The organism is Natrinema ejinorense, from assembly GCF_002494345.1.
In the GTDB taxonomy this organism is placed as follows: domain Archaea; phylum Halobacteriota; class Halobacteria; order Halobacteriales; family Natrialbaceae; genus Natrinema; species Natrinema longum.
This window is the reverse complement of the sequence record NZ_NXNI01000001.1, coordinates 332,567-385,603: the sequence shown is the minus strand read 5'-3', so window position 1 is coordinate 385,603 and position 53,037 is coordinate 332,567. Positions and strand designations below refer to the sequence as shown.

68 protein-coding genes, 2 tRNA genes and 1 pseudogene (2 of these 71 only partly in view) are annotated in these 53,037 nt (G+C 61.5%); 21 read left to right on the top strand and 50 right to left on the bottom strand.

Translation table 11 applies throughout. The annotated features are described in order from the left end of the window. The 4 genes from CP557_RS23560 to CP557_RS02050 all read right to left on the bottom strand — a co-directional run. Window positions 1-157, bottom strand: the 5' portion of a protein-coding gene (locus CP557_RS23560) for a DUF7563 family protein (RefSeq protein ID WP_449406609.1). Its footprint begins 131 nt before the window's first position; only the first 157 of its 288 coding nucleotides appear in the window; it begins with the start codon at window positions 155-157; its stop codon lies beyond the left edge, outside the window. A gap of 290 nt (window positions 158-447) precedes the next feature. Continuing rightward, on the bottom strand, window positions 448-1,536 hold the full coding sequence (locus CP557_RS02060; protein WP_097378370.1) for a tyrosine-type recombinase/integrase: 1,089 nt from the start codon (window positions 1,534-1,536) through the stop codon (window positions 448-450). Then, entirely contained in the window at window positions 1,529-1,867 is a 339-nt protein-coding gene (locus CP557_RS02055; protein WP_097381495.1) for a hypothetical protein, read from the bottom strand. Before CP557_RS02055 ends, CP557_RS02060 begins: the two co-directional genes overlap by 8 nt. After that, the gene (locus CP557_RS02050) at window positions 1,857-2,285 is read right to left on the bottom strand and encodes a PadR family transcriptional regulator (protein ID WP_169924324.1); all 429 of its coding nucleotides are present in this window, start codon (window positions 2,283-2,285) and stop codon (window positions 1,857-1,859) included. The genes CP557_RS02055 and CP557_RS02050 overlap by 11 nt, the downstream gene beginning before the upstream one ends. Before the next feature lie 255 nt (window positions 2,286-2,540). On the opposite strand from CP557_RS02050, the gene CP557_RS02045 reads away from it, so the two are divergent. The 3 genes from CP557_RS02045 (at window position 2,541) to CP557_RS02035 (ending at window position 3,362) form a co-directional block, all read left to right on the top strand. Further along, window positions 2,541-2,786, top strand: a complete 246-nt coding sequence (locus CP557_RS02045; protein WP_097381494.1) for an IclR family transcriptional regulator — start codon at window positions 2,541-2,543, stop codon at window positions 2,784-2,786. Between the two features lie 66 nt (window positions 2,787-2,852). Further along, window positions 2,853-3,110, top strand: coding sequence for a type II toxin-antitoxin system HicB family antitoxin (locus CP557_RS02040; protein ID WP_097378368.1), 258 nt, complete (start codon window positions 2,853-2,855; stop codon window positions 3,108-3,110). Continuing rightward, window positions 3,111-3,362 (top strand): type II toxin-antitoxin system HicA family toxin, encoded by a 252-nt coding sequence (locus CP557_RS02035; protein ID WP_097378367.1) that lies wholly within the window; start codon window positions 3,111-3,113, stop codon window positions 3,360-3,362. 2 nt (window positions 3,363-3,364) lie between these two features. Here the strand turns inward: CP557_RS02035 and CP557_RS02030 are convergent, their stop codons facing one another. The 3 genes from CP557_RS02030 to CP557_RS02020 form a co-directional block, all read right to left on the bottom strand. Next, window positions 3,365-3,604 (bottom strand): hypothetical protein, encoded by a 240-nt coding sequence (locus tag CP557_RS02030; RefSeq protein ID WP_097378366.1) that lies wholly within the window; start codon window positions 3,602-3,604, stop codon window positions 3,365-3,367. A 183-nt stretch (window positions 3,605-3,787) separates the two neighbouring features. Beyond that, the gene (locus CP557_RS02025; RefSeq protein ID WP_097378365.1) at window positions 3,788-4,798 is read right to left on the bottom strand and encodes a Cdc6/Cdc18 family protein; all 1,011 of its coding nucleotides are present in this window, start codon (window positions 4,796-4,798) and stop codon (window positions 3,788-3,790) included. 114 nt (window positions 4,799-4,912) lie between these two features. Next, window positions 4,913-5,701 carry a hypothetical protein gene (locus tag CP557_RS02020; RefSeq protein WP_097378364.1) on the bottom strand — a complete coding sequence of 263 codons (789 nt, stop codon included), beginning with the start codon at window positions 5,699-5,701 and terminating at the stop codon, window positions 4,913-4,915. Window positions 5,702-6,024: 323 nt separating this feature from the next. Between CP557_RS02020 and CP557_RS02015 the strand changes: the two genes are divergently transcribed. Both CP557_RS02015 and CP557_RS02010 read left to right on the top strand, forming a co-directional pair. After that, window positions 6,025-6,468, top strand: a complete 444-nt coding sequence (locus CP557_RS02015) for a type IV pilin (RefSeq protein ID WP_097378363.1) — start codon at window positions 6,025-6,027, stop codon at window positions 6,466-6,468. A 19-nt stretch (window positions 6,469-6,487) separates the two neighbouring features. Continuing rightward, entirely contained in the window at window positions 6,488-7,006 is a 519-nt protein-coding gene (locus CP557_RS02010; protein WP_097378362.1) for a type IV pilin, read from the top strand. A 98-nt stretch (window positions 7,007-7,104) separates the two neighbouring features. Here the strand turns inward: CP557_RS02010 and CP557_RS02005 are convergent, their stop codons facing one another. Next, the gene (locus tag CP557_RS02005) at window positions 7,105-7,290 is read right to left on the bottom strand and encodes a hypothetical protein (RefSeq protein ID WP_097378361.1); all 186 of its coding nucleotides are present in this window, start codon (window positions 7,288-7,290) and stop codon (window positions 7,105-7,107) included. A gap of 95 nt (window positions 7,291-7,385) precedes the next feature. Between CP557_RS02005 and CP557_RS02000 the strand changes: the two genes are divergently transcribed. The 7 genes and pseudogenes from CP557_RS02000 to CP557_RS01975 all read left to right on the top strand — a co-directional run bounded on the left by CP557_RS02000 (window position 7,386) and on the right by CP557_RS01975 (window position 12,683). Further along, entirely contained in the window at window positions 7,386-7,778 is a 393-nt protein-coding gene (locus CP557_RS02000) for a hypothetical protein (protein ID WP_097378360.1), read from the top strand. Window positions 7,779-7,783: 5 nt separating this feature from the next. Next, a complete protein-coding gene (locus tag CP557_RS22380; protein WP_169924323.1) occupies window positions 7,784-7,927 on the top strand; it encodes a hypothetical protein in 144 nt (47 codons plus the stop codon). A 43-nt stretch (window positions 7,928-7,970) separates the two neighbouring features. Further along, window positions 7,971-9,551: a hypothetical protein gene (locus tag CP557_RS01995; RefSeq protein ID WP_143825003.1), complete on the top strand. Its 1,581-nt coding sequence runs from the start codon at window positions 7,971-7,973 to the stop codon at window positions 9,549-9,551. 26 nt (window positions 9,552-9,577) lie between these two features. Beyond that, on the top strand, window positions 9,578-10,129 hold the full coding sequence (locus CP557_RS01990; RefSeq protein ID WP_143825002.1) for a hypothetical protein: 552 nt from the start codon (window positions 9,578-9,580) through the stop codon (window positions 10,127-10,129). Further along, complete coding sequence (locus CP557_RS01985; RefSeq protein WP_097378357.1) at window positions 10,126-10,956, top strand: hypothetical protein; 831 nt, start codon at window positions 10,126-10,128, stop codon at window positions 10,954-10,956. Before CP557_RS01990 ends, CP557_RS01985 begins: the two co-directional genes overlap by 4 nt. Further along, window positions 10,949-12,124: pseudogene (locus CP557_RS01980) on the top strand (hypothetical protein). Before CP557_RS01985 ends, CP557_RS01980 begins: the two are co-directional and overlap by 8 nt. 175 nt (window positions 12,125-12,299) lie before the next feature. After that, complete coding sequence (locus CP557_RS01975) at window positions 12,300-12,683, top strand: hypothetical protein (protein ID WP_097381493.1); 384 nt, start codon at window positions 12,300-12,302, stop codon at window positions 12,681-12,683. Window positions 12,684-13,195: 512 nt separating this feature from the next. On the opposite strand, the gene CP557_RS01965 is transcribed toward CP557_RS01975, so the two are convergent. From CP557_RS01965 to CP557_RS01920, 9 genes are all read right to left on the bottom strand, one after another. After that, window positions 13,196-13,450, bottom strand: a complete 255-nt coding sequence (locus CP557_RS01965; RefSeq protein WP_097378355.1) for a DUF7692 domain-containing protein — start codon at window positions 13,448-13,450, stop codon at window positions 13,196-13,198. Window positions 13,451-13,800: 350 nt separating this feature from the next. Beyond that, window positions 13,801-14,478 (bottom strand): IS6 family transposase, encoded by a 678-nt coding sequence (locus CP557_RS01960; RefSeq protein WP_097381492.1) that lies wholly within the window; start codon window positions 14,476-14,478, stop codon window positions 13,801-13,803. A gap of 403 nt (window positions 14,479-14,881) precedes the next feature. Then, window positions 14,882-16,501 carry a DUF7845 domain-containing protein gene (locus CP557_RS01955; protein ID WP_097378354.1) on the bottom strand — a complete coding sequence of 540 codons (1,620 nt, stop codon included), beginning with the start codon at window positions 16,499-16,501 and terminating at the stop codon, window positions 14,882-14,884. A gap of 2 nt (window positions 16,502-16,503) precedes the next feature. Next, on the bottom strand, window positions 16,504-16,812 hold the full coding sequence (locus CP557_RS01950) for a hypothetical protein (RefSeq protein WP_097378353.1): 309 nt from the start codon (window positions 16,810-16,812) through the stop codon (window positions 16,504-16,506). A gap of 509 nt (window positions 16,813-17,321) precedes the next feature. Next, window positions 17,322-17,561 (bottom strand): DUF7563 family protein, encoded by a 240-nt coding sequence (locus CP557_RS22860; RefSeq protein ID WP_097378351.1) that lies wholly within the window; start codon window positions 17,559-17,561, stop codon window positions 17,322-17,324. 109 nt (window positions 17,562-17,670) lie between these two features. Next, window positions 17,671-17,741 (bottom strand) — tRNA-Pro (locus CP557_RS01935). A 181-nt stretch (window positions 17,742-17,922) separates the two neighbouring features. Next, on the bottom strand, window positions 17,923-18,831 hold the full coding sequence (locus tag CP557_RS01930) for an RNA-guided pseudouridylation complex pseudouridine synthase subunit Cbf5 (protein WP_097378350.1): 909 nt from the start codon (window positions 18,829-18,831) through the stop codon (window positions 17,923-17,925). Beyond that, a complete protein-coding gene (cmk, locus tag CP557_RS01925; RefSeq protein WP_097378349.1) occupies window positions 18,831-19,406 on the bottom strand; it encodes a (d)CMP kinase in 576 nt (191 codons plus the stop codon). The genes CP557_RS01930 and cmk overlap by 1 nt, the downstream gene beginning before the upstream one ends. Before the next feature lie 96 nt (window positions 19,407-19,502). Continuing rightward, the gene (locus CP557_RS01920) at window positions 19,503-20,456 is read right to left on the bottom strand and encodes a DUF106 domain-containing protein (RefSeq protein ID WP_097378348.1); all 954 of its coding nucleotides are present in this window, start codon (window positions 20,454-20,456) and stop codon (window positions 19,503-19,505) included. A 278-nt stretch (window positions 20,457-20,734) separates the two neighbouring features. Here CP557_RS01920 and CP557_RS01915 point away from each other — a divergent pair, with 278 nt between their 5' ends. Next, on the top strand, window positions 20,735-22,294 hold the full coding sequence (locus CP557_RS01915; RefSeq protein WP_245852863.1) for a DUF7289 family protein: 1,560 nt from the start codon (window positions 20,735-20,737) through the stop codon (window positions 22,292-22,294). A gap of 6 nt (window positions 22,295-22,300) precedes the next feature. Here CP557_RS01915 and CP557_RS01910 read toward each other — a convergent pair whose 3' ends face one another. Next, entirely contained in the window at window positions 22,301-22,936 is a 636-nt protein-coding gene (locus CP557_RS01910; RefSeq protein ID WP_097378346.1) for an adenylate kinase, read from the bottom strand. A gap of 59 nt (window positions 22,937-22,995) precedes the next feature. On the opposite strand from CP557_RS01910, the gene CP557_RS01905 reads away from it, so the two are divergent. From CP557_RS01905 to CP557_RS01895, 3 genes are all read left to right on the top strand, one after another. Next, a complete protein-coding gene (locus CP557_RS01905; protein ID WP_097378345.1) occupies window positions 22,996-23,427 on the top strand; it encodes a hypothetical protein in 432 nt (143 codons plus the stop codon). Window positions 23,428-23,846: 419 nt separating this feature from the next. Next, window positions 23,847-24,806 carry a cytochrome c oxidase subunit II gene (gene coxB, locus CP557_RS01900; protein ID WP_211290229.1) on the top strand — a complete coding sequence of 320 codons (960 nt, stop codon included), beginning with the start codon at window positions 23,847-23,849 and terminating at the stop codon, window positions 24,804-24,806. Beyond that, window positions 24,806-27,289: a cbb3-type cytochrome c oxidase subunit I gene (locus tag CP557_RS01895; protein WP_097378343.1), complete on the top strand. Its 2,484-nt coding sequence runs from the start codon at window positions 24,806-24,808 to the stop codon at window positions 27,287-27,289. The genes coxB and CP557_RS01895 overlap by 1 nt, the downstream gene beginning before the upstream one ends. A 402-nt stretch (window positions 27,290-27,691) precedes the next feature. Here CP557_RS01895 and CP557_RS01890 read toward each other — a convergent pair whose 3' ends face one another. The 3 genes from CP557_RS01890 to CP557_RS01880 all read right to left on the bottom strand — a co-directional run bounded on the left by CP557_RS01890 (window position 27,692) and on the right by CP557_RS01880 (window position 31,215). Further along, window positions 27,692-29,341, bottom strand: coding sequence for a S8 family serine peptidase (locus CP557_RS01890; protein ID WP_097381491.1), 1,650 nt, complete (start codon window positions 29,339-29,341; stop codon window positions 27,692-27,694). 135 nt (window positions 29,342-29,476) lie between these two features. Next, window positions 29,477-29,764, bottom strand: a complete 288-nt coding sequence (locus tag CP557_RS01885) for a DUF7410 domain-containing protein (RefSeq protein WP_097378342.1) — start codon at window positions 29,762-29,764, stop codon at window positions 29,477-29,479. A 47-nt stretch (window positions 29,765-29,811) separates the two neighbouring features. Next, window positions 29,812-31,215: a hypothetical protein gene (locus CP557_RS01880; RefSeq protein ID WP_097381490.1), complete on the bottom strand. Its 1,404-nt coding sequence runs from the start codon at window positions 31,213-31,215 to the stop codon at window positions 29,812-29,814. Between the two features lie 110 nt (window positions 31,216-31,325). On the opposite strand from CP557_RS01880, the gene CP557_RS01875 reads away from it, so the two are divergent. After that, entirely contained in the window at window positions 31,326-31,592 is a 267-nt protein-coding gene (locus tag CP557_RS01875; protein ID WP_097378341.1) for a cytochrome C oxidase subunit IV family protein, read from the top strand. 548 nt (window positions 31,593-32,140) lie between these two features. On the opposite strand, the gene secY is transcribed toward CP557_RS01875, so the two are convergent. The 25 genes from secY to CP557_RS01750 are packed head-to-tail and all read right to left on the bottom strand — an operon-like array spanning window position 32,141 to window position 46,728. Then, window positions 32,141-33,604 carry a preprotein translocase subunit SecY gene (gene secY / locus CP557_RS01870; RefSeq protein WP_097378340.1) on the bottom strand — a complete coding sequence of 488 codons (1,464 nt, stop codon included), beginning with the start codon at window positions 33,602-33,604 and terminating at the stop codon, window positions 32,141-32,143. A gap of 3 nt (window positions 33,605-33,607) precedes the next feature. Continuing rightward, window positions 33,608-34,096: an uL15m family ribosomal protein gene (locus CP557_RS01865; protein ID WP_097378339.1), complete on the bottom strand. Its 489-nt coding sequence runs from the start codon at window positions 34,094-34,096 to the stop codon at window positions 33,608-33,610. 2 nt (window positions 34,097-34,098) lie between these two features. Then, window positions 34,099-34,566, bottom strand: a complete 468-nt coding sequence (locus tag CP557_RS01860) for a 50S ribosomal protein L30 (RefSeq protein ID WP_097378338.1) — start codon at window positions 34,564-34,566, stop codon at window positions 34,099-34,101. Next, on the bottom strand, window positions 34,566-35,222 hold the full coding sequence (locus CP557_RS01855; RefSeq protein ID WP_097378337.1) for a 30S ribosomal protein S5: 657 nt from the start codon (window positions 35,220-35,222) through the stop codon (window positions 34,566-34,568). The genes CP557_RS01860 and CP557_RS01855 overlap by 1 nt, the downstream gene beginning before the upstream one ends. Further along, window positions 35,219-35,767: a 50S ribosomal protein L18 gene (locus CP557_RS01850; RefSeq protein WP_097378336.1), complete on the bottom strand. Its 549-nt coding sequence runs from the start codon at window positions 35,765-35,767 to the stop codon at window positions 35,219-35,221. The genes CP557_RS01855 and CP557_RS01850 overlap by 4 nt, the downstream gene beginning before the upstream one ends. Continuing rightward, complete coding sequence (locus tag CP557_RS01845) at window positions 35,767-36,216, bottom strand: 50S ribosomal protein L19e (RefSeq protein WP_097378335.1); 450 nt, start codon at window positions 36,214-36,216, stop codon at window positions 35,767-35,769. Before CP557_RS01845 ends, CP557_RS01850 begins: the two co-directional genes overlap by 1 nt. Further along, entirely contained in the window at window positions 36,209-36,934 is a 726-nt protein-coding gene (locus CP557_RS01840; RefSeq protein WP_097378334.1) for a 50S ribosomal protein L32e, read from the bottom strand. Before CP557_RS01840 ends, CP557_RS01845 begins: the two co-directional genes overlap by 8 nt. 3 nt (window positions 36,935-36,937) lie before the next feature. Then, window positions 36,938-37,471, bottom strand: a complete 534-nt coding sequence (locus tag CP557_RS01835; RefSeq protein WP_097378333.1) for a 50S ribosomal protein L6 — start codon at window positions 37,469-37,471, stop codon at window positions 36,938-36,940. Between the two features lie 2 nt (window positions 37,472-37,473). Continuing rightward, window positions 37,474-37,866, bottom strand: coding sequence for a 30S ribosomal protein S8 (locus tag CP557_RS01830; RefSeq protein ID WP_097378332.1), 393 nt, complete (start codon window positions 37,864-37,866; stop codon window positions 37,474-37,476). A 1-nt stretch (window position 37,867) separates the two neighbouring features. Then, window positions 37,868-38,053, bottom strand: a complete 186-nt coding sequence (locus tag CP557_RS01825; protein ID WP_097378331.1) for a 30S ribosomal protein S14 — start codon at window positions 38,051-38,053, stop codon at window positions 37,868-37,870. Then, window positions 38,046-38,582 carry a 50S ribosomal protein L5 gene (locus tag CP557_RS01820; protein WP_097381489.1) on the bottom strand — a complete coding sequence of 179 codons (537 nt, stop codon included), beginning with the start codon at window positions 38,580-38,582 and terminating at the stop codon, window positions 38,046-38,048. Before CP557_RS01820 ends, CP557_RS01825 begins: the two co-directional genes overlap by 8 nt. Continuing rightward, window positions 38,575-39,273 (bottom strand): 30S ribosomal protein S4e, encoded by a 699-nt coding sequence (locus CP557_RS01815; RefSeq protein ID WP_097378330.1) that lies wholly within the window; start codon window positions 39,271-39,273, stop codon window positions 38,575-38,577. Before CP557_RS01815 ends, CP557_RS01820 begins: the two co-directional genes overlap by 8 nt. Next, window positions 39,270-39,626 carry a 50S ribosomal protein L24 gene (gene rplX / locus CP557_RS01810; protein WP_097378329.1) on the bottom strand — a complete coding sequence of 119 codons (357 nt, stop codon included), beginning with the start codon at window positions 39,624-39,626 and terminating at the stop codon, window positions 39,270-39,272. Before rplX ends, CP557_RS01815 begins: the two co-directional genes overlap by 4 nt. 2 nt (window positions 39,627-39,628) lie before the next feature. Further along, a complete protein-coding gene (locus CP557_RS01805) occupies window positions 39,629-40,027 on the bottom strand; it encodes a 50S ribosomal protein L14 (RefSeq protein ID WP_006430978.1) in 399 nt (132 codons plus the stop codon). Then, the gene (locus CP557_RS01800) at window positions 40,027-40,464 is read right to left on the bottom strand and encodes a 30S ribosomal protein S17 (RefSeq protein ID WP_097378328.1); all 438 of its coding nucleotides are present in this window, start codon (window positions 40,462-40,464) and stop codon (window positions 40,027-40,029) included. The genes CP557_RS01805 and CP557_RS01800 overlap by 1 nt, the downstream gene beginning before the upstream one ends. After that, window positions 40,455-40,976 carry a ribonuclease P protein component 1 gene (locus tag CP557_RS01795; RefSeq protein WP_097378327.1) on the bottom strand — a complete coding sequence of 174 codons (522 nt, stop codon included), beginning with the start codon at window positions 40,974-40,976 and terminating at the stop codon, window positions 40,455-40,457. Before CP557_RS01795 ends, CP557_RS01800 begins: the two co-directional genes overlap by 10 nt. A 7-nt stretch (window positions 40,977-40,983) precedes the next feature. Further along, window positions 40,984-41,199 (bottom strand): 50S ribosomal protein L29, encoded by a 216-nt coding sequence (gene rpmC, locus CP557_RS01790; RefSeq protein WP_097378326.1) that lies wholly within the window; start codon window positions 41,197-41,199, stop codon window positions 40,984-40,986. Then, window positions 41,199-42,164 (bottom strand): 30S ribosomal protein S3, encoded by a 966-nt coding sequence (locus tag CP557_RS01785; RefSeq protein ID WP_097378325.1) that lies wholly within the window; start codon window positions 42,162-42,164, stop codon window positions 41,199-41,201. The genes rpmC and CP557_RS01785 overlap by 1 nt, the downstream gene beginning before the upstream one ends. Beyond that, window positions 42,164-42,640 carry a 50S ribosomal protein L22 gene (locus CP557_RS01780; RefSeq protein WP_097378324.1) on the bottom strand — a complete coding sequence of 159 codons (477 nt, stop codon included), beginning with the start codon at window positions 42,638-42,640 and terminating at the stop codon, window positions 42,164-42,166. The genes CP557_RS01785 and CP557_RS01780 overlap by 1 nt, the downstream gene beginning before the upstream one ends. A gap of 7 nt (window positions 42,641-42,647) precedes the next feature. Then, a complete protein-coding gene (locus CP557_RS01775; RefSeq protein ID WP_097378323.1) occupies window positions 42,648-43,070 on the bottom strand; it encodes a 30S ribosomal protein S19 in 423 nt (140 codons plus the stop codon). After that, on the bottom strand, window positions 43,067-43,789 hold the full coding sequence (locus tag CP557_RS01770) for a 50S ribosomal protein L2 (RefSeq protein WP_097378322.1): 723 nt from the start codon (window positions 43,787-43,789) through the stop codon (window positions 43,067-43,069). The genes CP557_RS01775 and CP557_RS01770 overlap by 4 nt, the downstream gene beginning before the upstream one ends. Window positions 43,790-43,791: 2 nt before the next feature. Beyond that, a complete protein-coding gene (locus tag CP557_RS01765) occupies window positions 43,792-44,046 on the bottom strand; it encodes a 50S ribosomal protein L23 (protein ID WP_097378321.1) in 255 nt (84 codons plus the stop codon). Next, complete coding sequence (gene rpl4p / locus CP557_RS01760) at window positions 44,043-44,795, bottom strand: 50S ribosomal protein L4 (RefSeq protein ID WP_097378320.1); 753 nt, start codon at window positions 44,793-44,795, stop codon at window positions 44,043-44,045. The genes CP557_RS01765 and rpl4p overlap by 4 nt, the downstream gene beginning before the upstream one ends. A 3-nt stretch (window positions 44,796-44,798) precedes the next feature. Next, window positions 44,799-45,818, bottom strand: coding sequence for a 50S ribosomal protein L3 (locus CP557_RS01755; RefSeq protein WP_097378319.1), 1,020 nt, complete (start codon window positions 45,816-45,818; stop codon window positions 44,799-44,801). Window positions 45,819-45,822: 4 nt separating this feature from the next. Next, a complete protein-coding gene (locus CP557_RS01750; protein WP_097378318.1) occupies window positions 45,823-46,728 on the bottom strand; it encodes a putative RNA uridine N3 methyltransferase in 906 nt (301 codons plus the stop codon). Window positions 46,729-47,031: 303 nt separating this feature from the next. Here CP557_RS01750 and CP557_RS01745 point away from each other — a divergent pair. Beyond that, a tRNA-Gly gene (locus tag CP557_RS01745) sits at window positions 47,032-47,102 on the top strand. Window positions 47,103-47,464: 362 nt separating this feature from the next. Here the strand turns inward: CP557_RS01745 and CP557_RS01740 are convergent. Continuing rightward, a complete protein-coding gene (locus CP557_RS01740; RefSeq protein ID WP_097378317.1) occupies window positions 47,465-47,911 on the bottom strand; it encodes a DUF4112 domain-containing protein in 447 nt (148 codons plus the stop codon). Window positions 47,912-48,321: 410 nt separating this feature from the next. Between CP557_RS01740 and CP557_RS01735 the strand changes: the two genes are divergently transcribed. The 3 genes from CP557_RS01735 (at window position 48,322) to mch (ending at window position 50,242) form a co-directional block, all read left to right on the top strand. Then, window positions 48,322-48,675: a HalOD1 output domain-containing protein gene (locus tag CP557_RS01735; RefSeq protein WP_097378316.1), complete on the top strand. Its 354-nt coding sequence runs from the start codon at window positions 48,322-48,324 to the stop codon at window positions 48,673-48,675. Between the two features lie 156 nt (window positions 48,676-48,831). Further along, window positions 48,832-49,146, top strand: coding sequence for an MTH1187 family thiamine-binding protein (locus tag CP557_RS01730; protein ID WP_097378315.1), 315 nt, complete (start codon window positions 48,832-48,834; stop codon window positions 49,144-49,146). Window positions 49,147-49,309: 163 nt separating this feature from the next. Further along, window positions 49,310-50,242, top strand: a complete 933-nt coding sequence (gene mch / locus CP557_RS01725; protein ID WP_097378314.1) for a methenyltetrahydromethanopterin cyclohydrolase — start codon at window positions 49,310-49,312, stop codon at window positions 50,240-50,242. Window positions 50,243-50,338: 96 nt separating this feature from the next. Here mch and CP557_RS01720 read toward each other — a convergent pair whose 3' ends face one another. The 3 genes in view from CP557_RS01720 to proC are tightly spaced (each overlapping or abutting the next) and all read right to left on the bottom strand, a layout consistent with a single transcriptional unit that may run on beyond the window. Next, window positions 50,339-51,676 carry a glutamate-5-semialdehyde dehydrogenase gene (locus CP557_RS01720; protein ID WP_097378313.1) on the bottom strand — a complete coding sequence of 446 codons (1,338 nt, stop codon included), beginning with the start codon at window positions 51,674-51,676 and terminating at the stop codon, window positions 50,339-50,341. After that, window positions 51,669-52,502, bottom strand: a complete 834-nt coding sequence (proB, locus tag CP557_RS01715) for a glutamate 5-kinase (protein WP_097378312.1) — start codon at window positions 52,500-52,502, stop codon at window positions 51,669-51,671. Before proB ends, CP557_RS01720 begins: the two co-directional genes overlap by 8 nt. Next, window positions 52,495-53,037 carry the 3' portion of a pyrroline-5-carboxylate reductase gene (gene proC / locus CP557_RS01710; protein ID WP_097378311.1) on the bottom strand. Its footprint extends 234 nt past the window's final position, so the window shows 543 of its 777 coding nt (coding positions 235-777); its start codon lies off the right edge, out of view — the gene reads right to left on this strand; it ends in the stop codon at window positions 52,495-52,497. Before proC ends, proB begins: the two co-directional genes overlap by 8 nt.

The window sequence follows — 53,037 nt, the reverse complement described above, 5'->3', positions numbered from 1 at the left end:
CAGCAGCGCTACCAGCCGAAAGCCGCTCGTCGACATCACATCGGCGGCAGCGATGGGCACGGTCGTCCTCATCGCCGTACCCGCGTCGGAACTGCGGCGTGACATGCGAGCCACAGCAGAGGCAGCGGCCGGGTTCCGTCCCAACACTGAGGCGCATCATGGCTGGCACACCCCCTCATCTTTCGCGACGCACTCCTGGCCGGACTCACTGATCTCAAAGCCACAGAATCGGCACACATGCACCGCTGGCGGAAGTTCCTCAGTATCGGAGCTCACGCCGACCACCTCGCACTTAAAGAGAGGTGTTTATCCCACGGTGATCTGCAGTGAACGTTGGAACTACAGGGTGCTCTCCCTGTAGTAATTTTCATCCAACAAAACGTTGAATGGGACCGCCGAGGTGGTCGATACCACCATTTCGAACGCTGTACCGGCTGTTATCGGAATTCATTCGGAATCACCTCGATTCAGAAACTCGCGACGAGACTGCATCCGCCGAATCGGGTCGGGGTGGTCGTAGTGTTCCCTAATCACCTCGGGAGTGGCGTTCACTCGCTCCGCGACGACTTCGGGCGGCCAGCCCCGGTCTCGCATGTTCGTGATCGCACCCGTTCGGATCGGATGGGGAGACCGACTCGAGGGACACCGTGCCTGCTGTCCATGCTCCAAGGCCTCGCAGTTCATGGTATCCCGGTCGTGGGGACACCCACCCCACTGACAGGGCTGAGTCATAGTGTAAATCTCCAGCCGGATATGGGACTTCGATATTCGGGGATGTTTCCCCTTCTCCGTCGTCAGGAGCGGCCGTCGCTCGTCGACATCAGCACGCTCAACGCGATTGATACGAATGTACTCGCGAACATACTCCGCGACGTCTTCCGCAAGCGCGACCGGGCGCTCGCCTTCCCGCTTGTTCTTCAGCGGTGTCGTCTCGCGGTGACGGAAGTACACGAACGGCAACTCGACTGACTCGAGGGCCTCCGAATCGATATCATCCTGATGTTGGAGCCGCTCAAGGTCGGATTCCTCGAAGAAACAATCCCCGAGGTCAAGCGAGCAGAGCCCACCGAGTCGACACCCAGTGTGCCACATCAGTTCGAATATCACGTGGCGTCGCGACGCGCGTTCGTACCGGCGGAGATTCTCACGAATCGTCTCCGCACGCTCGGCAGTTAGCAGTTCCTCGTTGACGCGATCGGCAAGGTCAACGGATGGAACCTCTATCTTCGCAGGAAGGTCCTGGTCTACCGCGTCGATCCGCGCGCAGAACTGAATGAACTGCTTGAGCGTCCCGATCTGGTTATTCAGTGTCGACACCTTCAGCCCCTTCGCTCGACGACTCGAGTCGTACTGGAAGATATCGCGACTCGTGAGTAGGTTCAGGTTGTCAATCCCCTGTTCACTGCACCACTGAACGAACGGCTTCAGTCGGTAACGATAGCTCTTGAGTGTTTCATCGGCCCGCGTGGACTGTAGCCGATCGAGCCACATGTCTACCGCCTCGCGCGGTGCGATCGGCTCGAGATCATCACTCATCCCGATCACCACCGGACCAGTTCTCCGGACTGCCCCAGCGGAATCGCGGGTGATCGTCCTCGAGTTCGTCGCGTTCGAACAGCCGATCCTGCAGCCACGTCTGCAACGCGGGTCCGGACCGATCGTGTGGCGGGTGGTCCGGCATATGATGGTCGTCGACGCGAGCCGATAGATCGTCGAGACACGCGATCATCTCGACCAGCGCCGCGTTCTGATAGCGGAGTTCCGTGGCGATCGCCTCGAGGGCCGCGGTCTGTCGTTCCATCGCGTCGGCCTGGCGCTCGAACACCTCGAGTTGCGCCTCGAGGGCGAGGAACTCATCACTCCCCATCGTGATCACCATCTCCGGAACCGTCGGTCGCGGCGATCTCGAGTCCACAAGCGTCCGCGAGCCGCTCGAGATGCTGGCGTAGCAGCCCACGCCCATCGCTGGTGAGAACGTATTCGTTCGTGCGCTTGTCGAGGGCCGACTTCTCGACGAGTCCGCGCTCGACGAGCGCATCGAGGTTCGAGTACAGCCGTCCGTGATTCACTTCACCATACTTGGGCTCGAGCTGATTCTTAATCGCGAGTCCGTAGCAGGTCTCGTCATCGCGCTCGAGACGAGCGATCGCTTCCAGGGCGTCGCGCTGGAACCCAGTGAGATTACCCCACGTCGTGCCGCCGTCGGCCACGAGTCGCTGGTCAGAAAGGGTCGATGCGTCTGTCGTGTCGGGGCTTTCAAGACCCCGCGAAGTGTCGTCGTACATGGCTTGCGTACCACATCTACGCGAGCCGCGCGGACCCGGTGTCACCATCACCGGCCCGCATTTTCCGAGCGGACCCAACGGACAGTCGGGTCCACGTGAAACTCGCGTTATCCAACCAGTCTTAACTCCAGCACAATAAAAACTCGTACTAGATAGTACGCCTTTTCGAACTATATAGTCTGAAGATAGTGGCCATGCGATTCTTTCAAAAGCACAGTCTGTGATTGACAATTGATGAAGCAACCCGGTGGCTGGATGCAACTTCCAACTGATAACCAGATTCTGGAAGCCCTCACCACCGGATTGGATCTTAAACCGTCGACTATCGCACACAATATCGGAAAGGCAAGAACAACCGTTCAGGAACGGCTTCCCGTGCTTGTCGAGTACGGGCTCATCGAAAAGGTCGACGACGCTGGTTACTATCGAATCACTCCAGAAGGTGAAGCTTATCTCGAGGGAGATCTCGACGCGGACGACCTCGAGCCGGATACCGAGTGATCGGTGTCCGGGTCTCGTCGGTGCGGAGCGAACGCTTATCAGCGTCTTTCTCCTACGTGGCGGTATATGGCGAGTGCGACACGACGTGACCGAAACGAGGGCGTCGAGTTCGTCCACGAAGACAACGGGAGTATTACCGCCGTCGATCTCGAGACCGGTGTTGCATCGTTCGGCGACTCCAAGGCCGAAGCACTGTCGATGCTCGCGGAAGCCCTCGAACTGCACGAGGGCGGCGGTGAGCCGGTCACAGACGCAGATCTCGAAGAATGGGGGCTCGATCCCGACGCTACCGGTGACAAGGAACTCCCCGAGTTCATGCAGTAGATGGTTCGGACGACGTTTTCCGGACGGGAAATCGCGAAGGTTCTTCAGGATCACGGGTTCCGTCCAATCGACCGAACGGGAAGCCACCTGAAGCTCCGATACGAACACCCCGAAACCGACGAGGTACGGACCGTCACTGTTCCGATGCATTCCGAAGACAAGATCCCGACCGGGACGATGCGATCGATTGCTAATCAATGCGGTGCAGAGGACTTCCGTGCCTGGTGCGAGTGGATCGACAATAACAGGTAGGCTCATTTCTCGACCCCCTCGAGTCCGATCTGTCGGAGTAACGGCTCGAGCCAGCTGGGAATCTCGTCATCAACGCGCTGCCCGTCCGCGTTCAGCGTCATTATCAGCCCAGCGGTTTGATTCTGGACTGCAAATACCCAGTGCCGCCCACGCTCGACGCGAACATCGATCCGCTTCTTGTTCTCCGGCGATCCAGTGATCTCGATGTCGACGACTCGGCCATCCTCGAGTTTCCTACTCAATCGTGATTCACTCGACCTTGAACGGTCTGCTTGGACAGACATGAGCGAATGAAGATCACAGCCGTAGATAAGTCCAGAGCGGAGGTGAACGGAAAATGGGCGAAAATAGCTCTCGAAGCCAATAACTGGAGAGGCAGAGCCTCTACACCAGTGAACGGAAAACGAACGGAACGAACGGAAAGCTCAGAAGTCGGGGACAGCGTAGACCTTCCCTTTCCCGTTTCCGTTCGATTCGATTAGTCCGTACTTTTCCTCAAGGTTCGTAAGGTACCGTCGTCGGGTGCTCTTCGCCTTCGTATTCTGTGCCCGCTGTTCGTAGGCATCGTGCAGCTCTGTACTAGGAACCTTCCCCGAGGCTTCGATGATATCGTATAGCAGGCGCTTGTGTGTGCCGAGATCCTCGACACGTTCGAGGTGGATCTCCTCGAGAGCCGCTGTCCGGTTATCGTCGACGACCTCGACAGTGATCTGGGATCGATCGCCATCTCTCGAGATAGCTCGCGCTGCACTCCGGAGTATCCCGATGGCTTCACGAGCGTCTCCCGCAGCGATATCAGCGATACTGTCGATCGCGTCGCTCGAGATCGTCCCAGGGCGCAATCCGGCTTGGATCCGCGCCTGAAGGATATCAACCAGTTGCGCGTGGGTGAACCGATCCAGCGTGATCGTCTCTGCGCTCCGGAGTCGACTGCGAACGCGAGAGTCGAAGTGGGCAAAGAGGTCGTCCTCGTCAATCGTGATCGCAACGATCGTCACATTCGGAATATCGATGAGTGCCTGTAGCGTCGTATCGTCCTCGATCACGTCGACCTCGTCGACAATCGCGACGATTCGCTTGTCGCTCTCACGGAGTCGATCTATAAATGCGCTCGTCGGTGATCCAATCTTTTTGAGATCCGCCCCCAAATCCGCATCGCGCATGACTCCATAGAGAACTTCGGCTTTTGATGAACCGGAGATACAGTTATGGTAGCCCCAGCGGAAATCGAGCGTCTCGTGCTCGAGTTCGCGAACGACGAACCTCGAGAGAGTCGTCTTCCCCGTCCCGCTCGGACCGAAGATGATCACGTTCTCTCCGGTGTCTCCGTCCGCAATGGGCCGGAGTGCGTCGGCCAACTGTTCAATTTTCGCATCCCGATGGTAGAGGTCACTCGGGATATGAGAAGGGCGGAGGGCTCGAGCGTCCGAAATCATGATCGGTAGTTACTGTACTACCTATTAATTTCTGACGAGTGAGATCTACCTTGAAAGATGATCAAAACAGTAGAATCTGATTTGATTATTCCCTTATCTAATCCATCAAGCAATCTACGCGCGTTCGTAGCCAAGCGCCCGCGATGCTTCGGCGGACAGCGTCACAGACTCGTCACCGACCGTCACCCTTTCTCCGGTGACAGATTCGATCAACTCGGCCAGTTCCTCGCGATAAGACTGTGACCGGTCTTCCATGATTTGGATCGAATCGGTCGTCGGGTCAGTCAGTGCCCGGTTTTCGAGATAGGAGTCGACGAACCGCTTGCGGACCGATTCCGGAGAGTCGTCGAGATACCATGGCAGCGATAGCCCTTCGATCTCTGTTTTTCTTCCCATCGGTGCGCCGAGAACAGTCAGCACACGGCCAAGCGCGATCGCATCCTCGCCGGGGACAACTGCCTGACTCGTTCCTGATTCTTCCGTCCGGTAGCCAGTACCGGCCAGTTCAAGGGCTTTAATAACGGTTGCGTCGTGTCCGTCGTCATTGAGAGTAAACTTCGGTGTGTGATTGGTATGAATTGTTCCACCTGAATAGACGTTCGCGACGAGCACGTTCAGTGGCGTCAAATTATCGTACGTGACACCGATCCAGTCATGGGAATGTGAGCTGTACAGTCCTTGAATGACAGGCGGTACTGCCCCCTCGTCAATCCATGGCCGGATCCGCTCGGTCGGTGCATCCGCCGCAGAGGCAATGTCACCAATACTCGTCTCTGGGTTATCAACGCTGAACGTGACCGCGCGACGATACTGTTTGACCGCACTCCACGTATTGTCGTAGTCGCCACCGTCGTAGGTGCGCGCAAAGGCTCGTTCAGTGACAAGCGTATCTGGATCGTTCATGAGTCGTTTATATGTCCAGGCTGGCAAATCTGTGCCGGTTTGTTATATGATGGCGAAATCGCCAGACAACGAAGCTTCAAGCCACCACTGTGAGTTTTCCAGTTGGGGCTGATTCTCAGTTTTGAAAGTCATTGTTTCTAGAACAATCCTGACTATCAGGTAAATATATATGTATCCGGTAACCTCCAACGAATTAGCATCGGTGGCAACGTCCAAGAAAGCGGGGACGCAAGGTTGGTTCCCAAATCCCCTAATCCGCACCTCGCCGTTTGGGGAGGGGGCGGATAAGCTTTCTTACCGTTTGCACGATGCGTGAGAACACTATGGATTTGAAAGCGCTCAAACCGAAGTTGATAGGATCGGACGACGAACGCGCAGTCTCACCTGTTATTGGGGTTATTCTAATGGTGGCGATTACGGTTATTCTCGCTGCAGTCATCGCCGCCTTCGTGCTCGACCTTGGTGGGAGTGTCGGGCAAGAAGCTCAGGCAGGTGTGTCGATGGAGGTCGACAGTTCTGCTAATGAAGTGCAGGTCGAAGTCACGTCACTCGGGAATTCAGACCACGTGAACCTCACGTCGAGTGACTGGTCTGGTAGTTCTGCGCCAAGTTCTGCAGAATATATGAAGGTCGGCGATGCTGTCACCTATGCGTACGATGGCGGTAGTGGCGATATCGCTGAAAGCGGACAAATGTCCGCTGTTGCCGTAATCAACGAGAGCGAGACGCAAACGCAGGTTGGCAGCGAAGAGTGGGACTTCAGCTAAGATCATCTCGGAGTAATATATGGATCTTAAAAAATACAGAAGTCGTTTGATTGGGGGTGACCAAGAACGGGCAGTATCACCTGTGATCGGAGTGATACTAATGGTTGCTATCACGGTCATTCTCGCAGCTGTGATTGCTGCCTTCGTGCTTGACCTTGGTGGGAGCGTGGGCCAGGAAGCACAGGCAGGTGTGACGATGGAAGTCGATGATAGTACCCAGGAGATCCAAGTGGAAATTACGTCGCTTGGGAACGCAGACCATGTAAACCTATCTGGTGCTGCAGTTAAAAGCAACCTAGCAGCACACCCAGACGGTACATCGAAAGATGATCAAGTAGACGAGATGAAAGAGCTAACAGTTGGGGATTCTGTCACTATTGGTGATGGTAATGATGGTGCTGATGTCCACTTCGCTGCTGCTGACTCGGGTGCTACGGACACAGAAATTAGCGGAACCGTAACCGCTATTGCTGTCATCGCGGAGGACGATACACAGACCCAAGTTGCAAGCGAAGAATTCGACTTCGACTACAGCTAACGCTGTAATTTGATTTTCAAATTTTTCGGTAGCGATCACCACTCAAATAGATGTGATTCCAACCTAAATCAGCAAGGAAGGAGGGTATCGTGACTCTGTTACGCGTCGATCTCTTCGACGAGCTTGAGCGACCACTGGCCGTCGTCGACGTGACGGATATGGACGTGATGCTCACCGTCGATCTCTCCGTCTTCGTCGAGTAGTCCCTCAAGGCGGAGGTCGTCTTTCGGAAGGGTCACGCCTGCCGAGTTCTGGTCTAACTCTCTGAGTTTGTTCAACGCCATGGAACGGGCGGCAACCCGCCTTGGCATAAAGGTTGCTGAACCTAGGATTAGCTGACATTTTCGGCGAGAGCGGTAATCCGCTTCACCGTTGCACAATGGCAAGAGACGTTATCGACAAAATTGACTACGCGGCGCTGTGGGTCTACCCCACATTTGCATCGATGGTCTTCGGGGTCTGGTCGTGGAACCTCGAGGTCCTGGGTGGCTACAATTTCAACTCGGCGTTCTACAGCGCCGGTGGTGTGAACTTCTCGGTTCCCCTGATTGGGGCGACCACATCCGTCCTGTGGATCCTCTGGACCAACGAGTTCGACGGCTCGAACTACTCGGACATGGAGAAATGGTCGATCGTCGGGACGCTCCTATTCCCAGTCGTCTTCGAGTTCGTCCCCGCGTTCAATCAGTTGCTCTCGAGCAACGACTGGTTCTTGATCGGCGGCACGGTCCTGGTCACGTTCGTAACCGGCTGGATTTCCTACACGGAGTGATCACGATGACGGATTCAATCAAAACCGATACCTCGATCGTGAATCGGATCGCGTCGGCAACCCTGACCATCGCGGTCGCGGCGATCGTCGCGATCGCGCTGTACGAGCTGGCGATGCTCGCGCACCTGCTCGCGACGGGGGGTCTCTGAAATGTCGGCCCATCGGCCCATAGCCCACCGCGTGTTTGCGGCCATGCTCGCGGTGCTCCTGGTCGGCTCGCTGCTCGCTCCGATCGCGGCGACGGGGACGGTCGCGGCTCAGACCGACTCACCCGAAAATGAGTGCATGTATGATGCGGTCAACTGGTGGATTTTCGACTGTACTGATGAGAACCCGCAAACGGTCGATGCCGACCAAGCGGCGTCGGAGATTGAGAAAGACATCCATATCGGAGGGTCTGGCATCAAGTCGTCCCAAGATCAGACAGATCAGGTCATTCAGAATTATCTGGAAGATACTGGTTCGATCGCGTCGATGGAAGCGCGGAATACGCTCGCAAGCGCGTACGAAAATGAGACGGACCCTGCAGTTGCCGACACGATGGCTCAGGAGGCCATCAACAACTATTACGCAACAAAACAGATTCAGTTACTCGAAGATACATCGTCTCACAGCACCCAGATGGCTGCCTACGCGAATACCTCGAAAAAAGAGGCTGAAATCTTGGATGGTTTCGTGTACGGTGCTGCTGGGTACGATTCCGCACCACTAACCGGGAATACCACCGAACATGAGGTGACTCTGGCAAATGGTAGTGTTCACAATGTGACGTTGCCTGAGTTCCAGGTCACCGCTGCGGACGGATCAACTGCTGCGAAGTCGCCTAACCTCATTGAAATGGAGCGTGAGTCTGAGGACCACGAACATCCGAATAGCTACAGGGTGTCTGACATCGGAAGTTCCTGGGGATATCTCGACGGTAGTGTTCACCTCTTGAATACCGGCTCCCTCGAGGCGAAGACGATCTACGATTTCCGCCTCACTCAAGACCGCTTCAATGAGATTGCTAATCAATCGGACACGGTCGTCGCAAACTATGACTCTGGGACGGCACAAGAGTTCTACACCGCGCTGGACAGCGGCGAGATAGAGACCAACGATCTGCGTGGCGCGGAGGGCATGGTCCGCTATCTAAGCGGCGATGGGAATGTGACCGACCAACGCTACCAGTACGCGCTGCGGAGCGTGATGGACATGGATCGGACCTCGCTCAATTCGACCATGTTTGTCGATTTCGAGGGTGCAACCGAGCGGACTCGGATGGTCAATAATAGCACGGGAGCAGTGACGTACGAGTACAATAGCGTTAACAAATCCTACGAGGGCGTGCTGTTCACTGACGAAACACCCGCTGGCGGGTTCGAGACGGGCATGACCTACGACGTGTCGAACCTCAACGGCACCCAAAGGATGGTCACCGGAGGGGCCGACGGAAACACCTCAGACGTGGTGTTTTACCGTGGGAATATGACGATCACGAAGATGACAGACGGTGACGGAAACGAGGTAAATCAGACTGATATCACTGATAAACCCGATTACGGAACCTTCAACGCCACTGAGTATCAGCGTGTGACGGATAAAGCCGACTCCGAGCGGTCCGCGATCACATCAACGTATGATGGCTCCGGTGACGGAATCCTCGGCGGGGCCGGCGGCTGGCTCCCCGAGAACGGGAGCGGCGACATGTGGCTCGCAGCTGCATTCCTCATCGCGATCATCGCGATCGTTGCATCGGCAGTAACCAACCTCGCGGGAGAATTGGGGCCCTAACCATGTCTCGTGTTGCGTTTTCAAGTGTGCGAGTAGTGCTGGCGCTCGCGGTCGTCGCAATCGCGGTGATGGGCATGGGCATGGGCATGGGCGTTGGGCCTGTGAGCGCACAAGACGGGGGAAACCAGAGCGCTCCAGCCAACGAGAGCAACCAGACCGCCCTCGAGCAGATCGCGATCGATGATCAAACGCGGGTTGTCGAGTTCGAAGTCGGCGACGGTGACGCTCAGATGGTGATCGAAAGCGAGGAGCCACAGCCAATGATCGTGAGCGACGCGCTCGCGGGGATCGAACAGGAGGGTGCGACCAAAGTCCCCGAGAAAGAATACCAACTGAGCGAGGGACGCAACGAGATCTCCCTGTCCGTCGCGTCGATCAATGGCGACTCAGCGGTGTCCGTCTCGACTCGCGGCGGCACCGTCCGACTCTCAAGCGGCATGTCGGGAAGCAATGATCCGTTCGAAGCGTTCGGCGGGGCAACGGGACTGTTCACGGGCGTGATAATGACGGTCGGACTCGCCGCGCTGGCGGCGTTCTACGTCGTCAAAACCGAATCGAAAGGGGTCGAGAAAGCATGAGTGACCGGAACCTGAGTACGACGTTCGGCAGTTGGAAAGACCGACTCACGTACATCGTTGCAGAGGCACAGTTGCTCGTGATCGGTATCGCGATCTCGATCGGTATCCTGTTGCTGTTGGTCCGTCCGTCGGTCCCTGGCGTGCCGCCGATCGCCGTCGGGATCGCTGTTGCGTTGATGCTACTCGGGCCGCCGCTGTTCGGCCTGTTCGCGGTCGGTGCCGAGAAGCTCCGCAACCGGCACAGAGAAACAGTGTACCACATCAACGGCGTGACAGATACCCGCGAAAAGTACTACGTCGCACCGGAACTGTGGGAGCAAAAGACCGTTGACGGACCGAGCCCGTACGTCGTCAACGACGGCGATGCCTACGAGGTGCGCGAGTTCGAGCGCTTCGAAGACATGGACGAACTCCGAGTGACCGGCTGCTACATGAGTCAGATGGCCGACTCGAAACTCGTCACGAGTAAGGCCATGCTCGAGGACGTGCACGGCGACCTCGTCGACGCGTTCCTCGAGTTGAATCGACTCCGTGGACGTATCTCCAAAATGGGGCTCGAGATCCAGAGCGACGTGATCAATCAAGAAGCGGAAGCCGACGAGCGCGGCCTGATGAACCCGAAAACGACGGTCAAGGACCGCTTCGACGCGGCCAAATCCGATGTCGAGGACAAGGCTCGCGAAGACATCGAAGACATCGACGGCTACGAAGACGAGTACATCCGCAGGCACGGCGAGCACGCGCCGCGACCCCGTCCGAACCGACTGTACGATACCGTCGACGGGATCGACTCACCCGCTCGAGCGGACGGTGGTCACGATGAGTGACGAGCAAGATAACTACACGGTCGGCGGCTTCCGAGAGTTCCAAGCTAACAACCTCGAGCGCGATCCCGACGAGGTGCTTCCCCACTCCGGGTTCGTGAGAGACGAGCAAATCGACCGCCAGATGTCGATGCGGGCGATTCATCACGACCCGGACCGCTGAGAGGGGAAGGCCGCCGCGGACTATCTAAGCGTCGGGAAGAACCGAGACATCCTGCAAGCAGAGGGAAGCGCGACGGCCCGCCAAGCGCTCGACAACGGCGACACGCTGACGCTGAAACACTACATCGGCGATCCGAGCCAAGAGGCAGACCTCTCCGGTATCAAAGCGATCTCTCGGCTCCGGCAGATCGTCGCGGGACCCGCGCCGGTGATCGTGATCCTCGGCGAAATGGGAGCTGGCAAAACGAACCTCGCGTGTCTCGTCACGCAGTTGCGTGACCGCTGGGTCGACGGCGATCTCCGCGTCGCGAGTAACATCCGAACGCTGGATCGCAATGACGACTGGACTCGCGACGATGGTTCCATTGAGGACGGCTGGATTCCCAACTACCCGCTCCTCGAGGAATGGGTCGGCCAGGACGGTGACCCGGTCACGAACCCCCAACAGCCGAAGCTGTTCATCGGCGACGAGTTCAGTACGAACGGGAGCGGCACCGGAAAAGACGGCCAGAAGGTCCGGAAGTTGATGGGGCCGCTCGTGTTCAAAATCCGCAAGTACAACGGCGCACTCGTCTATATCGGTCATGACGAGAGTTCGATCCATCCGCTCCTGTGGCGCGTCGGTACGATTCTCAAGAAGCCCGACCGGAACAACAAGGGGAAAGCCCTGATCGCCGAGCGGATCGCTGGCGGGAAGCTGAAAGACGTCGATCCGCGGCCACTGAAAGGTATTCCGCCAGCCGATTTCGAACCTCACACGAACGACGAAGCGGACTGGTCCTGGTCCGCTCCCGCGAGCGACGACAGCGGGCCGGAAATCGCCGAAAGCGAGGTCAAGCGAGTCGCTGCCTGGACGATGGAAACCTGCAGACAACAGGGAATGTCGGCGCGCGAAACCGCCGAGTACGTTCCCTACAGCCACGCTACCGTCTCGAACTGGTGGAACGACATCGATGAGGGCGGCGAAAAGGCCGATTGGGTTAACACGGTCGAACAGGTGATCGCATGAGAGCGTCGGGGTGGAAACCTGTAAACCGGAATCGACCCCCGTTTAGGGGGATCGCAGGCCCAACGCCCAGCGCTCACTCACGCTCAATTACTCACAATCTTCGCCCATCGCTCGCGATCGCGGCGAGACACCAGCGGAGAAGTATATATATCGGCGCGCGATGCGCGTGGTCCGCGTGAATCGCTCACAGCGAGCCAACCACTTCGGGACGATCTGCGAAAAGCGGATGGCGAAGAAACGCCGCTTCGATCTCGAGCGCTCGAGTTGGCACGACGCGAGATTCGGGAACGGAACGCCGGTCGAAATCAAGAGTACGATGCTCGAGCACAGTGATGGGCAGCCGGGGAACTGGAAGGTCTATCGCCAGTATCACGAGAAACTCCGGCGGCACGACGGCTGGTACTGTTTCGTCGTCTATCGACCCCACGGACGAAGCGGCTGTACGATCCTCAATGACAAGATGGTCCGCTCGAGTGAGCTCCCGTTGATGCGCTGGCACGGTGGTGGTGATCACCGCGGAACCGAACAGGCGAAGGTTTCGATCGATTCGATTTTCTAATCAGGGTCGCAAAGAGCCCTTTTCTGGTCATAGCTTGTGCTCGACAGAATTGATAAGTATAGGTGAAGGATGTAATGATACGGATTGTAACCTACTGAGTCTGTATTAAGAACGGCATGTGGAACACAGCAGGTAGATTCAGACGATGCTCAGGTTTAACCAATAGCGATCATTTAATTTTCTTCTCTGGGATGACGGGTGTACCCGTATTTTTGATTGTTCGAAACTGTGTTGATCCACATTGACAGCCAGGCCTCCCGATCGGTTGAATTGTCCCGTCGCTCCATTTTCGAGACGCGTAGACGGAATCGCAGGTGCGACATGCAGCGAGTGTTCGTTCAATCTCTCCGTTGGGCATAGTAGAATTGATGTCTCGAATACGGATTAACACTACAGATTTTCACACCACTCCGGTTTTTGATTAAGTGAGAGACAGCTTGTGGCAGTCGCTCAGTAAGCATACCCACCTAACGGCTATTTCACCTCCCAGAATGTCGAATAAATAGATAGAGTCAATCAGTGGTAACAGTGATCTCGGTCTCAACAGTGAACGTCACTGCTCGAGTCGATAGTGTCTCGGCGATCTCCCGGCGTTGCTCAAGCGTAAGGTCGTCGCGCTCGAGGACCTGGCGGATGGCCTGGACGAACTTCGGCACGTCGTCACAGGCGCTGACGACTGCCTTCGTCTTGTTACAGTCGTAGAAGTCAGCTGCGCGTTCGATCGCATCCCGTCGATACGCATAGTCGCCGTCGGTTCTGATTCGCATGCTCGTACACACGACCCCCGAAATCCTAGTTTTTTCGACTCACTGAACGGCCCATTTCGGCCCACAATCGGCGGAACGTATCACTCATTCGGAGACAAACAGTGATTCAAACGACCGATCGTCTCGAGATATGCACACGGCGAGTCGCGGCTCGTGTGCATATTCGGGAAATGGATTCTGTTGACGTGCAACCCCAGGGACTCATACTGAGATTTCCTTTCGAAATTATCTCCGTAGAGTACCAGCTTGTATACATTGGCAAGTAAACTTGATTATTTTACAAGTTTAATAAGCTCGGCTCTCAATTCAGTACATACTATGAGCGAAGAATTTCAGTGGTCGGGCACTGTCTAGTTCTGGATCACCTCGACTGGCGCTTTTCCATCGAGAGCTTGATGCGGTCTTTGGTGGTTGTAGTAATGCACGAACTGTTCAAGCCACTCTCGGACGCTTGACCGACTGCCCACCCATGAATTATGGAACCGGTCGATGCGCATTTTGAGGGTATGAAACCACTTTTCGATGAGGTTTCGGTCGGTATAGTTGACCCGACCGCTCAGTCCGACTCGGGAAAGGGCAGTCCGATAGCCAAATTGATCGACGAGAAACTCAGCCTCGGAGAGATCATGTTTCTCGCGGAGTTTCTGCAGAAACGCAGCCGCCGGATCGGTGCCATGTCGACTAAACAACGCAACGTCGAGAATTACTTTTGTCTCGATGTCTATTGCAGCATACAACCAAGACCACTCGCCGTTGATCTTGACAGCAGTTTCGTCGACAGCGACCCGCGACGGCGTCGCCGTCGGCGGGTCGCATCCACTGTCAGACAGCCGATGAACCCAGTTCCAAACCGCTCCGTGAGAACGTTCAACGCCTAATTCAGCGAGGATCGTTGTTGTCTCCCGAAGCGAACAACCAGTCTGGTGGAGGCGGACGGCGAACGCCCTGACGGGCGTCGCCGTCCGCTCGTTCTCCCAAGATTCTTCTAAATCCGTCGCATAGCTCTCGCTGAGCAGGTCTGCGAGCATCTTAGCCAATTCACTCAACGACCTGCTCATTTCTCAAACTGACGCAACTAGACAGTGCCGCTATTCGCTAACTTTGACGATGATGGAAACTTGCGTTCAGAGTTTGCAACTCCTCTTGAGAAAAATTCTGCGTAACCTCTATTTCATGTGCATCAACTGGAGATCTGCGTGCAGCGGTAGAGGTGGGGCGCTGTAATTTTTTGGCGCTGTCCCCTTGGGGACACCCGCCAAGGGGGCTTTCGCGCGAAGCGCGAAACGACCCCGCAGGCATTGCGGTGCGATCGCGGTGCCGACCCCGCCCTCGAGGCGCGGGCTACAACCAGATTTGTCTAAGCAAGGCTGTTAGTCAAGCTGACTTGTAGAAAACAGTGAAAACGAGAGTGTTGCCACTATGCGGGCCGGTTCACCGATCCGCGACTGCGCCGACGAATCCGGTTTCAGTGCCACCGCCGGGAGTCTTCCAGGTCAGCTCGACGCCGCGCAGGGCAGTCGGATCGTTCCCCGACCGCGACCACTTCTCGAGGGCTTCACTGGCGATCGTCGAGATGTTCTCGAAGCTATCTGCCTTCAGTCGAGAGAGAACCGTATCGATCCGCATCCGTCGGGGTTCGCCCTGATCATCGAACTCGAGGTCGGCGCCGTTCTTCGCGAGCCACTCCTGAAAGGGAGAGGACTCGGCGACGTGATCGGCCAAGCCCATGATATGCTGCATCCGATCGGCGTAACTCTCGATCGCGTACTCAGCGGACTCGACGAGCGCTCGCAGTTCCTCGCGGTACTTCCGGGCCCGGAACGACACGTCGCCCTGGTCCAACTCGAGGATCTCGCCGAGATCGTTGATCGCGCGATAGATCGTCGCGGGATGTTTCCCCAGCTGGTCGGCGAGGTCGTCGACGGTCGCACCGCCGTCAGTTGCGACTGTCTCCGAAACGTCGCGAGCGGTCTCGCCCATATCACGCAGCGTCGTCATCAACAGGTGATCCGTCTTCGCCTCGAGGCGCGGCGTCGGATCTTCGTACAGTTCGACCGGCTCGTCCCGAGCGACCGCATCGAAGTGATCATCTGCGACGTAGACGCTGCTGCCGTCGGGACCGAGCGGGATGTCTTCCCAGTGGAGCGCGTTCAACAGCGTCTCCTCTATTTGCACGGTCACCTCGTGCCGATCGGCCCACGCCCATGCCTCGTTATCGTTCATCGACTTGTTTACCAGGACCTCCACCTTCGGATGGTACGACGGGTGATCTTTCGAGACCGCATCCGGATCGGCCAGCTGGTAGATCTCGAACTTCCGCCCGTAGGTGTGACCGGGTAGCAGTTCACTGGCCGACGTGGGGTTCAAGAACAGCCGATTCTGGTGGTTGACGACTTCCTCGTTGTCGATATGGAGTTCCGCTTTCACTCCCTCGAGGTCGGAGAGATAGTGTGCGACCTTTTGGAGAACACCCGCCGACGAGAGCTTCTCAGCCCATTCACGGCGAATCCGAACGTACCGCTCGTATGCCCACATCCGGCTTGCCGAGTGCGGGGTCGTTCGAAAGTACTCCGAATGAATGCGCTCGCCGGCGTGCTCGAAGATCGCCACGAAGAACTCCGGCAGCAACTCGAGACCGCGGTCGGGTTCGATGTTGCTGGTGTGAAACTCGACGTCGACGCCGTCGACTTCGCCGACCTGATTCTCCCAGGGGAGTTGCAACCGCTCGCCACTCTCCCAGTGGCGCATGTTCGGGAACCGCGGTGAGATATTGTACGACGCTTTCCGCTCGCCACGACCGCGTCCCTTGATGTCCCACTCGTACAGTCGTTCGGCGTTGATCCCGTCGGACAGCCGGGGAGCGAACCCCGACTTGCTGTAGCTCACTTCGAGGTGCCAGGGCTCGCCGTCGATCTCGGTCGTGATCTCGAGGTAGCCCTCGAAGGGCGGTCCGAGCATGACCGACGACAGCGCGTCATACGGACCGCGACCCCAGTCGGGCCACTTCCATCGCCCCTCGATCTCGTGCGGTGTCGTCTCGACCTGGGACACCGCTACTCACCTCGCTTGCGCTCCCGTTCTCGCTCGCTCTCGAGCAAGCCGGTGAGTACCGCGACGGGATTCCACCAGGTCGCACCCTGGCAGGGATAGCAGACGTGCTTGAACGACGTACAGTCCGTCGCCTCGAGTGTCGTGGGGTCGGCTCCGGGATCGCAGTCCATCGCCTCGAGAGTCGCGCGCTTGACGCGCGTCCGCCCACAGCCCACGCAGACAGCGTCGACGGGAACGCCGACCTGACCGGCTGCCGCGCTCGCCAGCTCAGCCTCGAGGTCGCGGTCGGTCCGATTGGCGTCAGCGCTCATAGCGGCCCCTCCCGCGCGTTCCGAACCGCGCGCGTACACTCGGGGCAGAGCCGGCGAAGTGCGTCGACGCGATCACTACACCGCTCGCACTCGTCGGCCTCGAGGAGACGGCTCATCGCGAACCACCGTCCTTGTGATCACTGCCCGTATGAACTGACCACCGCTTTTTTGATCGTATTGGTGTCTTTTCAGCTATGGAGACAATTGAAGCAGGAATCCTCGGAATCCAGTTGACGGTCGTCGGGCTATTACTCGTGACCTTTTTCGAGGGTCTATACCCGTATCCGTTAGCAGGGTTAGTACTCGGTATCGTGGGAACTGCCGTCGTGTTGGTAGCTGTATTCTCGGAAACCAGTCGATAGATCCCGCTCGAAGAGTGTCCACCGTCAGCGCGAATCTCGCGATCGTCGAATGCTTGCCGAACGTCCTCGTCGGTGGCTTGATGGGCCGGATGGGCGATGGGCGTCCGGCTGTCGACATCGTACAGTTCGCTCGCCTGGACGAACCCGCTACGCATCGGCCTCACCTCCGTGACGACCGGGTGACGTTTCCGGATCCGGAACCGAAACGTCGATTCCCGCTGCAGAGCCGCGGCTCAGTCGCGCGTACGTATCGCAGTTACCACACCGATGAGCGCGATCGTCGTCGTCACCGAAGACACGGCGGAACCGATCAGTGACGTGAGCACCGCAGTGTTCGCACGTCGAGTTGTCGACCGACGGCCAGGGTGCGACCGTCACGCCGACCACCTCCGAGTGGTCTGTCGACTGCGTGGTAATATACCGAAACCGAGAATTGGATTTTCCGCCGTCTCAGGGGTATGAGACGCTAGGAGTTGAACACGTAGATAATTTCGAGTGGGACCGCCGAGAATTGAACTCGGGTCCTACGGACCCCATCCGCAGAGGATACCACTACCCCACGGTCCCACACGTGGACCGATGGGCGTCCACCGTTTAAGGATGTCGTTTTCGACCCGCCGGATGGCGATCCGACCGGCGACGGAGCATCAGCGACATGGTTTGTGATCCCGAGGCACGATCCGTTCGAGTGACACCGGTCGGGGCCGAATCGGTGGGCGGTCCACCCGACGGTGATCGATACCAACTCCTAGACCAGTACGCGCTCGAGGTCGACGACGACACCGCTGTCGGCATCGCCGTCGCCGACGAGTTCGCCGAGACAGACCGCCGCGTCGTCGGGCGTGTAACAGGCCACCAGCGCTCCCCGATCGGTCCCGTCGTCGACCTCGAGGACTCCCGGTGCGTAGACGGGCGCACCCTCAGCGACCTCGCGGGCCGCGCTTTCCGCAATCACGACGCTCGGAATCCCCTCGAGAATCCGTTCGGCCGGATCGACGACGTCGTACAGCGGTTCGGGATCGTCGTCCTCGAGCCAGAATCCGAGCGCATCCAGGACGTCGTGGGCGCTGTGGAGCGTCCGGTCGTCGAACGGATCGGTCGCGCTGCGACGCAGGTGGCCCATGTGGCCGCCGGTGCCCAGGGCCAACCCCAGATCGTGGCAGAGCTTCCGGACGTACGTTCCACTCTCACAGCGAATCCGCACGAGGAGTCGCCGCTCCTCGGTCTCGAGTACCTCGAGGTCGTAGAGTTCCCGCACGCGGAGTCGACGCGAGACGGCACTCTTGCGCGGGGGTTTCTGATAGATCGGGCCCTCGAACTCCGCGACGACGGATTCGGCGTCGGCGGGAACCGGTGCGTGACACTCGAGGACGGCGACGTACTCCTTACCGCCTTCGAGGAAGACCTGTGCGAGTCGAGTCGCATCGCCGAGCATGATCGGGAGGCAGCCGGTCACTTTCGGATCGAGCGTCCCGGCATGGGCCGCGCGATCGATCGTCGATTCGACGCCGCGCTCGGCCATCGTCTCGGCGACGGCGTCTCGCAGCCAGCCGCTGACCTGATGGGAGGACGGACCGGGGGGCTTGTCGAGGTTGACGACGCCGAAGGTGAGCAACTCGGCGGGCGAGCGCTCCTCTGGTGGGCCACGCAGAGTCATTAGAACCCGGTCTCGAGGTCGACGAGTGCCTTCCCTTCGTCGCCGTCGGCGTCGTAGCGCTCGACGGCAGTGACGAGCATATCGAGGACGGCGTCGGGTTCCCAGCGGGCCGTATTCACGGAGAGATCGTAGATCGTGAGGTCCTGAATGTCGATCCCGTAGTACTCCTCGTACCGCTGGGCCTCGCTGGCCTCGCGGGCCTTCGTCTCCTCGGTCGCACGCGCGGGATCCTTGTCCTCGCGCTCGGCGATACGCTCGCCGCGAACCCGTGCCGGTGCGTCCAGCCAGAAGCGGAAATCGGCCTGCTCGCCGGCCAGCCAGCCCGCGAGTCTCGACTCGAGGACCAGATCGTCCGCCTCGAGGGCGATCTCACGCAGCCGTCGATCGAGGTCCCGATCGATCTCGTCGTTTTCCTCGGCCAGTTTGTTGAACTCGAGTGGGGTATAGCCGCGTTCGTCGGCCAGTTCCCGGAAGATGTCACCGCCGCTGACGTGGTCGAGATCGAAGGCTTCAGCGAGTAACTCCGCGGTCGTACTCTTCCCGCTTCCCGGCGGGCCGGAGACGGTAACTAACATACTCGCTTTGCGAGGGGGCAGGTAAAATGGGTTTTGAATCCGCAAGCGAGCGGAACGGACACCGAAACGCCATCGGCGACGAGGAGCCGAGACGGGTCAGGCGCTCGACGGCGACATGTCGATGTTCAACGACTTCCGGATCAGCTGGGAGAACCCCATCGAACACAGGAAGTACCAGACGATCCAGGCCTGCATCGGACCGACCACGCCGTCCTGCCACTCGATCTCGCCGACGAGGGGCATTACGACGGTCTCTTCTGCGCCGCCGATGCCGCCCGTTCGGATCTTCCAGTACATCCAGAGGAACAGCGGGATCGTCAACAGCATGATCCAGACCATCGGGCGAAACTGCTCTTTGAACATTCCCAGGTTGTCCGCCATGGCTTCCATCTGCTCTTCGCGGGCGCGTTCGATCTCGTTCTCGAGGCGCTCGATCTCGGCGTCGCTTGCGCCACGTTCCTCGGCGTCTTTCTTCTCCTGACGGAGTTCCTTTTGCTCCTCTTGGACTGCTTTCATCCGCTCTTGATACTTGCCCATGACCTCCGTGTTCATCAGGTTCGCCTGCAGCAGTGACGAGTAGAGGCCCGTGATCAGTGCGACCGAGAGGATCACAGCGTAAAACGGTAATGCCGCATCGAGCGGGCCGAGGACAGCGTTGACCGTACTGCCGACGACGTTCTGAATCGAGTCGAACCAGTAGCCGGGCATCAACAGGAGGGCACCAACGGCGGCTATTTTGTCCCATTGCGACCAGCTCGATTCCTCCTCGTCGATGTCGACATCGGCGGCAGCACTGCCGCCATCACCGTCACCGTCGAGGGCCCGGTCGTAGGCCTCGCGGTCGGCGATCTCGAACCCCTGGTCGCCGTCGACTAACACACCTTTCTCGATCAACCGCCCCCACTGGCCGCTCGTCAGTTCGTCGCTGACGTCGGCCCACTGGACCTCGCCGCCGTTCCTATCGGCTTCCTCCCGGATGGCCTCGAGGGCAGCCGCCATCGAGGAATCCTCGCTGACGAGGGCGTCGATCTTCTCGGCTGTACGCGTCATCTGCTCGAAGCTAGGGTCCGTCCGGTATACAAGTGTTTTTCTTCGGTAGCCACACGTCCCTCGAGTCAGACGGGGTAGGGGTCCCATACGCTGTTCGTTGGAGGGTGGTCGGGCCCATACTGCACGGAACCAATCAGCCATCGAGATACTCATCTCGGTTGTAATGTTCTCGATTCGATCGACGATATAAACTGTTTGATCGGTCGGGACTTTTATCATGCAGATTCACCAATGAACCGTCGATAGAGATGGGTTCACGACGCGATGACGGAGGTGCGATGCTGTCGAAAAGAGGGGTATCCGCGGTGCTCGGTCTCGTGCTGTTGATCGGGATGGTTGCAACCATCAGCGTCGGTATTCTTCTCGTCGCCGGGGACGTAATGTCCACCGTGGAACAGCAATCCGAGAACGAGCGAGTCGAGCAATCGTTCGTCGAGATGAGCCAGCAGATGGTGATAGCCTCGTCGAACAACGACACCACGCGGTCGATGGAGTTCGACGCTGGTGAACGCGGCGCGGTCGTCATGACGGATACCGGAACGATCAATATTTCCAGTGAGGGACTCGAAGACCCCATCGAGATTCCGATCGGGGCCGTCGAATACGTGGGGGACGACGGCACCCGAATCGCCTATCAGGCGGGTGGTGTCTTCCGCGAAACGGGCAACGAAACCCGGGTCGTCTCCGCACCGCCCGTCTCCTACGACAGCGACGATAACACGTTCTCGTTCCCGATTACCGAGGTTAACGACGACTCGAAGCTCAATTCGGGCGACATCCGGATGTCCCACGCGAACACGGAAGCGTACAGAAACGCAACGTACGTCGAACAGAGTACCGTAACGATCGAAATCACGAGCGAGTACTGCGTTGGCTGGGAGACGTACTTCGACGGCCAGACCCAGAACGCCGAGGGACAGGCGATCAGAGAGCGATGTGGATCCGACGACACGCTGGTCGTAGAACTCGGACGAACAGAGGTCGAAGGCGACTTCAGTCAAGCAGTGTACGCCGGTGGCGGCGGAATCGAATTAGGACATCACCACGCTGAGATCGACGGGAACGTGACCACGGACGGCGAGATACACGGCGCCGGCACTGTTACCGGCAACGAAACGACGAACACCGATACGTCCATCCCGTCGTTCGATAGCGTAATCGAGTCCAAGGTCGAGGACGCCGAGCGAGGAGAGGGCGAACGGATCGCGCTGGGCGATAACAAGACGACGCTCGAGGGCGGTAACATCTACTACGATCCCCACGGGTTCGACCTGCAAAACGACGTCACCGTCGATTTGGAGGACGGAAACGTGACGCTCGTCGTCGACGGCGATATGGACTTCACCAACAACGACCTCACTGTGGATGCCGCCGCCGCCGACGAAAACGCCTCGTTCCAGGTGTTCACGACCGGAAACATGTCCATGGACAACCAGGAGGTGTGTGTCAACGCGTGTGATTACGCCGCCGGAGACGCCAAAGACCTGCAGATATACGGTACGTCGTCGATGCTCGTCCATGTCGGGACTGGGAACTCGAAATTCGAGGGGATCCTGTACGCTCCCAGGGACGAAGGGTACGCGGAGACGGAAGGGATCGACCACTGCTCACACGAAGTGAACGGAACGGAACCGGACGTGTGTATCGAGGGTGGCGGCGGGGCAGCACAAATGTATGGCACTATCATGTCAGGACCGATGTACGTCGACAACAACTTCGACGTCAAACACGACTCGGAGCTCACCGGCTTCGACCCGGACGTTCGACACGGCGTGCTTCCGCCGCGGCTGACCTACCTCTCGATCGGCGTTCACGAACTCGACGTCGAAAACGAGTGAACCGATTTACGCCGCGTCTTCGATCGTCGCCCGCACGTCCTCCCAGACCTCGTCGGGCGCCTGCTCACCGTTGACTCGCTCGAGAGCTCCCTGTTCCTCGTAGTACTCGATAACCGGTTCGGTGTTCTCGTGGAAGACCGACAGCCGCTCCGTGACCGTCTCTTCGGTGTCGTCGTCCCGCTGAACGAGTCGCTCCTCGACTTCGGGATCTTCGGGGGGATTGTATTCGACGTGGTAGATGTCGCCGGTTTCCGGGTCCATCCGCCGCCCCGTCAGCCGGTGGATGAGTTCCTCCTCGCCGACCTCGAGGTAGAGTACGACGTCGAGGACGGTCATGTCCTCGAGCTCTTCGGCCTGTTCTAAGTTCCGCGGGTAGCCGTCGAGGACGAAGCCATCAGCCTGCGAGAGCGCCTCGTCGACGATCGCGTTGACGACCGCGTCCGGGACGAGTTCGCCCCGGTCCATGTACTCGACCGGCGTGTCGTACTCGGTGTCCATATCCGAGATGTCCATCTCCTTGTTCGCTCGGAGCGCGTCCCCCGTCGTGATGTGATCGACGTCAAACTCCTCGGTGATCTTTGCGCTCTGGGTCCCCTTGCCTGCCCCAGGCGCGCCCAGGATCAGGATTCGTGGCTGAGCCATACGCCACCGTTCAGGGGCGGCACGTAAAGGCTTAAAGAATTGGCCCCGTCGATATCACCATGACTCGATTCGACGCAGCCGAGCCCGCCGACCGTCGGAAACTGTACGTCGATGCCATTACCGCCCACCGCGAGCGTGGGAGTGGATTTCTCACGCTCGAGGCCGACGACGAGACGGCTGTCGGCCGTGACTCCGAAGGCGAATCGGCCGCTGCATCGGCTGCCGAACTGGGGACCCCGTGGGTCCAGTTCAGTGACGGCACGATCAATCTCGACTGTACTGATGCTGAGTTGGACGTATTGAAGGGCGTTCTCGATGAGTTCCCTGCGTTCAAGATCGACGACCTAAATCGACCCGAGGAAGCCGAGGGCGTCAACGTCCGGATCAGCGCCAAAGCGGATCCAAACCGGATCGCCCAGTTCGTCGACGACGTCTTCCTCGAGGTGTACGATCTGCCGCCGTCGGTCCGCGTCTGGGCCGTTGGGATATAACGCGCACCAGCTCGTGTGGCTCGTCGGCTGTCGGCGCTTATGCCGGTCACTCTCCATCGCTGCTCGGCAGGTGACCGGTTCCGGCCGCATCCACCTGACAGCAGACCGCGCGTTCGTGTCGGGTTCGGCTCGAGACGAACTGGTTCGGCACACTATATATAATGCGTTCGGGGGCGGACACGACCGGGGTCCAAACAGCGACAGAAAAAAGGGTATCGGGCCCAACGCAACAGTGATGCACCGGACCGATACACCCCATTCGGTATGGAACGCGAGACGATACCTGCCATACCAGTCACCCGACAGACAGCATCAGTCGGGCGGTTTCCAAATAGATAAGTGCACCCAGCAAGCATCATCCGACATATAACCGGAGTTCAAAAGAGGTGAACACAATCAGCAACCTACTGACGACCCCGATGCAGGGGACACGTGTCGACGTGTTCGAGCAGATCTTCCTGGTCTTCTTAGGACTTGGCGCGCTCGTCGGCGTCATCGTGATCGCGTACACCTTGTACAACGCGTACAAGTACCGTGATACCGGTGAGGCCGACGACGACGAAGATCTGCCCTCCGTCGGGGAGTTACCGACAGGTGGAAAGGGCGGCAAGAAACTGTTTCTCTCGTTCGGCATCAGCGCCGTAATCGTCATCTCGCTGGTGATCTGGACGTACGCGATGCTCCTGTACGTCGAGGACCCAGCCGACGGCACGGACGAGCAAGCAGAAGCGCTCAACGTCGAAGTCACCGGCGAGAGCTTCGCCTGGTTCTTCGAGTACGAGAACGGGATCGAATCGACGGGAACCCTTCGGGTCCCCGCCGACGAACGGATCTGGATACAGGTGACGTCAGGCGACGTCTGGCACGCGTTCGGCATATCCGAACAACGGGTAAAAGCCGACGCGATTCCGGGCGAGTACGACGAAACGTGGTTCGAGGCCGAGGAACCCGGCCAGTACGAGATCGAGTGCTTCGAGCTCTGTGGCGAGTACCATACCTCGATGGTCGGCACGCTCGAGGTCATGGAGCCCGAAAAGTACGACCAGTGGATGGACGATCAACTGACGATGTCGTTCACGATGGAGGACCAAAACGAGTCCCCCGTTACGGACGGCTACGTACTGACCCTCGAGCACCAAGAGAGTGACTTCGAGGAGAGCTACACGGCAGACCAGTTCGATAACGGATCGATCGAGATCACGGATATCGAGCAAGGTGGCCAGTACAACGTGTCGATCGAGCCGACGGACGGGCAGTTCGAACCGATCGAGGAGCAGATCGACATGACCGGTCCGGTCAGCGAGACCTACACGCTCGAGTTAGACGCAACGGAATCCGAGACCAATGCAAACGAAACGAACGGCGGAGGTGAGAACTGATGAGTGATCTTCCACCGATGCGGTCGCTCAAACGGTGGCTGGTCACGACTAACCACAAGGACGTCGGCATCCTCTACATCGCGACGTCGCTGTTCTTCCTGCTTTTCGGAGGGACCCTCGCACTGCTGTTCCGCGCTCACCTGTGGAAAGCCGGCGGGACGGGGCTGCTCACCAACGATCAGTTCTACCAGTCCGTTTCCGGCCACGGGCTCATCATGGTCTTCTGGTTCCTGTCACCGATCGCCAGCGGGTTCGCGAACTACTTCGTCCCGCTCCAGATCGGCGCAAAGGACCTCGCGTTCCCCCGTCTGAACGCACTGAGTTACTGGTTCTACCTGTTCTCGGGCATCTTGATGGGGATCTCGTTCTTCCAGGGTGGCTCGTTCTCCGGCGGCTGGACGATGTATGCCCCGCTGAACGTGCCGACGTATACGCCGGCGATGCAGGCGATGACCGGCGGGAACTCGATGGTTCTCGCCTTAGTTCTGTTCTGTATCTCCATCACGATGGGGACGGTCAACTTCCTGACCACGATGCACCGATCCCGTGCCGAGGGGCTCGGTCTGTGGAACATGCCGATGTTCTCCTGGTCGTGGCTGCTGACCGCCTGGATGATGCTGTTCGCGTTCGCGGCGCTGCTGGCAGCCGTGCTGTTACTCTCGGTCGATCGGCTGTTCCTCACGCAGTACTTCGCGACCGATCAGGGATCGAGTCTACTGTGGGCACATATCTTCTGGTTCTTCGGCCATCCGGAGGTGTACATCGTCTTCTTCCCTGCCTTGGGAATCATGTTCGAGACGTTCCAGACGTTCACCGGCCGACGGCTCGTCGGCCGCAAGTGGGTCATCATCGCGATGGTCCTCGTTGCGGTCCAGTCGTTCCTCGTCTGGATGCACCACATGTTCCTGTCGACGATCAACCTCCCGATCAAGACGCTCTTTATGGCGACGACGATCGGTATCTCGCTGCCCTTCGACCTGATGGTCTTCGCGCTGATCTATACGATGGTCAAAGGGCGCGTCCGCTTTACCACGCCGTTCCTGTTCTCGCTTGGCGCGCTCGTGTTGTTCATCCTGGGAGGCATCACCGGCGTCTTCCTCGGGGCCGTCGTCCTCGACTACGAGTTCCGCGGAACGTACTGGGTCGTCGCTCACTTCCACTACGTGATGGTCTCGGGAGTCACCGCACTAGTCGGTGGCATCTACTACTGGTGGCCGAAACTCACCGGCAAGATGTACTCCGAGCGACTCGGCAAGCTCAACTTCGCGGTCTACTTCGTCGGCTTCAACCTGCTGTACTTCCCGATGTTCATGGCCTGGGAGACGCCACGGCGCGTCTTCCACTACGCCGAGGGTGCCCAGATCTATCACCAGCTGGCAACCGTCGGCGCGTTCGTCTTCGGCGCCTCCTTCCTGATCATGTTCTTCACGCTCGGGAAGAGTCTGGTCTCGGGCCCCGACGCCCCCGACAACCCGTGGACGTACTCGCGGACCGCCGAGTGGGCGATCCCCTCGCCACCGCCCCTCGAGAACTGGCCCGACCGGCCCAGCTACGCCAGCGGCCGCCTCGAGTTCGTCGACGACGCCGCGACCGCGACCGACGGCGGTGTCGCACAGGAAGCGACCGCCACGGCGGCCGCGAGTCACGAGGAAGAACACGCCGACCACGCCAGCATCTGGCCGGTTGGCATCGGCCTCGCGACGTTTACCTTCTTCCTCGGACTTAGCGGCGTCACGCCGTACGTCTTCTCGTTCGTCGAGTCACACATTCACAGCGGCGTCGGCAACTTCGTCACGCTCGATTCGGCACCCGCACAGAACATCATCTACCCGATCCTCATTGCACTCGGATTGGGGATGCTCGCGGTCACGCTGTTCCAGTTCGGTCGCGAGCAGTTCACCGCACCCGAGATGGCCGTCGCCGAACGCTGGCCCTTTGGCGGCATCAGCAACGAGAAGCTGGGCGTCTGGATCTTCCTGGCCTCGGACGTCGTCGTCTTCGGTGCCGCCATCGGGGCGTACGTCTTCATGCGTATCCACATGGGCTGGGGGAGCTGGCATCTCGATACGATCACCAATGCCGGACTGTTCAACACGTACGTGTTGCTGACCTCGAGTTTCACGGTCATCCTCGCACACGTGATGGCCGAACGTGGAAACAAGAAGGGGCTACTCGGCATGTTGAGCGCGACGGTCCTGCTCGGACTCGTGTTCATGAGCGTCAAGGCCTTCGAGTACAGCAGCAAGTTCTCGGACGGTCACTACTGGTTCAGCGGGATCGAATACTCGCTGTACTTCGTGACCACGGGACTGCACGCGCTGCACGTCATCCTCGGCCTCCTGGTTGCGCTGTTCATGATCTACCGAGTCGTCTCGATCGACGCCTATCTCGAGGATCACATGCCGGTGGAGTACTTCGGTCTCTACTGGCACTTCGTCGACATCGTGTGGGTCTTCCTGTTCCCACTGTTCTACCTGATGTAGCGGCCCGCCGCTACACGGGTTTCGATCCGCTGTTTTCCGGTTCATCTCTCGACTCGAGTACGTGGTTCGACGGGAAAACCAGGCGAGATGATACCGTCCTGTCCGCTATGAGCGGCGGGATTCCGGTACCCCTTCTCGTCGATGAGGACGAAACGACGCTCGAGATCGAACGCGACAGAACCGCCGAGATGCGCTGCTCGAACGGGATTCCTCGGCCCACGGGCCCGCTCACAGTCTGCCAACTGCGGTAACAGAAGTGTGCAACCCGTACCGTCGACGTCCGATCCAGCGTCAGGGCCGGCCCGCTGTCACGACAGATAGCAGTTCGGTTTGGCTCTCCCAGACTCGCCTGGGGACGGTCGTTCCGCGCCCAGGGTGACGGCTCGAATCGAATCGAACGAGTCACCGCTCGCCGAATCGGTGCCGGGCCAGTAGGGCGAGCGTCAAAGTAACCCCGACGAGGGCAATACCCGCGGCAAAAACGGGAGGCCACGTCGAGTTGGGATCGTCGGTCGTGTCGACATCGCTCGATCGCACCGTGGTCGGATCCATCGAGCCCCGCACAGCAACGAGCGCGTCCGCGGCGGCGCTGGCGTCGACGATACCGTGTCCATACCGGGTGTCTAGCCGCCCGTCACCGTCGTCAGTCGTGACATCGCGCTCCGTGACACGGTTCTCGGGGACTCGAGCCGTCTCGGTAAGCGCCGTTTCGATTTCGTCGGGCGTGGCGTCGGGTTCGGCCGACAACAGGAGGGCAGCCGTCCCTGAGACGTGTGGCGTCGCCATCGACGTCCCCGGGATGGTCGCATAGCCGCCGTCGGGACCGGCGCTCGTGACCGCCACGCCGGGTGCGACGACGTCGGGGACGACGTACGACGATGGGGCATCCCAGTCGGCCGGCGACCCGTTCCAGTCGGTCCGGTTGAGCCGTTGACCGCCGGAAAACGGGGGGACTGTCCCGACCCCGTCGACTGCGCCGACGCTGATCGTCTCGTAGACGTTGCCGGGAGAGTCAGAAGTTCCCGCTCCTTCGTTACCGACCGCCCCGACGACGACCGCTCCGCTGTGGCGTGCGTTTCGCACTGGATCGATCAGTGCCGGATGCGCCCCGGTCGCCCCGAGGCTGAGATTGATTACGTCGGCGTCCGACCGCAGGGCCCATTCCATCCCCGCAACGACCTGCGCGAACGAGCCGCTGGTCTCGCTCATGACGAGTCCGTGGAGCAACTCGGCCTCGGGGGCGACGCCGATCGCAGTGCCGCTCGTCGCCCCGCCGGCGACCGTTCCGCTGACGTGTGTCCCGTGCGTTCCCGTATCGTGTGGCGTCGACCTGGGGACCCGCTGGCCGCTCGCATCGAACTCCGCCCACCCGCCGGGATAGGTCGGGTCCGACGGGTCGTCGGTCGCGAGGTCGATGTCGGGATGGGAGACGTCGACCCCGGTATCGAGAACCGCTACGCGGACGCCCTCGCCGCGCGTGTCGTACTCTTCCCAGACGGCCGGTGCGTTTACCTGTGCGACGCCGGCCGTCGTGTTCCGTTCGCCCACTGTCGACCCTGACGATCCGACCGAGCCCGTCGTGTTCGCTCGCCGCGGGGGTTCCGGGATCGACACCTCGAAGTTCTCGTGGACGGCTTCGACCGCGCCGAACTGCTCGAACGTCTCGTAGTCGACGGCCCCGGTGTCGACCTCGACGAGAACGGCGTTCGTCAGCCAGAACGTCTCCTCGACGGACAGCCTGTCAGTCTCCCTGACGTGCTCGAGGAGCGACTCCTGCGTCGACTCGGCGTGGGTCTCGAGCCGTCGTTCGGCCGCGGCCTCGCCGATGCCCTCGGGAACCGTCGCCTCCTCGAGTCGAACGACGGCCTCGACGGTCGTTCCGTTCGTGGGGAGGGCATCGTCGACGACGATGGCGTCGTCCGCGGATTCGGTTTCTAGGACGGAACCGTCACTGAGACCGAGCACGACCGGCGCGAACACGGACGCGAGTAGCAGACAGACGACGACTGCGAAAACGGGGAGGGATACCGGACTGGGGCGGCGAGGTGCCATGATGGTGTCACTGAGACAGCACGGAATAAAGAAATTCTGGATCGGGAGATTGTCGACGAAGACGGCGGCCACCCCGGGACGACGGGAGCGAGTTCGATCGACACGGAACGCGATCAGTGTACGCGGATCGCGTACTCAGCCCGCCCAGACCAGCGCGTAAATGAACGTAAACAGGAAGTACACCAGAAAGACGGAGATGGCCGCCTTGAAGTGGAAGGTGAACAGTTCGTACTCCTCGTCGTCGCGTTCGTCGTCGAAGGCCTCGCGTTCGCCGTCGGTACACTCCTCGGCGTGGTCGACGCCGACGTGAAACGTGGCGTACCGCTCGGAACGGAACGGCCGGCCACAGTACGGGCAGGTCGCGCCGGGGGCTTCGTCCGTGGGCACCTCGTACTCTCGCTCGAGCGCGCGATCGGTCGCCATTCGATCGATCGTTGTGGCGGCGCGAGCAAGTGGTTGGCGGTTCGTCGTTAACTCGGAACGTAGGGCGGACTCATCGTTCCCTGTGAGACGAGATACAGGCTCACCATGGTAAAGAAGACCATCACGACGATCAACGGGTACTGACTCCTGATCGCCTGGAGTTTGCCGGGAAACAGCTCGAAGGAGACGGTGTGTGCGACCCAGACTGCCAGGACGTGGCCCAGCAGGATGCCGGCGATTTCGACGTAGCCGAACCAGCCCGGCAAGGCATACCGGGTCGGGTTCGGCGGCGGATTCAGCGGCATCGCGACGGCATCGAGCAGCGACGGCCACAGCGAGAGCCCGAACCCGACGTAGTGTGCGAAGTGATAGCCGGCTGCGATCGCCAGCAGCGGTGCGGCGAGTCTGAGCCCGAGGTACTCTCGAGAGAGGTACGTCTCGGCTTGCTCGCGGGTTCGATCGATGGCGAGCCAGTAGATCTTCCAGAACAGGGCGAACCCGACGACGAGCAGCCCCAGATAGACGAGCGCCGGCGGGAGGCCGATTCCGACGAGCGTCTCGATCGTCCGGACGCCGACCGGCGTAACGATGAATCCGCTGAAGGTCAGTTCCCAGACCAACGCGAGCACGAAGGCTACGAGCGAGCCGTCGACGACGAGGTCGGCCTCGCTCAACCGGGAACCCGGATACCGGAGTTCGAAGCCGTCGTCGGTCCGCTGGATCGGCGCGACGGCCCCGTAGAGCCGAAACCACAACGAGAGTGGGTCACCGCGACGAAACCATGTCGCCGGCGAGAACACGACCGCACTCGAGATCGTCCCCACCGAATACATGAGTAAGACGAGCAGCAACGCCCGTGGCGACGACGTCAGGGGTGCGACGATCTCGAGCCAGACGAAAACCAACAGTGCCACGACGGCCGGCCAGGAGCGGTACGCATCCGGGTAGGGCTCGTCGATGGTTGGCAGCGCCTCGGCGATCCGTCGCCAGGGGTTGAGCGCCGGCCACGGGTTCCCGACCGCGTAGGTGACGATCGTCAACAGCGCGCGCCCGCCGACGAACGTCACCAGGACGGTCGCACTGACCAGCCCGATGTTCGGTCCGGCGATACCGGCCACGACGATCACTCCGAACCCGAGGACGCCGACCACGCCCAGCAATAACGTGCCCGCAGACAGGAGTCGGTCGACGGACGCCTCGAGGGTGCGGTCGTGGTAGCTGCCGATCACGTCGCGGTCGGTGACGAGCATCGTCAACAGGGCGGACGCCCCGACGGTACCGCCGCCCGTCGCGAGATAGAGCCACGTCGGGACGCTGACGTCGGACCCACCTCCGGTGAGGCCAGCTGCGACGTTGCTTGCGGCGACGACACCGCTGCCGGTCGCGAGGACCATCAGCGAGACGGCGAGACCGATACCGGCTCGGCGACCGAGAGCCGACCGTACACTCATTGCCGGTGATTCGTCCTCGCGGCCCATCTACGTGTCGCTTCCGTGCGAATCGACCGCCGGAACGATCGTATGAGGAAGGTATAAGTATCCGTCACCCACATTCAAAATCAATGGCGAGCATCCGGACGTACAGCCTGATCTACGTAGCACTGATACTGTTAGCGACGGGGAAGTTCGTTTTCTTCCACTTCCCGGAGATTTTCAACTATCAGGTAGCAGTCGGCGGCACATTGATCTTAGCAGCCATCAAGGTCTCGCTGATCGCCGGCTACTTCCAGCACCTGAAAGACGAACCGCGGTCGGTTACCTACCTGATGCTCACCGCGGCGTTCATGGTGTTCCTGCTGACCCTCGCCGCAGGGTACTCGATCCAGTAGGGCACGGCGACGGTCTCGACCGTCCGATGGCGCCCTCGAATCGATTTCTCGCCGTTTCGGTCTTACAGTCCGTTGCTCTCTCGTCGCTCGAGCGATCGCGAGCCTCGCACTCGGTGATCCAGTAGCACTCAAGGCCCATCACGGGCACCGACTCGACGACAGCGACTGTGCCGTACTCGGGCACAGTCGGTACGGCGACATCCCTCGAGGCGCCGATACCGTCTCGAACGACGGTGCGCCCGCGAAGGGTGCTGGATAATCGTCCCGGTGGGCTCCGCGGTAGTCGCCACCGATCGTCGTCGGATCCCGAGACAGCACTGTCCCATCGGTCACGAGTTCGTGTACAGGAACGCGATGAGACCCGAGTGGGCCGATGAGAGCCGCCGTTCGTCCGTGCCCGGATCGATAGACTCGAGCCCGAATTGGCCACGACAGCTCCCTCGAGTCCGTCGCTTACGACGCGAACGCGCCTCGTAACGCTGTTCGTGACGCCTCTCGCGGAAACAGGCCGCGTTCACGGCTCGAAAGAAGAACGGACGAGAGAGGCGTTAGTCGCCGCCGAACATCTCGCGCATCATCGGATGCATCTCCATCATCTGCTCCTCGGCGATCTCCTCGTACAGTTTGTACGTGATGGAGACGGCCAGCAGCAGTCCGGTTCCGCTGATGCCACCGATAGTACCGAGCATGTTCGCCCAGACGGCCAGCAGACCGACCAGCGCGCCGCCGATGATGGTCACCTGCGGAATGTATCGCTCCATGACCTTCTCGATGACGCCGACGTTCTGTCGGAAGCCGGGGATCTGCATCCCGGAGTTCTGGATCTGTTTCGCCGTGGATTCGGGACCCATGTCAGTGGTCTCGACCCAGAAGATGGCGAAGATCGCGCCGCCGACGACCATGAAGGTAACGTCGATACTGATGCGAATCAGCACTTGCCACCACTCCTGGGCGACGCTCGCCGAGAACCACATCCAGTCGTTGGGTGAGTAGATCGGCGCGACGTAGTAGAAGAACCCGCCGGTGGGTTGGCCCTGCGCCGAGTAGGTGCCGAGCCAGCTGGGCATATTCCCCAACTGTCGGTTGAGGATCTGGCCGAGGAACTGAACGTTCGCCTGCACTGCACGAACGAGGATCATCGGCAGGACGCTCGCGTAGATGAGCTTCACGGGGAAGCGACCGCGCGCACCCTTGACCCGGGCGTGGCTCAACGGGATCTCGATCCGGACGGATTCGGCGTAGACGACGATCCCGAAGATCAGGAGCGTCGTCAGGAGGGCGATGATGTGCCCGTCGCCGATCAACATCGTCTGCAGACCGCCAGTCGAGAGCAGCGACCCGACGTCGACCTGTCCCGTCAGGATGCGATACCAGTCGAAGAAGAACCCACCCTGAGCGGGCTGGATGAACCCGGTAACCAGTCGCTGGCTCACGCCGGCGATGATGAACAGACCGATCCCGCTGCCGACGCCCCACTTGCTGACGACCTCGTCCATGTAGAGGATGAGGACCCCGCCAACGAAGACCTGGGCGAACATCAGGATCTGGACCTGCGTCTGACCGAAGGTGAGCCCTCCGAGCTGTAACGACTGTTGGGCTGGCAGGAAGCCGCCGGCGAACACCATCGGGAGCCCGGTCAGAATCACCATCAGGACGACCAGCAGCTTCTGGAGGCCCTGATAGAGGACCTGATCCCGCGGGTCATCCGTATCCAGTCCGAGCAGGTTCGCACCGCCGAGCAGCTGCAAGACGATGCTCGCGGTGACGATCGGGCCGATACCGACCTGCAACACTGACCCCTGGGAGCCGGCGAGGATCGCACGGAACTCCCCGAAGAGGTCGTTTGCCTGTCCGGCCTGCAGGCCAAACAGGGTGATGTTCGTCAGGAAAAAGTACAACATGAGGATGCCGACCGTCCACATCAGCTTCCGCTTGAAGGGAACGTGTCCCTCCGGACGGCGCACTGCTGGCATCCGCGTCAAGACCGGTTCAGCGGCTTCCTTCCATCCCATATGTTAGTCCTCGTTCTGTTCGGATTCGGCTTCGTCGTCGTCCTCCGCCTGCGCACGCTCCGAGATGACCGCCTCACCGCCGGCAGCCTCGAGTTTCTCCTGGGCTGCATCGGAGAAGGCGTCCGCCGTTACCTCGAGCGTGTTCCGGACCTGGCCGGACCCGAGGACCTTCACTTTGTCGACCTCGTGGCCGTCCTCGACGATATCGCGTGCGTCGAGTCGATAGCCGCCGTCGGTTTCCTCGGCGAGGTCCTCGGCGACGTAGAGGATCGCGTCCTCGTCTAGCTTCTGGACGTCGATCTCCGCGACCGTCTCGCGGATATCGTGGGGTCGCTTGAAGCCGTGTTTGCCCTTCGGTTCGTAGTTGTGGAACTCGTGTTTGCTGCGCCCGGCACGGCCGCGGCCACCACGGTGGCCCGCACCGCGTCGGTTCTTGTGGGAACCGCCGCTGTGGGTTCGCGATCCGCGCTGGCGTCGTTTTTTGCTCGTCATGGTTATCGCATCGATTCTAGGAGGTCGTTAATCTCCCCGGTTGTATGCTTTCCGAGTTGGCCGCCCTCGACGGTCGGCTTTTTGATACCATCGTGACCGCCCCGCGGTGGGTGAAGTCGAAGCGTCGGTGACAGCCCCTCGTCACGAAGCGTCGTCTCCTCCGCCAGGAGCGCCTCGGCGAGTGCACCGAAGTCGTCGTAGTCGGTGTTGTCTCCGAGCCACTCCCCGTCGACGTCCGCCTGCTTGCCTTCGAGGGGTTCGGCTCGCTTCGCGAGCAGGGTCTCGAGGACGTCGGCGTCGGGCTCGCCGACGGCGACGTAATCGTTGACCTTCGCGATCATCCCCTCGTAGGTGTCGGTCTCGGGGACGAGCGCGCAGTGGTTGACGTTGTGGATGTTGAGCATCTTCAGGGTATCCTGTACGTCTTCCTGTCGATTGACTTCGCCGCGAATCTGAACGATCGCCTTCATCACTCGCTCACCTCAGCTTCCTCTCGGTTGGGTCGTCGCTGTGGGTGGCGCGACTGCGAGGCGTTCTCGAGCGCGTTGTAGGTGGCTTTCGCCAGGTTGACCGTCGTTCGAGTGTTGCCGTGACTCTTGGTCCAGGCGTTCTCGATGCCGGCCAGCTCGAGGACGTGACGGACGGTGTCACTGGCGGCCAGCCCCAGCCCTTCGGGGGCGGGGATGACCTCGACTTCGACGGAGCCGGCCTTGCCGGTCGTCCGTCGGGTCAGCGAGTGTGGCCGGTCCGAACGGTCCTCCCAGGAGCCCGAGCCGCGGGGCACCTGAATCATGTTCAGTTTCGCGATACCGATCGCCTTCTGGATGGCAGACCCGACCTGGTCGTCGCGGCCTTCCGCGTAGCCGATGAAGCCGTCGCGGTTGCCGACGGCGACGACACAACGGAACTTCACGCGTCGTCCGGAGTCGGTCATCCGCTGGACCATGTTGATGTCCAGCACTTCGTCTTCCAGTCCGGGCAGGAGCTGGTCGACGAGTTCGGGTTCCTTCAGCGGGAGGCCCGAGTTGAGGGCGGTCTCCATGTCCTCGATTTCGCCCTCCTGGACCATCCGGCCGAGACGGGTGACGGGTTCCCATCCGCTGTCGTTGTAGTTGTTTCCACTCATTCGAGAATCGCCTCTCGTACCTCGTCGAAGTGTTCGGGGAGGTCAGTTGCGTCGAAATCGCCGCTGTACAGCGGCTCGTCGAGCTGTTCTGCGTACTCGGCGATGTGCTCGCCGCGCGTGCGCGACCAGTCCGCGAGCACGCTGTCGTTGTGCGGGATCTCGAGGCCGGCGTCGATCGCGCCCTCCTGTACCGCGAACACCTTGTTGCCGGGCGTGGCCGTGTTGAGACCGATATCGAGGACCGCCTCCTCGAGGCCTGCCTCGACGGCCCGTGTACCGGCCAGCAGGCCGGTCAGATACGCCGCGGAAATGTTGCTCGTGGGTGCGTCCCAGCCGTACTCCGCCAGATCGCTCGAGTGTGCGCTTGCAAGCGTCTCGTCTCCCTGAGGTCCGGGAGTGATCAGCTGCGCCGTAGTGTGCTTGTTGCTCTTGCGAGCAACCAGGCGGGGCTTCCCCGATTTCAGCAGGCGCAACCTCTGGTGGTAGTCCGTCCGGACCTCACGGCGACGCCGCATTGGTACTTTGTATCGTGGTCCTGTCGCCATTATTGGTCACCGTAGTTGTCGTCGATGTAGTTCAACAGGTACCGGACGCTACGGAACTCCCCGCCGCCGGCCTTCTTGTAGAGCTGGCGGTACTGCGTGGGCGTCAGCTCGCCCTTGTCGCGGAGTTCGCGCAGCTTCCGGCGCTGTGCGCGAATCTTGTTCTGCCATTCGTCTTTCTCGTTCTGGCGTGCGCCTTTCTTGCCGCGGCGCTTGCCCTGTCCGTTCTGGTGGCCGTAGGCGCGCTTCGCGTTCCGTTCGCGAGCGCGGCCCCGGGAGTTGCCCGAGGGGTCGTCGGCCTGAATGCGACCCTCGTCGACGAGTTCGCGGATCTCGTCGCGCGTGATCGCTTCGGCGATGTCTCCCTGCGCCTCCGGATCGAACCAGACGCGGTTCTTCCCGACGTCCATGACGTCGGCAGCGAGTCGTTTCTGTGCTGAGAGATCAGTCATTGGATTCCACCTCGACTTCCTCGTAGGTCGGATTCAGGACGCGAACGTCCTGCTCTTCGGCGAGTTCCTCGATCCGTTCGCGCTTGCGCGCACCGACCGAGGAGGAGATCCGAACTGCCTCGCGAGAGCCGTCGACGCCCTCGAGGTCGTCCGTGTTCTCGACGTAGACCTCTTCGAAGCCGCTGGGGTGTTTCCCACGGACTTCTTTGGGCGTGCGGTAACCGGCCTGGACTTTCGGGCCCTTGCCCTTGACGCCGCGGCGCTGCTTGGACAGCTGACCGCGGGGTCGACGCCAGGATTCCGGCGTCCGCTTTTTCTTGTGGTAGTCCTGTCGGTTGAACTGCGGTTTCCCCTCGCTCTTCCGACGGTTGAGGAGTCGTTCCTCGGTGTCGGAGAGCTCGGGCGTCTTCTCGGTCAGCCCGCGGGGTTGCAGCTCCGTCTCGACGTCTTCGTCGGGTTCGGCTTCCTCCTCGACGCCTTCGTCTTCGATTTCGGCCTCGGTCTCCTCGGTGACCTCGAGGTCACCGACGTCGGCCTTGATACGGGCGGCGAGTGCGTTCCCGACGCCGTCGGCCTCGGCGAGGTCGTCCTGATCGGCTTCCTTGACGTCCTGGATGGACTCGAAGCCGGCGTCACGAAGCGCGTCTGCCTTGCTCGCGCCGACGCCGCTGATGTCCTCGAGTTCCTGGGGTTCGTCGTTCGATTGATCGTCTGCCATCTATCAGGCACCTCCTTTGGCGGGTTTGTTGGTGATGTAGACCCCGTCCTGGAAGATTCGGGTGTCTTTGCCGCGGACCTTCGTCAGCTGCTCGATGTCGGCGGCCGTCTGGCCGACGTCTTCCTTGCTGGGACCGGAGAGGACGAGCTGCTCGTCGTCGACGGTCACGTCGGTCTCACCGTGGATAGTCGTTCGTCGCGGTGCCTTTTCGCCGAGGAAGTTCTCGATGACGACCTCGTCGCCGTCCACGCGGACCTGCATCGGGAAGTGAGAGTAGAAGACTTCCATCTCGTACTCCCAGCCCTCGGTCACGCCGTGGATGGCGTTGGTGATGTGGCTCTCGAAGGTGCCGACGGTCGAATTCGTCTTCGCGTCCTCGGCACCGCTCTCGATTACCACCTGGTCGTCGTCGGTCTCGACGGTCACGTCGGGGTACCAGAGGCGGCGCGTGACGCTGCCTTCCGGGCCCTCGACGGTCACATCGAAACGGTCGACCTCGACGGTTACGTTCTCGGGGATTTCCAGTTCGACTCGCATGATTAGTAGACGTATGCGATCACCTGGCCCCCAATACCCTGCTCGCGAGCCTCGTAGTGGCTCATAATGCCGCTGCTCGTCGTGACGACGAGCGCACCGAAGTCTCGAGCGGGGAGATAGCGCTTCTCCCACTTCTCGAAGTCCTCGGAGCCGACGGCGTAGCGGGGCTTGATGGGGCCGCACTCGTTGATCGCTCCTTTCAATTCGACCTCGAACTGACCGGCTTTACCGTCGTCGACGTACTCGAAGCCGTCGATGTACCCGCGGTCGTAGAAGACCTCGAGCACGCTGCCGATTTCGTTCGAGGCGGGCGTTACCTCGTGGGTGAGATGACCCACACTCTCGGCGTTATCGAGTCCCGAGAGCGCGTTGCTGAGTGGATCGTTTCCGGTCATATTATCTGTACTTCTTGAATCCCATGTCGCGGGCGATCTCGCGGAAGCACTGCCGACAGAGATTGATGTCGTACTTCCCGACGAGTCCCTGCTCGCGGCCACAGCGCTGACAGGACTCGATCTGTCCCGTCCGCTTTGCCGCGTGCTCGCCCGTGCGGTCGTTTTCTTCCGTTTCGCTTTCACTCATCGTCTGCCTCCACGCTCACGTCGAAGTTGGCCTCGAGGAACCCGATGGCGTCCTCGGGAGTCAATCGGTGCTTCGACGGGATCGATCGGGTGGCCTTATCGCGCTTGGCGATCCGGTAGCCCGGACGCACCAGGTTGACGGTGACGTCCAGCCCGAAGATCCCGATACTCGGGTCGTACTCCTGACTCGGGAAGTCGGTGTGCTCCTCGACACCGAAGCTGAAGTTCCCCGTGTCGTCGAACTGCGCCGGGGATACGTCCGCAAGCGACAGCGACTTCTCGAGGAACGCGTGAGCGTCGTCGCCACGAAGGGTGACCTTCGTACCGATCGGATCGCCCTGGCGAATGCCGAAGTCGGGTTCGGTCTTTTTCGCCTGGGTCCGGACGCTCTCCTGACCCGTTACCTCCTCGATGATGTCCTCGGCTTTGCCGAGTTCGCGACCACCCTGGCCGACGCCCATATGGACGACGACTTTCTCGACGCGTGGTTCGCGCATCTCGTGGAACTCTCCGGATTCGGCTTCACTCATCGTCATCACCAGTGAAGTTCTCGTCGATGACGACGACGTACTCTTCGACGGTTTCGAAGCCACCGTCGTCGGTCGAGACGCCGACACTGTTCGAGCCACTGCCCGGCGTGACGTCGATCGCGTCGATCTCGCCGACCTTGCCGCCGTGGTTGCCACGGACGGCGGTCACGAGTGCGCCGTCCTCGTAGGGGAAGTGCGCGACGACGGACTTGTCGTCGTTGTCGACGACGATCGAATCCTTCGGATCGTAATCGCCGTCGGTGATGACGTTCGTGCCATCGTGCAGCGTCAGCTGGGTGTCGCCACCCGGCACTTGCTGTTTGTTCACGATCTTGCCGAGGCGGCTCTGTGCCGACTCCTCGTCGATCTCGGTCAGTGCGAGCCGACCGCCCTCGTCGGGGAAGACGCGGTAGTACTCGTCCCGTCCGGGGAACGCAACGATGTCGAACATGCCGATCGGGCGCTGTTCGTCGTTGATCGCGTCCCCGTTGATGAGGATCGCATCCTCCGAGAGCGCGTATCGTGCTTCCTTGCGCGAGTCCACGTAGCCGAGCACGTCCCGCAGGAGGACGACGAGCGGCACGCCGTCTTCGCCGTGGGGACCGGCGTCGGCCTTGACCGTGAAGGTCTCGGTCTTTCGCTCGACCGGCCAGGACTTCGGTACTGAGAGTCGTTTCTGGTGTTTCGTCATTCGCTATCACCTTCGAGACGCGCCTCGCGACGCTCGTCCTCGAGATCGAGCTCGGTGATCCGGACGTTCGAGGGGTCGAGCGGCCGTGGCACTTCTTCGCCGTCGGCCGTCTCGACGGTCACGTCCTCGACGTGGATGGTCCCATCCTCGAGGATCGCGCGCATGACCTCGCCTTCGTCGCCGGCGTGGTCGCCGCGCATGACCTCGACCGTGTCGCCCGCGTTGACGCGGGTTCGACGGGTGTCGTACTCCTCGCGGAGCTCGTCGGACAGCGTCGCGTGGAGCTGCTTCTGTCGCTCGTGCAGCGGCGCGTTTCTCGTCTGCGTTCGCTGTTTGTGTGGTTGTTCAGTCATATCTATACGATCATCGTCGCCGTACTGGCGATTGCTCCGAAGCGCTCTGCGACTTCGCGGGCGATCGGCCCCTTGATCTCCGTGCCGCGGGGCTCTTCGTTCTCGTCGATGATGACCGCCGCGTTGTCCTCGAACTTCAGCCGCGTGCCGTCGGGCCGGCGGATCGACTTCCGCTGGCGGACGACGACGGCCTCGAGAACCTGGCGGCGCATCTCCGGGGTACCCTTGGTAACCGAGACGGTCACCTTGTCACCGATCCCCGCCTTCGGCTGGCGGTTCTTGGTGCCGTGGTAGCCCGCGACGCTGATGACCTTCAGCTCACGCGCGCCGGTGTTGTCGGCACACGTGATCAGGGATCCCTTCTTCAGGCCCTGCGTGACGTCGGCTTTCATCGCCTCCATCACTGATCACCCTCGTCCGCGGCCGCGGCGAGGTCCTCGTCGGAAAGCTCCGGCTCAGGCTCGGCCTGGCTCGTGAGTTCAGCGACGTCCTCCGCGGTTGCTTCTTGGGTTACTTCGACGACCACGTGCGATTTCGTCTTCGACAGTGGTCGGGTCTCTGCGATCTTGACCGTGTCACCGACCGAGAGCGGCTCGAGCACGCCCGGTACGTGTGCCGGGATGCGCGAGCGTCGTTTCATGTGTCGGTCGTACTTCGGGACCGCCACATCGTACTCTCGCTCGACGACTACGGTCTTGTCCATGTCCGTCGAGACGACCGTCCCTTCGAGGATCTGCCCTCGAACGGAGAGTTCGCCGTAGAACGGACATTTCTCGTAGTCGTATTCCTCCGGGTTTTCGGGTTCCGGAGGGGTTTCAACGTCTAGTCCTATTGCCATGGTGAGTCACCATTCGTTTCCGTGCGTCGGGCGGGCCGTGAGAGCAGCCGCGATCCATCGACCGTAACGTAGGCTACGTCCTCGCCAGCAGCGCGACGGCGGTCCCGGGTAGGGTCGTCGTCGCGACAGCCGGCGGCGTCGCCGCCGGCTCGGTCCGCAGCGGTCGAGGATCGTTCCTCGGATGCCACAGCGGGTTCAGTGTTGGCCAGTTTGGACGCAGTCCCCGATCCCTTCGCGAGATCGGCGGCGTCATCTGTGATCGCGAACTCGAACGTCGAGCCCGACTTCGGCACCATCAGGACCCGAGACTCGCCGTCGCGACGCTCGGCGGTTGCACCGCCTCGCCAGCGTTCCGCCTCCGGCGGAACGCAAACCTCTATCGAGAGGGTCTTGGTCGTCTCGATGACGACGCGCCCCTCGAGGCCGACCCGCGAAGAGTCGTCGCTCTCGACGACTCGCACGGGGAGCCCGTTGAGTTCGTGTCGTGGCAGCGTCTCGGGTGTCAGTGCCATTGTTGTGTTATTCGTCGTCTTCGAGGTCGCCTTCCTCGCGCTGGATCGTCTTGATCCGCGCGACGGTGCGACCCAGTTCGCCGATGCGGCCCGGGTTCTCCGGGGCCCCACCGGCCGCGAGGACGGACTTCTGGTTCAGCAGTTCGGTCTCGAGTTCCTCGAGTTCCTCCGCCCGTTCGGCGGGGGTCATGTCGCGGATCTCTTCGACGTGGAGGATCGCCATCAGGCGTCACCTCCCTCGTCCGCGTCGTCCGCGTCGGCTTCCTCTTCCGCTTCCATCTCTTCGACGAGGTCTTCGGCTTCGGCCTCGACGTCTTCCTCGAGCTCTTCGAGCTCTTCCTCGACGTCTTCGTCGCCGCCGGGGACCTCGACTTCCTCGAACTCCTCGTCGGCGTCGGCCTCGACCTCTTCCTCGATGACCTCCTCGACGACGTCTTCGTCGAGGTCAGCCTCGGCATCGGGCTCGTCGGCGTCCGCAGCGTCGGCCTCGGCCTCGGCAGCCTCGGCTTCCTCGGGTTCGCCCTCGAGGAGCTCCTCGACGCCGCCTTCCGCGTTGACTTCGACGGCGTCCGGCACGACTTCTTCCGGATCCATGTCCTCGCTGACCTCGAAGTCGTCGGGCAGTTCCGCGCCCGGCGGGATGATCTTGACGTCGACACCGATGGTGCCGAGTTTCATGACCGCGACGCCCTGGCCGTGGTCGACGACCTCCTCGGCGGGCTCGCCGTTGTGCTTGATGTAGCCGCGGTTGAACTTCTCGACGCGCGATCGTGCGCCGGTGACCTTCCCCGAGAGGACGATCTCCGCGCCCAGCGCGCCGGCTTCCATGATCCGGTCGATCGTCGTGTGACCGGCCTTCCGGAAGTACCAGCCACGCTCGAGTGCGTTGGCCAGTCGGTCCGCGACGATCCGTGCGTTGAGGTCGGGTTCGTCGACCTCCTGGACGTCGATCTGGGGGTCCTCGAGGTTGAACCGCTCCTCGAGGGCCGTCGTGACCTTCCGGATGTTCTCGCCGCCTTTGCCGATGACCATCCCGGGCTTTTCGGCCTTGAGGACGATCTGCGTGCCCATCGGCGTCTTGGCGACGTCCATACCACCGTAGCCTGCACGACCGAGCTCTTCCTGGAAGAACTCGTCGATCTGGGACCGCTGCAGGCCGTTTTCGATGAATTGGTGTTCGTCAGCCATTAGTTATCGTCCTCCTCGGTTTCGGGCTCTTCGACGACGATCTCGACGTCGACCTGCGGCGTGTTCCAGGCCGACGCCCGCCCCATCGCGCGGGGCTTGCGACCCACGGACTCGCCGACCTTGTGGGCGGCGACGTGGACGATCTCCATGGATTCGCCGTCGAATCCCTGATGATCCGCGTTGGCTTCGACGTTCTCGAGCAGGTCGAGGAACTCCTTGGAGACTTTCTCGGGGTACTTGCCGGCGTCCCAGCCGTCGATGTCGGAGCGGTGTCCGGCACCGGCGTTGTGGGACTTGAACGGCACCGATTGGGTCTCGTCGATTACGTCCTGAAGGTACGCCTGGGCCTCGCCGACGGTTCGGCCCTTGATCTCGCGTGCGACCTCCTTGCTGTGCTTGTTGCTCATGTGACGCTCCCGAAGCATCGCTTTCGCGGTGGCGTCGGGATCGGCGTCGACTGAGTAGTTGATTCCCATACGATGATCACTTCAGTGGGACGAACTTCGACGATCGGGTCGCGCCGATGCCGGCCTGTCCGTGCTCGACGGAGGTCCGTGTCAGCTGGAACTCGCCGAGATAGTGGCCGATCATTTCCGGTTCGACGCGCACGCGCTCGAACGCCTGTCCGTTGTAGACCTCGAAGGTAATACCAACGAACTCAGGCAGGATCGGCATATCCCGCAGGTGCGTTCGAATCGGGTCGTTCGCCGTCTCTTCTTCGCCCTTCTCGCGGGCCTCCTCGAGAAGCTTTTGCTTCTCGACGGAGAGACCGCGCTGGATACTTCGCCGCTGTCGTGCGGGGAGCAGTTCCACAACCTCGTCGAGCTCCATCTCCTGCAGCTCCTCGAGCGTGTGGCCGCGGTAGGTGAACTCACCTTCACGGCCGGTTCGGTACTCCTGACTCATTTGTCGCCACCTCGACCGGTGCGTCGGGACGAGATGTCACCGACCTTCCGTCCCGGCGGGGCGTCCCGCGAGACGGACTTGGGTTTGCCGGGGTGTTGTCGGCCGCCGCCACCGAACGGGTGGTCGACGGCGTTCATCGCGACACCGCGGACGCGAGGCCACTTCGTGCCCCGGGCCTTCATCTTGTGATACTTGTTCCCTGCCTTGACCATCGGCTTCTCGGTTCGGCCGCCGCCGGCGACGACGCCGATAGTGGCACGACACTGCGGATCGAGGCGCTTGACCTCGCCGCTGGGAAGCTGGATGACCGCTGCGTTGCGGTCGTGGGTGATCAAGTCAGCGTTGGTCCCCGAGGCGCGGGCGAACCGGCCGCCGTCGCCCTGGTTCGCCTCGACGTTACAGACCGGCACTCCTTCCGGAATCTCCGCGAGCGGGAGCGTGTTGCCCGGCTTGATCTCCGCGGAGACGCCGACCTGCAACTCCTCGCCGACGGTGATTCCTTCGGGTGCGAGGATGAGGCGCTGATCGCCGTCTTCGAACTCGACGGCCGCGATCGGCGCCGATCGGGCTGGATCGTGTTCGATGTCGACGACCGTCCCTCGGATGGTGTCGTCGTCTTCCTCTTTTTTGTGCTCGAGCTTCGCCTTGTATCGGTGTGACGGGGCACGGAACGTGGAGCTCCCGCGACCGCGTCGTTGTCCTTGAATGCGTCGTCCCATTCTCAGAACACCCCGATTCGCGAAGCGACTTCCTGTGCGTCGTCGTCCTCGCTCAGGCGGACGATCGCTTTCTTTTTGCCCTTCATCGTCATTTGCGTGTTGATGTTCTCGACCGAGATCTCGAACCGCTCTTCGACCTCGTCCCGAATTTCGGGTTTGGTCGCGTCCGGATTGACGACGAACTGGAGCTTGTTTTCGAAGTCCATGTCGTTCATCGCCTTCTCCGTCACGAGCGGGTGTTCGATGGCCGAACTCATCGGTCGGCCACCTCCTCGAGTGCGCTCTCGGTCCAGACCGTCAGCCGTCCCGGCTGTGCGCCGGGCGCGAGATCCTCCGCGTTGACCTCCGCGGCCGTCGTCACGTCGGCACCGGCGAGGTTCCGGGCCCCACGGGACGGGCCGGTCTCGCTGGATGTGACGAAGAGGATCGACGTCGGCGTCTTGTACTTGCGGCCACGGGCTTTCCCCTGACCGGAGCGAACGCTTCGACCCTCGTCGGCGCGTTCGATGTCGTCCGCGAGGCCGGCTGCCTCGAGGAAGTCGACGACCTCCTGCGTCTTGTGGAGGTCCTCGAACTCGTCGTCGACGACGACGGGAATCTCGACGTCTTCGTCGAACTCGTGGCCGCGCTCGGCGACGAGTTCGGCGTCGGTCGTCGCAGCGATCGCGCTGCGGACGGCCAGTTTCTTTGCTTTCGTGTTGATCGATTCGGACTGGTCTTTCTCGGCTTTCGGCGGGTGGGCCTTGCGTCCCTTGACGGCCTGGGGAACGCGGCGAGCGCGACCCTCCTGTCGTGGAACGTGGGCCATCCCGCGGCCGCTACCGAACGATTCGGCCGGCGTTCGAAGGCCGGCGAACTCGTCGGCACCGTAGTCCTGTTTTCGGTTTGCCTGCGCGGCGCGCACGGCGCGGCCGATCAAGTCCGGGCGGTAGGTAGTCTCGAAGACCGCCGGGAGCTCGACCGTGCCCGCGTCCGAGCCGTCCAGGTTTCGTACTGTTGCGTCCATGTGTTATCCCTGGTTGGATGCGGTGGAGACGTAGCGCACCTCGGGATCGAGGCGCGGCTGGTCTCCGGGTCGGATCGCCGGGCGGAAGCGTACGAGACGCTGCTGTGGCCCGGGGAGCGAGCCCTTGATCAACGCGTGTGGTCCGTCGACTTCGCCGTAGTTGACGAAGCCGCCGTCGACCGTCGCGTCCGCGCCGTCGCCGATGTCGACGAGGCGCTTGTTCAGTTCCGTCCGCTGATGGTAGCCCATCTGGCCCTGCTGCGGGACCGTCGAGCGGACGCGGGACGGGTTCCAGGGGCCGAGGTTGCCGATACGGCGACGCCAGCCCTGCCGGGCGTGTTTGCCCTTGCGTTTCTGGACGCCCCATCGCTTGACGGGGCCCTGCGTCCCTTTCCCTTTCGTGACGCCGCTTGCGTCGACGTACTCGCCGGCGCGGAACACGTCGTTCATGACGTGTTCGCCGCCGTCCTCGATTGTCTCGAGGGCGAAGTCGACGCGGTCGTCGACGGAGCCGCCGCCGACGCGCGTTTCCATCACGTCCGGTTTCTTCTTGGGCACCGAGGGAACGTCCCCCGGAACCGTGTGGGTGATGACGCGGACGTCGTCGACGCGGCCCTCCTCGTGGAGGCCACGGAGCTCGTCCGTGGCGGCGTCGGTGTCGTAGTCGTCACCGGGAAGGTCCAGTACGCGATCGAGTTCGGGAACGAACTCGTCGGTCCAGACCTCGGTTATCGGCTTCATACCATACGGCGTGTCTTCGTACGCTCGCAGCGCGACGGCGCGCATCGGCGGCGTCTCCACGATCGTCACGGGGACGGTCTCTTCCATCCCTTCGGTCGGCGAGTTCGCTTTATCGTCGACCATGACGACGTGGGTCATGCCGGCCTTGTAGCCCGCGAAGCCCTGCAGCGTCGGCTGTCCGTCAGTGTCCGGCCACGAGTTGAAGCGTGGGACCTCGCTGGTCGCACGCTTTCGTGGGCCGAACCCGAGTGAGCCTTTGCGTGGTGTATTTGCTTGTGGCATTCTATCACTCTCTCAGTGAGAGGGGAGCGAGGGTCGCGAACAGAGCCTCCTCCGTTCGCACGACCTCGCTTCCCTGATCCGGAACCGTGTTTAGCCAGAGGTCGAACCCCGGATCGGCGGTGGGTTCGACTCCGTTATCGGCTGCGTCGTCCCGGTTGGACGACGGTTCGACTGCGCCGTCTTGTCCGGACGACGCGTCGATGGCCGATTCCTCGATTCCGAGGATAGCCGGCAGCCCTCTCTCGGGCGCGCCGAAGGCGACGGTCATCCCATCGCGCTGGACGCGTCCGGCCAGCGTCTCGAGCCGCCCGACGGTGAGATGCTCACCGAATCGGGAGGCCGCGATACGAACGCCGGCGTCCTCACGGCCGAGTGCTGCCCGCAGGTCCGTCTGCTCGATCGAGAGCCCCGGAAGGGGAACGTCTTCGAGCTTCGCCCGGACCGGTCGTCGCGAAGAGATCCTGACGGTCACGCGCTCCCCCTCCTCGACCGCCATGTTCGGCGGTACGTTGAGGGAGATCGGGTGTTGCAGTCCGCAATTGACCCGGACGCGTCCTTCAGGTCCGACCTCGGTCACGATTCCTTGTCTTGACGACCCCGAACCGGTAGATTCGGAGCCGGTCTGTGACATGGCGCGGAGCGGCGGCAAGACGCCTGCGTACTCGAGTTCGTCCCGCATCCCCCACGCCTCGTTGCGGAGGTATGGGGGCGTTGCGGCGTACCGCAACACGGTGGTGACGAACCCGCCGTCGAATCGCCCTGTTTCGCCGTCCCGATCGGGATAGACGATCAGGCGATCCGCCCGGAAGATCGTCGCCGCGCGGGCGACGTATCCGAGTTTGCGAGTGGCCTCGCGTTTGTCCTCGGCTTCCCGGCTGAGCGACGACGGCACGAGTACGCTGACAGTCATGCCGTGACGCTTCGGCGCCGCGTCACTAGACTGTAGCGATGTATTGCGGAGAGGGTCTTAAAAGAATAGCGGATTCGATTCCGGCTGTCAACCGCTCACACTCCCGAATTCGTGCCGAACGGACACACACTCGCGTGTGACGACTAGTCACGATCGTCTGAGATAGTATCCGGACCATGTTGCCGATTCTGACCGGAAACTGTCTCCCTGGTTACTCGAGAATCGCCATGCTGCAGCATGGCGATGCCGGTCCGATTCGCAACCCTTATACATCCGTCCGGCAGTAGGTATGAGTGCAGCAGGGCGCTGGTAGTGTAGTGGTATCACGTGACCTTGCCATGGTCACAACCTGGGTTCAAATCCCAGCCAGCGCATTTCTCTGAACACAATATTACGAGCGTTGCGTAGCAACGCGAGTAGCCGCGTTCAGAGAAATCGGATCTGGATTTGAACGAGAGAAGTCGCAGCCTCGAGCGAACGAAGTGAGTGAGAGGAACGTCTTCGCGTTGTTCAAATCCCAGCCAGCGCGTTTCCCGTTCGACCGCCACGAATCGCCAGTCACGACTGTCGGCCTGGCCGGCTCGGACTCGCTTATCCACGCGACAGTAGCCACTGAAAGTCAATCCACGTCCGAGGCACGATGGCGTCGCGATCAGCGTGAAGCGTTTGTACCATCGTTCGAGACACGTTACGACGGCCATGCTGCCGAACCAATCGGCTCGAGCGAACCGACGGCTCAGTCGATCGTTACGGTCTCGGACCCGCGTTGCGACTCGCCGCTCCCGTCGGCGAGGTCCTCGAGCGCCAGTCGCAGGTTCCACTTGTTCGCCTTCCAGACGGCGTCGAAGAGGACGCCGAGGAGGGGGACGGAGCCGACGACGGCGTCGACGCCGATGTTCGCAAGCATGCGGACCAGCGTCGACCGGGAAACGCCCATGCGAGCGGACTCGACGACGATGTACAGTGAGACGGCCGCCGCAGCGGCGTCGCCGGCCCCCGGCAGGATCCCGACGAGCGGATCGAGTCCGATCTTGAACCCCGTTCCCGGGACGCGAACCCCCTCGTCGAGCGCGCGAGCGACGACGTGCATCCGCTTGATCGCCGCCTCGTCGACGCCGGCGGGGAGGTCGCCCTCGAAGGACTCGAGTTCCGAACGAATGGGTGCGGCTGAGTCGGTGGTCATACGTACCGATTGACGGCGGACGTGAATAAGCCCCGCGGCGGCCCTGGCAAGGGGTCGACGGACCTTCGATCCGGAGCGCCGGCCGGACTACCTCGAGAAGCCGATTCGTGGGAACCGAGTAGCCATACTGTTGGGGCAGGCCTCCCGGTTACCGTATCGGATTCGACGAGTGAATCACTAATTGAGCGAACAAAAACTCGTGTTGTCGTCGGACACCCTCACGTGCGCTCCCTCGCGAACAGCGGGATGAGAGCAACGCGATGACCGTGACCGATCGACGGCCACAGTATTTATTAATCCACACTCATGCCGAGTTTTACTTCACATACGATTACCATTGTCGCTTACGAGTGGCTTTTATACCCTGGATAACTACAGTCTAATACACGATTGAACGATCAGATATAGCAATGCAGACGGAAACTACACCCGCAGACGGCACGGACGACCTCCAGTACGACCAGCCAAACGACCGCTACGTCTTCCACCACGACAGTGACGGTACTGCGACGATCACCACCACGATCGTCCACGCGCTCGCCTCGATCGCGGAGACCGACGTTTCACAGGGGGAGTTTTCCCTGTACGATAGCGTCGATCCCGACGCGCTCGATCGCGTCTTCAGCCCGAAGGCGGACGGGACCGACCGGACGGGGGGCCACATCGCGTTTACCGCCCTGGAGCACGAGGTGTACGTCTACGCGAACGGTGATGTTATCATCTACCCGCCCGCGGAGACGCCTCGGACGCCCACGACGAACTGAGAGGGCCCGGTCGCCGCCGCCGAGTCAGCACTGATCGTTTTTGCCACGACCGTTACCGCCCACCGCGAGCGCCGGCCAGTTGTCCCCGCTCGAGGCAGTGATCGGGACGAGTCGTATGGAACGAGTTTAGGATCCCGCCGAGCGTTATCGAACGGTATGACGGTAGTCGCACTACTGAGCGTCGCACCGGTGATCGAGGACAGCATGGCCGGCGAGGTCGCGAAAGCGGTCGACGCCCTCGAGGGCTACGATGTCAGCTACGAGACGAACCCGATGGGGACGGTGATCGAAGCCGAGACGACGGACGAACTCTTCGCGGCCGCACAGGCGGCCCACGACGCCGTCGACGCCGACCGCGTGAGTACGGTCCTGAAGATCGACGACAAACGAACGCGGGACGTCGACGCAGCACGAAAGGTCGACGTCGTCGAAGAACACCTCGGTCGGCCGGCCCGAAGTCGCGAGGAGTGACGAGTATCCGGTCTGCTGTAAATCGTTGGCGGTGTACCCGCAAGCCGGCTCACGGGTCGGCGGGAAATCGTTACAGGAGACGGGATACGGCGATGGCTCCCGTCAGACATCGGTCAGACACGAACGGACAAACGGTTTTACGACGGGGGGTGAATCACGGCCCATGGAAAGTCTCAATCGGATGGCGATCGAGCTGGTCGACGAGGCCCTCGATTACGCCGAGGAGCTGAACATCGGCGGCTACGACCTCGAAAACGACGCGACGGTACTGGATTTCGGCCTCGAGTTCGACGGCGGTATCGAGGCCGGACTCCTGTTGACCGAGATCCAGACGGCTGGGATGGCGACGCCGAGCTACGAGCTCGGCGAGCTGGGCGATGCATCGCTCCCGTACGTCGAGCTCTCGACCGACCAGCCCGCGCTCTCGCTGCTGTGTTCCCAGAAGGCGGGCTGGGAGCTGACGACCGAGGACTTCGAGGGCCTGGGAAGCGGTCCCGCTCGAGCGCTGGTAGCCAAAGAAGAGGAGTTCCGGCGCGTCGGCTACACCGACGCTTTCGATCTGACCGCGCTGGCCGTCGAGACGGACGAGGAACCGACCGAATCCGCGGCCGAGCAGGTCGCCGAACTGGCGGAGGTCGAGACGAGCAGCGTCTTCCTGCTCGCTTACCGGACCGCGAGCCTCGCCGGTAGCATCACGAACGCCGCCCGAACCGCCGAGCTCGCGACGTTCCGGCTCGCCGAGTTGGGGTACGATCCCCTCGACATCGTCTCGGCGACCGGTCGCGCCCCGGTCGCGCCCGTCGCGGACGACGAGCGGACGGCCATCGCGCGGACGAACGACGCGATCGCCTACGGCGGACGCGCACACCTCACCGTTCGGGAGGACGCCGATCTCTTCGACTCGGTGCCGTCGACCGCCGCCGAGGATCACGGCCGACCGTTCGGTGCGGTCTTCGACGATCTCGACTGGGATTTCGGGGAAGTTCCCTCGGACCTCTTCGCGCCCGCAGCGGTGACGATCGACGTGATCGGCGGCCCGACCTACGTCCACGGCGAGACGGACGAGGAGCTGCTCGTCGACTCCTTTGACCTGTAGCCGGACAGTTCAATCCGGTTCCGGAACCCCCCGCGGAGCTCGAGTTCGTCGAGGCCGTCGGGCGGGCGAGTAGAGAAAGGAAAACCTCTCGAGGCGCTACTCGTCCGAGAGCCGGCCGGGAGACCACTCGCCCTCGAACTCCTCGTGGATGAACGGCGCGGCGTCCTCGCCGGCGTAGGTGGCGACGAGCTGGCCGTCGCCCTCGAGGTGGTACTTGTAGGTGGTCAGCCCCTCGAGGCCGACGGGGCCGCGAGCGTGGATCTTGCCCGTACTGATCCCGACCTCGGCACCGAGGCCGAATCGGTAGCCGTCGGCAAAGCGGGTCGAGGCGTTGTGGAAGACGCTCGCCGAGTCGAGGCTTCGCATGAACGCACTCGCGCGGTCGGCGTCCTCGGTGACGATCGACTCCGTGTGTTTCGAGCCGTGGCTCGTGACGTGATCGATCGCGGCCTCGAGCGAGTCGACGACCCGGATCGAGACGATCAGATCGCCGTACTCGGTGTCCCAGTCCGCGTCGGTCGCGGCCTCGACGTCGACGATCTCGCGAGTTGCCTCGTCGCCGCGCATCTCGACACCGGCGGTCTCGTAGCGGTCGGCGATCGCGGGCAGGAAGTCCTCGGCGACGGCCTCGTGGACCAGCAGCGTCTCGACGGCGTTACAGACCGCGGGATACTGCACTTTGGCGTCGAAGGCGATGTCTTCGGCCATCGAGAGGTCGGCCTCGTCGTCGACGTAGACGTGACAGATCCCCTCCGTGTGGCCCAGCACGGGGATGCTCGTGTTGTCCTGAATGTAGCTGACAAACTCGGAGCTGCCCCGCGGCATCAGGAGGTCGATCGCGTCGTCCATCTCGAGCAGCGCATCGACGTCCTCGCGGGCCTCGATGTGCTGGGCCCAGCCGTCGGGGACCCCGGCGTCGGCCGCGGCCTCCTCGATGATCTCGAAGAGGATTCGGTTGGAGTGGAGCGCCTCGCTGCCGCCCTTGAGGATGACCGCGTTCCCCGACTTCAGGCCGAGTGCGGCGATCTGGACGAGCGCATCGGGCCGGGACTCGAAGACCGTTCCGACGACGCCGATCGGGACGGCGACCTTGTACAGTTCGAGGTCCTCGTCGAGCTCTCTGGCCGAGAGCGTCTTTCCGAGCGGGTCCGCCTGCTCGGCGACGCTGCGGACCATCGCCGCGATGCTCTCGATCTTCGACTCGGAGAGCTTCAGCCGGTCGACCAGCGCCTGCGTGTACTCGCCGTCCTCGAGCAGTCGTTCGCCCTCGGCGACGTCCGTCTCGTTTTCCGCGAGGATCTCGTCGGTGCGGGCTTCGATCGCGTCGGCGATCTCGTGAAGCGCCGCCTTCCGCTCCTCGTCGGAGCGTTTCGCGAGCTCGAGGGCCGCGGTCTGTGCCTCGTCGACGTCGCGTTCGATGTCGGTCTCAGTCATCGCTCACACCGTTGATGGGGACGAATATGGTACCCACGGGTTTGGCAGTAGCGATCTGCTCGAGCACGTCGGGCTCGGTCGACTTCGCGATGACGGCCGGAACCCCGTGTTCGCTGACGTCGCGCGCCCCCTCGACTTTCGTCTGGATACCGCCGAACCCGTCGGTCGTACTCTCGGAGATGATGTCCTGAACCGTATCGTAGTTGCGTCCGACGGCCTCGATGCGCTCGGCGTCGGGATCCTCTTTCGGGTTCCCGGTGTAGACGCCGCCGACGTCGGTCAGCGTGACCAGCAAGTCCGCGTCGACGCCCATCGTCGCCGCCGCCGAGAGCATGTCGTTGTCACCGATCCTGAGCTCCTCGGTCGCGACGGCGTCGTTCTCGTTGATGATCGGGACGACGCCCCAGTCCAGCAACGTCTCGACGGTGTTTCGGAAGTTCGTGAACCGTTCGGGATTCTCGAGGTCGTGCTGGGTCAGGAGGAGCTGGGCCACCGTCCGATCGTATCGCGCGAAGCTCTCGGTATAGCGGTGCATGAGGGTACTCTGGCCGACCGTCGAGAGGGCCTGGGTCTCCTCGAGGGTCTCGCTGCCCTGTGCGATCCGCCCCATCCCGGCCCCGACCGCGCCCGACGAGACGAGGATCACCTGCTTGCCCCGCGAGAGGAGATCCTCAATGTCGTCGACGAGCTTGTCGAGCTTCTCGTCGTCCAGATTGGAGTCCGCGTCGGTGAGGGAGTTCGTCCCCGCCTTGACGATCACGCGATCGGCGTCGGCCGCCAGCCGTCGCGCCTCTGCGACGGCCGCCTCCTCGAGCCCCTTACTCATCGTTGAATTCGGCCGCGATCTCCGCGGAGCGTTCTTCGGCCGCCGTTACCGCCTCGACGACGTCCGCCTTGGCCTCGCTGTCCCAGAGGACTTCCATCCCTTCGATGGTCGTCCCGTTGGGGGAACAGACGGCGTCGATCAGGTCGTCGACGCTCCGCTCCGAGCGGAGGACGGTCTCGGCCGCCCCTTTGAACGTCTGTGCGGCCAGCGTCTCGGCGTCGTCGGCCTCGAGGCCGCCATCGACGCCCGCTTCGGCCATCGCCTGGATGAGATAGAAGACGAAGGCGGGGCCGCTCCCGTTGACCGCGGTCGCGATGTCCATCTGACGCTCGTCGATCTCTGCGAACTCGCCGACGTCGTCGAGCAGCGTTCGCACCTCGTCGGGAACGTCGTCGCCGGTTACGGCCGCCGCCATATCGCCCGTCTCGGCCGCGAGGTTCGGCATGATTCGGACGACGTTCGCGTCGGTCCGCGCTTCGACGTAGTCCGTCGAGACGCCCGCAGCGATGGTGAGAAGTGTCTGCTCGGGCGAGAG

Bases quoted from the DNA above. Each gene is read 5' to 3' on its own strand.
- CP557_RS01830 (WP_097378332.1), bottom strand. From the start codon at position 37,866: ATGACCGGAAACGATCCACTCAGCAACGCGCTCTCGGGACTCGATAAC.
- CP557_RS01860 (WP_097378338.1), bottom strand. From the start codon at position 34,566: ATGAAGGCGATCGTTCAGATTCGCGGCGAAGTCAATCGACAGGAAGAC.
- coxB (WP_211290229.1), top strand. From the start codon at position 23,847: ATGCAGGGGACACGTGTCGACGTGTTCGAGCAGATCTTCCTGGTCTTC.
- CP557_RS01775 (WP_097378323.1), bottom strand. From the start codon at position 43,070: ATGAGTCAGGAGTACCGAACCGGCCGTGAAGGTGAGTTCACCTACCGC.
- CP557_RS02050 (WP_169924324.1), bottom strand. From the start codon at position 2,285: ATGTACGACGACACTTCGCGGGGTCTTGAAAGCCCCGACACGACAGAC.
- CP557_RS01890 (WP_097381491.1), bottom strand. From the start codon at position 29,341: ATGGCACCTCGCCGCCCCAGTCCGGTATCCCTCCCCGTTTTCGCAGTC.
- CP557_RS01765 (WP_097378321.1), bottom strand. From the start codon at position 44,046: ATGAGTTCGGCCATCGAACACCCGCTCGTGACGGAGAAGGCGATGAAC.
- CP557_RS01825 (WP_097378331.1), bottom strand. From the start codon at position 38,053: ATGAGTGAAAGCGAAACGGAAGAAAACGACCGCACGGGCGAGCACGCG.
- CP557_RS01915 (WP_245852863.1), top strand. From the start codon at position 20,735: ATGCTGTCGAAAAGAGGGGTATCCGCGGTGCTCGGTCTCGTGCTGTTG.
- secY (WP_097378340.1), bottom strand. From the start codon at position 33,604: ATGGGATGGAAGGAAGCCGCTGAACCGGTCTTGACGCGGATGCCAGCA.
- proB (WP_097378312.1), bottom strand. From the start codon at position 52,502: ATGAGTAAGGGGCTCGAGGAGGCGGCCGTCGCAGAGGCGCGACGGCTG.
- CP557_RS01780 (WP_097378324.1), bottom strand. From the start codon at position 42,640: ATGGGAATCAACTACTCAGTCGACGCCGATCCCGACGCCACCGCGAAA.
- CP557_RS01750 (WP_097378318.1), bottom strand. From the start codon at position 46,728: ATGACTGTCAGCGTACTCGTGCCGTCGTCGCTCAGCCGGGAAGCCGAG.
- CP557_RS01815 (WP_097378330.1), bottom strand. From the start codon at position 39,273: ATGACGAAACACCAGAAACGACTCTCAGTACCGAAGTCCTGGCCGGTC.
- CP557_RS02015 (WP_097378363.1), top strand. From the start codon at position 6,025: ATGGATTTGAAAGCGCTCAAACCGAAGTTGATAGGATCGGACGACGAA.
- CP557_RS01875 (WP_097378341.1), top strand. From the start codon at position 31,326: ATGGCGAGCATCCGGACGTACAGCCTGATCTACGTAGCACTGATACTG.
- CP557_RS01965 (WP_097378355.1), bottom strand. From the start codon at position 13,450: ATGCGAATCAGAACCGACGGCGACTATGCGTATCGACGGGATGCGATC.
- CP557_RS02035 (WP_097378367.1), top strand. From the start codon at position 3,111: ATGGTTCGGACGACGTTTTCCGGACGGGAAATCGCGAAGGTTCTTCAG.
- CP557_RS01885 (WP_097378342.1), bottom strand. From the start codon at position 29,764: ATGGCGACCGATCGCGCGCTCGAGCGAGAGTACGAGGTGCCCACGGAC.
- CP557_RS01795 (WP_097378327.1), bottom strand. From the start codon at position 40,976: ATGGCACTGACACCCGAGACGCTGCCACGACACGAACTCAACGGGCTC.
- CP557_RS01770 (WP_097378322.1), bottom strand. From the start codon at position 43,789: ATGGGACGACGCATTCAAGGACAACGACGCGGTCGCGGGAGCTCCACG.
- CP557_RS01960 (WP_097381492.1), bottom strand. From the start codon at position 14,478: ATGCTCGCAGACCTGCTCAGCGAGAGCTATGCGACGGATTTAGAAGAA.
- mch (WP_097378314.1), top strand. From the start codon at position 49,310: ATGGAAAGTCTCAATCGGATGGCGATCGAGCTGGTCGACGAGGCCCTC.
- CP557_RS02000 (WP_097378360.1), top strand. From the start codon at position 7,386: ATGGCAAGAGACGTTATCGACAAAATTGACTACGCGGCGCTGTGGGTC.
- CP557_RS02055 (WP_097381495.1), bottom strand. From the start codon at position 1,867: ATGGGGAGTGATGAGTTCCTCGCCCTCGAGGCGCAACTCGAGGTGTTC.
- CP557_RS01735 (WP_097378316.1), top strand. From the start codon at position 48,322: ATGCAGACGGAAACTACACCCGCAGACGGCACGGACGACCTCCAGTAC.
- CP557_RS02005 (WP_097378361.1), bottom strand. From the start codon at position 7,290: ATGGCGTTGAACAAACTCAGAGAGTTAGACCAGAACTCGGCAGGCGTG.
- CP557_RS02025 (WP_097378365.1), bottom strand. From the start codon at position 4,798: ATGATTTCGGACGCTCGAGCCCTCCGCCCTTCTCATATCCCGAGTGAC.
- CP557_RS02060 (WP_097378370.1), bottom strand. From the start codon at position 1,536: ATGAGTGATGATCTCGAGCCGATCGCACCGCGCGAGGCGGTAGACATG.
- CP557_RS01820 (WP_097381489.1), bottom strand. From the start codon at position 38,582: ATGAGTGAAGCCGAATCCGGAGAGTTCCACGAGATGCGCGAACCACGC.
- CP557_RS01805 (WP_006430978.1), bottom strand. From the start codon at position 40,027: ATGGAGGCGATGAAAGCCGACGTCACGCAGGGCCTGAAGAAGGGATCC.
- rpl4p (WP_097378320.1), bottom strand. From the start codon at position 44,795: ATGGACGCAACAGTACGAAACCTGGACGGCTCGGACGCGGGCACGGTC.
- CP557_RS01800 (WP_097378328.1), bottom strand. From the start codon at position 40,464: ATGGCAATAGGACTAGACGTTGAAACCCCTCCGGAACCCGAAAACCCG.
- CP557_RS01895 (WP_097378343.1), top strand. From the start codon at position 24,806: ATGAGTGATCTTCCACCGATGCGGTCGCTCAAACGGTGGCTGGTCACG.
- cmk (WP_097378349.1), bottom strand. From the start codon at position 19,406: ATGTTAGTTACCGTCTCCGGCCCGCCGGGAAGCGGGAAGAGTACGACC.
- CP557_RS01865 (WP_097378339.1), bottom strand. From the start codon at position 34,096: ATGACGAGCAAAAAACGACGCCAGCGCGGATCGCGAACCCACAGCGGC.
- rplX (WP_097378329.1), bottom strand. From the start codon at position 39,626: ATGACTGAACAACCACACAAACAGCGAACGCAGACGAGAAACGCGCCG.
- CP557_RS02020 (WP_097378364.1), bottom strand. From the start codon at position 5,701: ATGAACGATCCAGATACGCTTGTCACTGAACGAGCCTTTGCGCGCACC.
- CP557_RS01950 (WP_097378353.1), bottom strand. From the start codon at position 16,812: ATGAGCGCTGACGCCAATCGGACCGACCGCGACCTCGAGGCTGAGCTG.
- CP557_RS01910 (WP_097378346.1), bottom strand. From the start codon at position 22,936: ATGGCTCAGCCACGAATCCTGATCCTGGGCGCGCCTGGGGCAGGCAAG.
- CP557_RS01920 (WP_097378348.1), bottom strand. From the start codon at position 20,456: ATGACGCGTACAGCCGAGAAGATCGACGCCCTCGTCAGCGAGGATTCC.
- CP557_RS01755 (WP_097378319.1), bottom strand. From the start codon at position 45,818: ATGCCACAAGCAAATACACCACGCAAAGGCTCACTCGGGTTCGGCCCA.
- CP557_RS01985 (WP_097378357.1), top strand. From the start codon at position 10,126: ATGAGTGACCGGAACCTGAGTACGACGTTCGGCAGTTGGAAAGACCGA.
- CP557_RS01720 (WP_097378313.1), bottom strand. From the start codon at position 51,676: ATGACTGAGACCGACATCGAACGCGACGTCGACGAGGCACAGACCGCG.
- CP557_RS01855 (WP_097378337.1), bottom strand. From the start codon at position 35,222: ATGAGTGGAAACAACTACAACGACAGCGGATGGGAACCCGTCACCCGT.
- rpmC (WP_097378326.1), bottom strand. From the start codon at position 41,199: ATGGCGATCCTCCACGTCGAAGAGATCCGCGACATGACCCCCGCCGAA.
- CP557_RS01930 (WP_097378350.1), bottom strand. From the start codon at position 18,831: ATGACTCTGCGTGGCCCACCAGAGGAGCGCTCGCCCGCCGAGTTGCTC.
- CP557_RS01785 (WP_097378325.1), bottom strand. From the start codon at position 42,164: ATGGCTGACGAACACCAATTCATCGAAAACGGCCTGCAGCGGTCCCAG.
- CP557_RS02040 (WP_097378368.1), top strand. From the start codon at position 2,853: ATGGCGAGTGCGACACGACGTGACCGAAACGAGGGCGTCGAGTTCGTC.
- CP557_RS22380 (WP_169924323.1), top strand. From the start codon at position 7,784: ATGACGGATTCAATCAAAACCGATACCTCGATCGTGAATCGGATCGCG.
- CP557_RS01880 (WP_097381490.1), bottom strand. From the start codon at position 31,215: ATGAGTGTACGGTCGGCTCTCGGTCGCCGAGCCGGTATCGGTCTCGCC.
- CP557_RS02045 (WP_097381494.1), top strand. From the start codon at position 2,541: ATGCAACTTCCAACTGATAACCAGATTCTGGAAGCCCTCACCACCGGA.
- CP557_RS01850 (WP_097378336.1), bottom strand. From the start codon at position 35,767: ATGGCGACAGGACCACGATACAAAGTACCAATGCGGCGTCGCCGTGAG.
- CP557_RS01905 (WP_097378345.1), top strand. From the start codon at position 22,996: ATGACTCGATTCGACGCAGCCGAGCCCGCCGACCGTCGGAAACTGTAC.
- CP557_RS01840 (WP_097378334.1), bottom strand. From the start codon at position 36,934: ATGGCAGACGATCAATCGAACGACGAACCCCAGGAACTCGAGGACATC.
- CP557_RS01730 (WP_097378315.1), top strand. From the start codon at position 48,832: ATGACGGTAGTCGCACTACTGAGCGTCGCACCGGTGATCGAGGACAGC.
- CP557_RS02010 (WP_097378362.1), top strand. From the start codon at position 6,488: ATGGATCTTAAAAAATACAGAAGTCGTTTGATTGGGGGTGACCAAGAA.
- CP557_RS01740 (WP_097378317.1), bottom strand. From the start codon at position 47,911: ATGACCACCGACTCAGCCGCACCCATTCGTTCGGAACTCGAGTCCTTC.
- CP557_RS01845 (WP_097378335.1), bottom strand. From the start codon at position 36,216: ATGACTGATCTCTCAGCACAGAAACGACTCGCTGCCGACGTCATGGAC.
- CP557_RS01995 (WP_143825003.1), top strand. From the start codon at position 7,971: ATGCTCGCGGTGCTCCTGGTCGGCTCGCTGCTCGCTCCGATCGCGGCG.
- CP557_RS01835 (WP_097378333.1), bottom strand. From the start codon at position 37,471: ATGCGAGTCGAACTGGAAATCCCCGAGAACGTAACCGTCGAGGTCGAC.